The 57,671-nt window shown below is 63.4% G+C and carries 48 protein-coding genes (1 of these 48 running past the window's edge); 21 read left to right on the top strand and 27 right to left on the bottom strand.

Annotation, left to right across the window (positions count from 1 at the left end; all coding sequences use genetic code 11):
• Nucleotides 1–1,163, top strand: the final stretch of a protein-coding gene (locus KTJ77_RS01280; RefSeq protein WP_217336714.1) for a bifunctional proline dehydrogenase/L-glutamate gamma-semialdehyde dehydrogenase. The gene continues 2,293 nt to the left of window position 1, outside the view; 1,163 of the gene's 3,456 nt are visible here — the last part of the coding sequence; its start codon lies beyond the left edge, outside the window; it ends in the stop codon at nt 1,161–1,163.
• An 82-nt stretch (nt 1,164–1,245) separates the two neighbouring features.
• Here KTJ77_RS01280 and KTJ77_RS01285 read toward each other — a convergent pair whose 3' ends face one another.
• Nucleotides 1,246–1,641 (bottom strand): DUF3054 domain-containing protein, encoded by a 396-nt coding sequence (locus KTJ77_RS01285; RefSeq protein WP_217336715.1) that lies wholly within the window; start codon nt 1,639–1,641, stop codon nt 1,246–1,248.
• A 300-nt stretch (nt 1,642–1,941) separates the two neighbouring features.
• Between KTJ77_RS01285 and KTJ77_RS01290 the strand changes: the two genes are divergently transcribed.
• Together KTJ77_RS01290 and gdhA are read left to right on the top strand one after the other, a co-directional pair.
• Entirely contained in the window at nt 1,942–2,874 is a 933-nt protein-coding gene (locus tag KTJ77_RS01290; protein WP_217336716.1) for a helix-turn-helix domain-containing protein, read from the top strand.
• A gap of 255 nt (nt 2,875–3,129) precedes the next feature.
• Nucleotides 3,130–4,476 carry an NADP-specific glutamate dehydrogenase gene (gdhA, locus tag KTJ77_RS01295; RefSeq protein WP_217336717.1) on the top strand — a complete coding sequence of 449 codons (1,347 nt, stop codon included), beginning with the start codon at nt 3,130–3,132 and terminating at the stop codon, nt 4,474–4,476.
• 172 nt (nt 4,477–4,648) lie between these two features.
• Here gdhA and purU read toward each other — a convergent pair whose 3' ends face one another.
• A complete protein-coding gene (gene purU / locus KTJ77_RS01300) occupies nt 4,649–5,503 on the bottom strand; it encodes a formyltetrahydrofolate deformylase (RefSeq protein ID WP_217336718.1) in 855 nt (284 codons plus the stop codon).
• 86 nt (nt 5,504–5,589) lie between these two features.
• Between purU and KTJ77_RS01305 the strand changes: the two genes are divergently transcribed.
• Nucleotides 5,590–6,087 carry a glutaminase gene (locus KTJ77_RS01305; protein WP_217336719.1) on the top strand — a complete coding sequence of 166 codons (498 nt, stop codon included), beginning with the start codon at nt 5,590–5,592 and terminating at the stop codon, nt 6,085–6,087.
• Nucleotides 6,088–6,161: 74 nt separating this feature from the next.
• Here the strand turns inward: KTJ77_RS01305 and KTJ77_RS01310 are convergent, their stop codons facing one another.
• The 3 genes from KTJ77_RS01310 to KTJ77_RS01320 form a co-directional block, all read right to left on the bottom strand.
• On the bottom strand, nt 6,162–7,001 hold the full coding sequence (locus KTJ77_RS01310) for a LysR family substrate-binding domain-containing protein (RefSeq protein ID WP_217336720.1): 840 nt from the start codon (nt 6,999–7,001) through the stop codon (nt 6,162–6,164).
• 471 nt (nt 7,002–7,472) lie between these two features.
• Nucleotides 7,473–7,880 (bottom strand): transferase, encoded by a 408-nt coding sequence (locus KTJ77_RS01315; protein WP_217336721.1) that lies wholly within the window; start codon nt 7,878–7,880, stop codon nt 7,473–7,475.
• 127 nt (nt 7,881–8,007) lie between these two features.
• The gene (locus tag KTJ77_RS01320; protein ID WP_217336722.1) at nt 8,008–8,325 is read right to left on the bottom strand and encodes a DUF2249 domain-containing protein; all 318 of its coding nucleotides are present in this window, start codon (nt 8,323–8,325) and stop codon (nt 8,008–8,010) included.
• Between the two features lie 96 nt (nt 8,326–8,421).
• Here KTJ77_RS01320 and KTJ77_RS01325 point away from each other — a divergent pair, with 96 nt between their 5' ends.
• The 3 genes from KTJ77_RS01325 to KTJ77_RS01335 are packed head-to-tail and all read left to right on the top strand — an operon-like array spanning nt 8,422 to nt 12,919.
• Nucleotides 8,422–9,141 carry a metalloregulator ArsR/SmtB family transcription factor gene (locus tag KTJ77_RS01325; protein WP_254367470.1) on the top strand — a complete coding sequence of 240 codons (720 nt, stop codon included), beginning with the start codon at nt 8,422–8,424 and terminating at the stop codon, nt 9,139–9,141.
• Nucleotides 9,138–10,229, top strand: coding sequence for a hypothetical protein (locus KTJ77_RS01330; RefSeq protein WP_217336724.1), 1,092 nt, complete (start codon nt 9,138–9,140; stop codon nt 10,227–10,229). The genes KTJ77_RS01325 and KTJ77_RS01330 overlap by 4 nt, the downstream gene beginning before the upstream one ends.
• On the top strand, nt 10,226–12,919 hold the full coding sequence (locus KTJ77_RS01335) for a multicopper oxidase domain-containing protein (protein ID WP_367948792.1): 2,694 nt from the start codon (nt 10,226–10,228) through the stop codon (nt 12,917–12,919). The genes KTJ77_RS01330 and KTJ77_RS01335 overlap by 4 nt, the downstream gene beginning before the upstream one ends.
• A 34-nt stretch (nt 12,920–12,953) precedes the next feature.
• Here the strand turns inward: KTJ77_RS01335 and KTJ77_RS01340 are convergent, their stop codons facing one another.
• The 4 genes from KTJ77_RS01340 to KTJ77_RS01355 form a co-directional block, all read right to left on the bottom strand.
• Entirely contained in the window at nt 12,954–13,727 is a 774-nt protein-coding gene (locus KTJ77_RS01340; RefSeq protein WP_217336725.1) for a DNA-formamidopyrimidine glycosylase family protein, read from the bottom strand.
• Complete coding sequence (locus KTJ77_RS01345) at nt 13,720–18,438, bottom strand: crosslink repair DNA glycosylase YcaQ family protein (protein ID WP_217336726.1); 4,719 nt, start codon at nt 18,436–18,438, stop codon at nt 13,720–13,722. Before KTJ77_RS01345 ends, KTJ77_RS01340 begins: the two co-directional genes overlap by 8 nt.
• Before the next feature lie 87 nt (nt 18,439–18,525).
• On the bottom strand, nt 18,526–20,142 hold the full coding sequence (locus KTJ77_RS01350; protein ID WP_217336727.1) for an ABC-F family ATP-binding cassette domain-containing protein: 1,617 nt from the start codon (nt 20,140–20,142) through the stop codon (nt 18,526–18,528).
• A gap of 898 nt (nt 20,143–21,040) precedes the next feature.
• Nucleotides 21,041–21,772: an alpha/beta hydrolase gene (locus KTJ77_RS01355; protein WP_217336728.1), complete on the bottom strand. Its 732-nt coding sequence runs from the start codon at nt 21,770–21,772 to the stop codon at nt 21,041–21,043.
• A gap of 138 nt (nt 21,773–21,910) precedes the next feature.
• Between KTJ77_RS01355 and KTJ77_RS01360 the strand changes: the two genes are divergently transcribed.
• The gene (locus KTJ77_RS01360) at nt 21,911–22,924 is read left to right on the top strand and encodes an NAD-dependent epimerase/dehydratase family protein (protein WP_217336729.1); all 1,014 of its coding nucleotides are present in this window, start codon (nt 21,911–21,913) and stop codon (nt 22,922–22,924) included.
• A 128-nt stretch (nt 22,925–23,052) separates the two neighbouring features.
• A complete protein-coding gene (locus tag KTJ77_RS01365) occupies nt 23,053–23,676 on the top strand; it encodes an NUDIX hydrolase family protein (protein ID WP_217336730.1) in 624 nt (207 codons plus the stop codon).
• A 16-nt stretch (nt 23,677–23,692) separates the two neighbouring features.
• Here the strand turns inward: KTJ77_RS01365 and KTJ77_RS01370 are convergent, their stop codons facing one another.
• From KTJ77_RS01370 to KTJ77_RS01395, 6 genes are all read right to left on the bottom strand, one after another.
• A complete protein-coding gene (locus KTJ77_RS01370; protein ID WP_217336731.1) occupies nt 23,693–24,586 on the bottom strand; it encodes an ATP-binding cassette domain-containing protein in 894 nt (297 codons plus the stop codon).
• Nucleotides 24,579–25,406 (bottom strand): ABC transporter ATP-binding protein, encoded by an 828-nt coding sequence (locus KTJ77_RS01375; RefSeq protein WP_217336732.1) that lies wholly within the window; start codon nt 25,404–25,406, stop codon nt 24,579–24,581. Before KTJ77_RS01375 ends, KTJ77_RS01370 begins: the two co-directional genes overlap by 8 nt.
• Nucleotides 25,403–26,251, bottom strand: coding sequence for an ABC transporter permease (locus KTJ77_RS01380; RefSeq protein WP_217336733.1), 849 nt, complete (start codon nt 26,249–26,251; stop codon nt 25,403–25,405). Before KTJ77_RS01380 ends, KTJ77_RS01375 begins: the two co-directional genes overlap by 4 nt.
• Nucleotides 26,248–27,210 (bottom strand): ABC transporter permease, encoded by a 963-nt coding sequence (locus KTJ77_RS01385; RefSeq protein ID WP_217336734.1) that lies wholly within the window; start codon nt 27,208–27,210, stop codon nt 26,248–26,250. Before KTJ77_RS01385 ends, KTJ77_RS01380 begins: the two co-directional genes overlap by 4 nt.
• Before the next feature lie 69 nt (nt 27,211–27,279).
• Nucleotides 27,280–28,857, bottom strand: coding sequence for an ABC transporter substrate-binding protein (locus KTJ77_RS01390; protein WP_217336735.1), 1,578 nt, complete (start codon nt 28,855–28,857; stop codon nt 27,280–27,282).
• A 213-nt stretch (nt 28,858–29,070) separates the two neighbouring features.
• On the bottom strand, nt 29,071–30,516 hold the full coding sequence (locus tag KTJ77_RS01395) for a DUF6421 family protein (RefSeq protein ID WP_217336736.1): 1,446 nt from the start codon (nt 30,514–30,516) through the stop codon (nt 29,071–29,073).
• A 194-nt stretch (nt 30,517–30,710) separates the two neighbouring features.
• Between KTJ77_RS01395 and KTJ77_RS01400 the strand changes: the two genes are divergently transcribed.
• From KTJ77_RS01400 to KTJ77_RS01420, 5 genes are all read left to right on the top strand, one after another.
• Nucleotides 30,711–31,937 carry a sensor histidine kinase gene (locus KTJ77_RS01400; RefSeq protein WP_217336737.1) on the top strand — a complete coding sequence of 409 codons (1,227 nt, stop codon included), beginning with the start codon at nt 30,711–30,713 and terminating at the stop codon, nt 31,935–31,937.
• The gene (locus KTJ77_RS01405; RefSeq protein ID WP_217336738.1) at nt 31,934–32,581 is read left to right on the top strand and encodes a response regulator transcription factor; all 648 of its coding nucleotides are present in this window, start codon (nt 31,934–31,936) and stop codon (nt 32,579–32,581) included. The genes KTJ77_RS01400 and KTJ77_RS01405 overlap by 4 nt, the downstream gene beginning before the upstream one ends.
• A gap of 307 nt (nt 32,582–32,888) precedes the next feature.
• Nucleotides 32,889–33,650, top strand: coding sequence for an ABC transporter ATP-binding protein (locus tag KTJ77_RS01410; protein ID WP_217336739.1), 762 nt, complete (start codon nt 32,889–32,891; stop codon nt 33,648–33,650).
• Nucleotides 33,647–35,107, top strand: coding sequence for an ABC transporter permease (locus tag KTJ77_RS01415; RefSeq protein ID WP_217336740.1), 1,461 nt, complete (start codon nt 33,647–33,649; stop codon nt 35,105–35,107). The genes KTJ77_RS01410 and KTJ77_RS01415 overlap by 4 nt, the downstream gene beginning before the upstream one ends.
• Before the next feature lie 220 nt (nt 35,108–35,327).
• Nucleotides 35,328–38,576, top strand: coding sequence for an LPXTG cell wall anchor domain-containing protein (locus KTJ77_RS01420; protein WP_217336741.1), 3,249 nt, complete (start codon nt 35,328–35,330; stop codon nt 38,574–38,576).
• A 27-nt stretch (nt 38,577–38,603) separates the two neighbouring features.
• Here the strand turns inward: KTJ77_RS01420 and KTJ77_RS01425 are convergent, their stop codons facing one another.
• The 5 genes from KTJ77_RS01425 to KTJ77_RS01445 all read right to left on the bottom strand — a co-directional run bounded on the left by KTJ77_RS01425 (nt 38,604) and on the right by KTJ77_RS01445 (nt 43,917).
• A complete protein-coding gene (locus KTJ77_RS01425) occupies nt 38,604–39,089 on the bottom strand; it encodes a hypothetical protein (RefSeq protein WP_254367475.1) in 486 nt (161 codons plus the stop codon).
• A 72-nt stretch (nt 39,090–39,161) separates the two neighbouring features.
• Nucleotides 39,162–39,518: an LPXTG cell wall anchor domain-containing protein gene (locus tag KTJ77_RS13650; RefSeq protein ID WP_217336743.1), complete on the bottom strand. Its 357-nt coding sequence runs from the start codon at nt 39,516–39,518 to the stop codon at nt 39,162–39,164.
• A 148-nt stretch (nt 39,519–39,666) separates the two neighbouring features.
• Nucleotides 39,667–40,248 carry a hypothetical protein gene (locus KTJ77_RS01435; RefSeq protein WP_367948890.1) on the bottom strand — a complete coding sequence of 194 codons (582 nt, stop codon included), beginning with the start codon at nt 40,246–40,248 and terminating at the stop codon, nt 39,667–39,669.
• Entirely contained in the window at nt 40,224–41,693 is a 1,470-nt protein-coding gene (locus KTJ77_RS01440; protein WP_217336745.1) for a DUF11 domain-containing protein, read from the bottom strand. Before KTJ77_RS01440 ends, KTJ77_RS01435 begins: the two co-directional genes overlap by 25 nt.
• Nucleotides 41,686–43,917: a hypothetical protein gene (locus KTJ77_RS01445; RefSeq protein WP_217336746.1), complete on the bottom strand. Its 2,232-nt coding sequence runs from the start codon at nt 43,915–43,917 to the stop codon at nt 41,686–41,688. Before KTJ77_RS01445 ends, KTJ77_RS01440 begins: the two co-directional genes overlap by 8 nt.
• Before the next feature lie 337 nt (nt 43,918–44,254).
• Between KTJ77_RS01445 and KTJ77_RS13310 the strand changes: the two genes are divergently transcribed.
• Together KTJ77_RS13310 and KTJ77_RS01455 are read left to right on the top strand one after the other, a co-directional pair.
• Nucleotides 44,255–46,711: a LuxR C-terminal-related transcriptional regulator gene (locus tag KTJ77_RS13310; RefSeq protein WP_254367333.1), complete on the top strand. Its 2,457-nt coding sequence runs from the start codon at nt 44,255–44,257 to the stop codon at nt 46,709–46,711.
• A 620-nt stretch (nt 46,712–47,331) separates the two neighbouring features.
• Nucleotides 47,332–47,973 carry a 2-phosphosulfolactate phosphatase gene (locus KTJ77_RS01455; RefSeq protein WP_217336747.1) on the top strand — a complete coding sequence of 214 codons (642 nt, stop codon included), beginning with the start codon at nt 47,332–47,334 and terminating at the stop codon, nt 47,971–47,973.
• Nucleotides 47,974–48,020: 47 nt separating this feature from the next.
• On the opposite strand, the gene KTJ77_RS01460 is transcribed toward KTJ77_RS01455, so the two are convergent.
• From KTJ77_RS01460 to KTJ77_RS01475, 4 genes are all read right to left on the bottom strand, one after another.
• Nucleotides 48,021–48,572: a SprT-like domain-containing protein gene (locus KTJ77_RS01460; RefSeq protein WP_217336748.1), complete on the bottom strand. Its 552-nt coding sequence runs from the start codon at nt 48,570–48,572 to the stop codon at nt 48,021–48,023.
• A gap of 21 nt (nt 48,573–48,593) precedes the next feature.
• A complete protein-coding gene (locus tag KTJ77_RS01465; RefSeq protein WP_367948795.1) occupies nt 48,594–49,298 on the bottom strand; it encodes a hypothetical protein in 705 nt (234 codons plus the stop codon).
• Nucleotides 49,299–49,387: 89 nt separating this feature from the next.
• Nucleotides 49,388–50,149: a spermidine synthase gene (locus KTJ77_RS01470; protein ID WP_254367478.1), complete on the bottom strand. Its 762-nt coding sequence runs from the start codon at nt 50,147–50,149 to the stop codon at nt 49,388–49,390.
• 101 nt (nt 50,150–50,250) lie between these two features.
• Nucleotides 50,251–50,730: a DUF523 domain-containing protein gene (locus tag KTJ77_RS01475; RefSeq protein ID WP_217336749.1), complete on the bottom strand. Its 480-nt coding sequence runs from the start codon at nt 50,728–50,730 to the stop codon at nt 50,251–50,253.
• 45 nt (nt 50,731–50,775) lie between these two features.
• Between KTJ77_RS01475 and KTJ77_RS01480 the strand changes: the two genes are divergently transcribed.
• Nucleotides 50,776–51,615 (top strand): SDR family oxidoreductase, encoded by an 840-nt coding sequence (locus KTJ77_RS01480; protein ID WP_217336750.1) that lies wholly within the window; start codon nt 50,776–50,778, stop codon nt 51,613–51,615.
• Here KTJ77_RS01480 and KTJ77_RS01485 read toward each other — a convergent pair.
• Nucleotides 51,612–52,790 (bottom strand): AI-2E family transporter, encoded by a 1,179-nt coding sequence (locus KTJ77_RS01485; protein ID WP_217336751.1) that lies wholly within the window; start codon nt 52,788–52,790, stop codon nt 51,612–51,614. The genes KTJ77_RS01480 and KTJ77_RS01485 overlap by 4 nt on opposite strands.
• A 67-nt stretch (nt 52,791–52,857) precedes the next feature.
• The gene (locus tag KTJ77_RS01490; RefSeq protein WP_217336752.1) at nt 52,858–53,256 is read right to left on the bottom strand and encodes an SHOCT domain-containing protein; all 399 of its coding nucleotides are present in this window, start codon (nt 53,254–53,256) and stop codon (nt 52,858–52,860) included.
• Nucleotides 53,257–53,440: 184 nt separating this feature from the next.
• Between KTJ77_RS01490 and KTJ77_RS01495 the strand changes: the two genes are divergently transcribed.
• Nucleotides 53,441–54,397: a hypothetical protein gene (locus KTJ77_RS01495; RefSeq protein WP_217336753.1), complete on the top strand. Its 957-nt coding sequence runs from the start codon at nt 53,441–53,443 to the stop codon at nt 54,395–54,397.
• 188 nt (nt 54,398–54,585) lie between these two features.
• Here the strand turns inward: KTJ77_RS01495 and KTJ77_RS01500 are convergent, their stop codons facing one another.
• Nucleotides 54,586–55,053, bottom strand: coding sequence for a DIP1984 family protein (locus tag KTJ77_RS01500; RefSeq protein ID WP_217336754.1), 468 nt, complete (start codon nt 55,051–55,053; stop codon nt 54,586–54,588).
• 479 nt (nt 55,054–55,532) lie between these two features.
• Between KTJ77_RS01500 and KTJ77_RS01505 the strand changes: the two genes are divergently transcribed.
• The 3 genes from KTJ77_RS01505 (at nt 55,533) to KTJ77_RS01515 (ending at nt 57,668) form a co-directional block, all read left to right on the top strand.
• The gene (locus KTJ77_RS01505; protein WP_217336755.1) at nt 55,533–56,282 is read left to right on the top strand and encodes a winged helix-turn-helix domain-containing protein; all 750 of its coding nucleotides are present in this window, start codon (nt 55,533–55,535) and stop codon (nt 56,280–56,282) included.
• Nucleotides 56,283–56,438: 156 nt separating this feature from the next.
• A complete protein-coding gene (locus KTJ77_RS01510) occupies nt 56,439–57,422 on the top strand; it encodes a DNA-3-methyladenine glycosylase (RefSeq protein ID WP_217336756.1) in 984 nt (327 codons plus the stop codon).
• A 45-nt stretch (nt 57,423–57,467) separates the two neighbouring features.
• A complete protein-coding gene (locus KTJ77_RS01515) occupies nt 57,468–57,668 on the top strand; it encodes a hypothetical protein (RefSeq protein WP_217336757.1) in 201 nt (66 codons plus the stop codon).
• Nucleotides 57,669–57,671 lie beyond the last annotated feature (3 nt).

Raw genomic sequence — 57,671 nt, forward strand, 5'->3', positions numbered from 1 at the left:
TTGGTTCCGTTGCCACCTCAAAACGGTTCCGGAACCAGTTGCTTGACGCCGTCAGTTCTCTCGTCGTCGGTTATCCGGACGATGCGACGGCACAAATGGGGCCGATCATTGAGCCCGCGCGCGGCAAGCTCAAGACCGCACTGACCACGATCGAACCCGGACAGCAGTGGCTGATCGAACCGCGTCAGCTCGATGACAGCGGCAAACTCTGGAGCCCGGGCGTACGCGAAGGCGTACAGCGCGGCAGCGAATATCACCGTGTCGAGTATTTTGGGCCGATTCTTGGCATCATGACAGCCAAGACGCTCGACGAGGCCATCGCGATCGTCAATGACATTGACTATGGCCTCACTTCGGGCCTGCATTCGCTCGACACGACCGAAATCAACCAGTGGCTTACCCACATCGAGGCGGGCAACCTGTACGTCAACCGCGGCACAACCGGTGCGATTGTGCAGCGCCAGCCGTTCGGCGGATGGAAGAAGTCGGCCGTCGGTGCCGGAACCAAAGCGGGCGGCCCGAACTACCTGATCGGCCTCGGGCACTGGACTCCGGCCGAAGCACGCATTGCTCCTGCCGAGCCGATCACCCCGCTTCAAGACGCGTTTAGCGGCACACCTGCCGAGCACGCGATGCTCGCCCGGGCCTGTGCAAGCGACGCTCACGCGTGGCAACACGAGTTTGGGGTGGCCCGTGACCGCTCCGGTCTTACCGCCGAGCGCAACGTGTTCCGCTACCGTCCACGTCTCGTGCACGTGCGCTTAAGCGAGGGCGAGCCGCTCGTCTCGCTTGTGCGCGTGCTCAGCGCCGCGAAGCGCGTGGGTGCCACCGTGACCGTCTCGAGTGCCATTGCTGTGCCGCGTCACATTGCCCAGGCCGCCGGACACATCCTCGGTGAGGCCACCGTTGAAGACGATGTCACCTTTGCCACCCGCATGGGAGCGGCGGCACCCGACCACATGGGCACGCGCATTCGATTGATCGGAGGAACCACGCGGCTGGTGGCTGAGGCGACCAACGGTTCTCCCGATGTCGCCATCTACGCGGGCGCGGTCACCGAGTCCGGACGAATCGAAATGCTGCCATTTGTGCAGGAGCAGGCGGTATCTGTGACGGCCCACCGGTTCGGCACGGCCAATCACCTCACCGACACCATCCTGTAGCGCGCAATCCCATCTGTCAGGGCGTAAGCAGAGAACCGGCCTCACGCGTACGTGGGGCCGGTTCTCGTTTCGAGCGCTCGGGTCAGGGCATCGCGCGAGCGCGACGCTTGGCGATGAGCATCACGATCAGGCGCCAGCCCAAAAGGAAAAGTGCCAGTGTGATGGTCGCGACAATGATGAACGGCACCGCGGCGGTGTCGCCACTGAGCACACGAATGCCGAGGCCGCCAGCCGCGGTGACCAGCCAAATGATGAGGCCGGTGGGGGCCAGGGCGGTGGGCTTCTGAAACACGAACGACGCTGCCCACGCAATGACAAGCGCGGTGACGAAGGGCCACGCCGTCATGACCAGGCCAGGGCCGAACGCCTCGGTCTCGTGCGATGCTCGTCCCAAAGCCGCGAATGCGATCACTAAGACCAGGTCGGCGATAAACGAGAGAACGATCGTGCGAGCGGCGGGGCGAGAAGATGTGGTCACCTCTCCATTGTCTCAAGTGCAGCACTATCGCGGCGCGAATAAAGGTTCCCGTCCACGTGAATGCACAACAGGCTCCATTCACGGAAAAATCCAAAATTCCCCGACGAAATCGCGACGCTGTTCGGTTTCTCTACAAAACGATGCTCTGACGTCGGTGCCTGCCTGTAGGCTCGGTCTTGATTGAACCTTGGGGGGTTCAACGACACACATCGTGCAGTCCCGAAGCTGCGTGGTATCGCTGTTTCGTTACCCTCGGGCGACGTCGACGGCGTCGTCACAGCACCAATGGGAGAGGTGTGCATGAGTATGGGGGACCTTCGTACCGAAGGGCGCTCGGCATTCGATGATCTGTATGCCATGGCAGAGGTCATGTTGTGGGGTGGTAACGCCGCTGGGGGTAGCGACGATATTCAGATCTGGCGCGGTCGTCGCATGACGCTATACCGCTACAGCGGTGGCGGATTCAGTTTTCGCCGTGAGAACGATCACCTATCGGATGAGTTCGCAACGAACCTATCCTTCGGCTTTCTGCATCGAGGCGAACTGACCGCCACATCTGATGGGCAGACACTCGTTCATCGCCCGGGACAAGTGGCGACGTTTCGGATGGATCGGCCGATCGATTCGCGCACTCAGCCGGGAACAGTGCTCACGGTGGCGCATCTGCCATTCCGCTTCCTGGAGTCGCGCGGCGTGGATACCCGCCAGCTCAACGGGCAGGGATGGGAAGCAGGTGTTCTTTGCGACACCGCGATGAGCATGGCTGACAGGATCTTCAATGTTGCCACTGACGACGAAGCATTCGTGCTGGAAGCCGGCATCGTTGAACTCGTCGTCGGAATTTTGGCGGCTCACGATTCCGATCTGCTCGTTGATGACGTCACCGAAAAGACCCGCGCACGGGCCATGCAACTCATCGACGAAAACTACACAGACGTCGAGCTTGACGCTGATCGCATCGCGGCCGCGCTCGGTGCCTCTCGCCGTTATCTGTACGGGCTGTTTGAAGGGCGAGGGCCCTCGATCGCCACGCTTATTCGCGACCGTCGCGCGGCGCACGCTGAGCAGTTGCTGATTAACGAGCCGACGTTTTCGATTCGCCGGATCGCGCACCTTTCCGGCTTCGGTAGCGAGGACCGCCTCCTGCGGACGTTCAAACAGCTGACAGGCGAATCGCCCTCCGCCTACCGTCGCCGCATCGCCACCGGGGGGCGTGTTCCGGTTTCGTCATAAAAGCGTGATCGCTGACTCTCAATGTGGCACAACGAGAGTCGGGAGGTATGCTCAGAGAACTGCGGCTTCACCGGCGATGCCTTGGCATGACGCGTTTCGCGCCTTTCGACCCCGGGCGGCGTGCGCGCAGAAGCCGTTTGCGAGTGAGCGATCCTCTGCTTGCATTGAGGCCGCGGGCCGCTCCGGAACTCCTGGAGCCCCTCCCCAAAATACGCAAGCACGCAAGTGATTGCACAGAGTTGGATTGCAGTTTCTATGACGCCTGTACACGATCGCATTGTCTCGATCTACGACGAAGTCGTGGCGCGAAACCCCGGCGAAGCAGAGTTTCACCAAGCCGTCCGCGAAGTCTTCGAAAGCCTCGCTCCTGTTATTCAGAAGCGCCCGGAGTACACCGAAGCCGCAATTTTGCAGCGGGTGTGCGAACCGGAACGTCAAATCATTTTCCGTGTGCCGTGGACGGACGACAATAACCGCGTTCAGTTGAACCGCGGTTTCCGCGTTGAGTTCAACTCCGCCCTCGGCCCGTACAAGGGCGGACTGCGATTCCACCCCTCGGTGTACCTCGGCATCATTAAATTCCTCGGCTTCGAGCAGATCTTTAAGAACGCACTCACCGGCATGCCCATCGGCGGCGGCAAGGGTGGTTCCGACTTCGACCCGAAGGGCCGTAGCGACCACGAGATTATGCGTTTCTGCCAGTCGTTCATGACGGAGCTGTACCGCCACATCGGCGAGTACACCGATGTTCCTGCAGGTGACATCGGTGTGGGTGGCCGCGAAATTGGCTACATGTTTGGCCAGTACAAGCGCATTACCAACCGCTACGAATCGGGCGTGCTGACCGGCAAGGGCATCGGCTGGGGCGGATCGCTCGTGCGCACCGAGGCGACCGGCTACGGAGCCGTCTACTTTGTTCGCGAAATGCTGAAGGCCTCGAACGACTCCTTCGAAGGCAAGCGCGTCGTCATCTCTGGATCCGGAAACGTCGCGATCTACGCGGTGGAGAAGGTGCACCAGCTGGGCGGCAAGGTTGTCGCAATGAGCGACTCGTCTGGCTATATCGTCGACGAGAACGGCATCGACGTTGCTCTCGTGAAGGAGATCAAGGAGGTGCGTCGCGGACGCATCTCCGAATACGTCGCTGAACGCGAAGCAACGTTCGTCGAAAAGGGTTCGATCTGGGATGTCGCGTGCGACATCGCGTTGCCGTGTGCAACCCAAAATGAGCTTGACGAGAAGGCCGCCATCACGCTCGTGAAGAACGGCTGCATCATCGTCGCCGAGGGCGCCAACATGCCGTGCACCCCGGAAGCCACGCGCGTTTTTGTTGAAGACCCGAACCTGCGTTTTGCGCCAGGCAAGGCCGTCAACGCGGGTGGCGTTGCGACCAGCGCGCTGGAAATGCAGCAAAACGCTTCGCGTGACTCGTGGAGCTTCGAATACACCGACCAGCGTCTTGCCGCCATCATGGAAGACATTCACGACAGCTGCCTGGAGACCGCCGACGAGTACGGCGCACCCGGGAGCTACACCACTGGCGCGAACATTGCCGGCTTCCTTCGGGTCGCCGATGCGATGACCGCGATGGGTGTCGTCTAAGACACAGGCGAATGCGGCACGAGAGGCACACTCTCGTGCCGCATTACTGTTTCCACTTACTTTTCGTACCGCTGCCTATAGCGGCTAAAAAGGGCCCGGGTGTGTGCCGGAACTTCTGGTTCCGACTCTGAACTGCGCGACAGAATCATCCGGTTCCGTCACCCGGCCTGGCCTACAGGATGACGGTGGAGCGGCCGTGCACGATGACGCGGTCTTCTGCGTGCCAGCGCACGGCGCGCGCGAGAACGAGTCGCTCAACGTCTTGACCGCGGCGCTGCAGCTCGACGGCCGATTCTGCGTGCGTGACGCGGGTGACGTCTTGCTCGATGATGGGTCCCTCATCAAGGTCGGCGGTCGCGTAGTGCGCGGTGGCACCAATCAGCTTCACGCCGCGTTCCTTCGCGCGCGCGTACGGGTTGGCGCCGATGAACGCAGGCAGGAACGAGTGGTGAATGTTGATGACGGGGGCGCCGATTTTCGTGATGAAGTCGTCCGTCAGAATCTGCATGTAGCGCGCGAGCACGACGAGGTCGACCTTGCCGACGAGAAGCTCGAGCTGCTTGGCCTCCATCGCGGCCTTGTCGCTGGAGGGGATGTGTACGAACGGCACACCGAAGTTGGCCACCGACTGCTCAAGGGCGGTGTGGTTGGACACGACGCAGGTGATGTCGATGTCGAGATCACCACGCTGCGTACGCCACAGCAGGTCAAGCAGGCAGTGGTCGTACTGGGAGACGAAGATCGCGACCCGTTTGCGTTGGGTCGCGTCGTGCAGCGACCACTCCATGCCGAAATCGGCCGCGAGCTTGGCGATCAGCGCTTCGATTTCTGCGCGACGGGCTGCGAAACCGTCAATGTGGAATACCGTCCGCTGGAAGAACTTGCCACCCTCTGCGTCGGTGGAGTGCTGGTCGAGAGAGATGATATTCGCCCCCACCCGCGCCATCAGCCCCGCAACGGCGGCGACGATCCCTGGCTGGTCGTCACAAGTGATCAGCAGGCGGGCGGTATCGGTCAAGTCAGTCATCGTGCTCCATTCTCCGCTCAATTCTTCCCTCTCTCACCCTCTTCCGACGAATCCGTGCCCGGTGTGTGACCGCGTAGCCTGGAGTGGTGACTGCAGCTCTTGGTTCCGTCGACCCCGTTTCGTTCTTCGCTGAGGTCCGCTCACAGTTGCACGATCTTCCGACCGAGCTGCTCGGTGAGTATCGGGCAGCGAAACGCATGCTCGGAATTCCGCGTGCCGCGCGCATTGTGGCGGTCGGCGAAGCGTGGCACCTCGGCGCTCTGCTTGTGACGGCCGACGCTGTCCTGGCGACGGGCGATGTGGCGCGGTCGTCGGAACCATCGCGCAAGGGATACACCGCGCTGTCGGCGCGTGAGCGGGATGAGTTGCGCTTCGCGGCCTACCGCGGCGGCGTGCCGGAGGGGCGTGCCGTGCACTACAACTGGACGCCGATTGACTTCTCGGCGCTGGCAGGTGGCGGAACCTCGGGACCGTTGGCCGTGCAGGATGGAAAGTTGATGATTCGTTGGTCAGCGGCGGGTGGGTATGCGCCGCTGGACGGTTATGTTCGCGAACGGATCGAGCTCGCGCGCGGGATTGTGTAATGTCCCACGACTGACGGTGTGCGGCGTGCGGTGTTAGGCGTGCGGTGTGCGTAACGCGTTGTGGAGTGCTGCGGCTAGTCGCGCGATGACTGTGCGGTGCGGCCGCGCACAATTCCGACAAAGTTCTGCACATCGTCCGAGTCGTTTGCACGATCCCACGCCAGCCCCACCGTGGTGGGTTTTGCCCCCGTGATGGGCCGGAAGGTGACGTCTTTACGGCGGTGTGCGCGTGCGATGGACATCGGAACAATCACAATGCCGACTCCGGTCGCCACCGTTGCGATGGCGTCTTCGGTTGTCGCTGGCGCGTCAAAACGCGGCTCGATCGTGCCGGCGATGGGTCCCAAATGCACCGCGTCGTCGAGCGGAACAATGATGACTTCACCGGCGAGATCGTCGACGGTGATTTCGGGTACGGACTCGAGCGCGCTGTCAATGCTGACCACAGCGCCGACAACCTCTTCGTACAGGGTGATCACGTGGAGGTCGTCATGGGAGAAGGGCTCGCGCGCGATCGCCATGTCAATGTCGCCCGCAAGCAACGCTGCGCGCGGGTCGGTGGCGTCGATGTCGACGAGCTCGAGGTCAATCTCGGGGTAGCGGTCACGCCAGATGGAGATCCATTTTCCCGGGGTTGCGCCGGCAACCACGCCGAGGCGGAACGGCTCCGTGCGGGGAGCAGGTGGGGCCACATCAAACACGATCGGCGAATTGCGGGCGTTCTTACCCGCACCGCTCTTGCCCGCGCCGTTCTTGGTTCCGCCGCTCTTGGTTCCGCTCTTCGCGGCGTTCTTTCCGGCGTTGCCCTTCGGTGCGGATCCCTTCGACGCGCGGCCCTTGCCTGACGCCCCTCTCGGGTGCGACGATGGCCGCTTTCCGGACTTTCCCGCCGGCCCACGTCGCGCAGAACTCATTCCCCCAGCGTATCCCGCCCAGGTTTCATCGCGCGACGGCGACCTTACACATACCCGCGCCCGCGACGCATTCCCGGCCCGCACGAATAGCGTTCCCGCACGAGCAAATTCTCTGTTCTGCACGATCAAACAGCCTCCCGCGCGAGCATTTTCTCTGTTCTGCACGATCGAGCGGTTCGCAACGGCGCGAACGGCGGCGTGTCGTCGTGGTTGGTCAATTTGGTCGTGCACAACAGGAAAGATGCGTGCGCAACCGGAAGGGTTAGGGAACAACAGAAAGGCTCGGGAACAACGGAAAGGTTCGGGAACAACAGGGAGGGTGCGTGCAGAACGGTGTCGTGGGAGGGCCGTCGCGTTCTATTGAGCCGCGCGCGTTGCGCCGTGCGCTGCGCGCCGAGGGGGCGGAACCATGCCTTGAGACATAAAACCCCGAGCACCTCGCGGGGTGCTCGGGGTTGAGTATGTGGTGGTTTAGGCGGCGAGCCAGAGGCCCTTGCGGTCGGTGGCGATACGCATGCCGGGGTGGACTATTTCGTCGTCACCGATGCGGGCTCCACGAGCAATGCTCGCGCCCTCACCGACCGTCGTGCGAACGCCGATGCGAGCACCCTGCCCGATGACGGCGCCGTGTCCGATATGCGCGTGCGCATCAATGACGGCGCCGGGGCCGACCTGTGCGTCTCGTTCAATCCAGGCTCCGCGTGCGATGTGCGCACCGGCGGCGACGTGTGCGTGCGGCTCGATATAAGCGCCCGCCTCAACGATGGCGTCGGCGTCTACCTTCGCGCCGTGCGCGATGAGTCCGCGTCCGTTGGCGTGCTTGCGGTATCGAAGGGTCTGACCCTTGTCATCCTCGATATCGATGTAGTTTTTTCCCACGTTTTCCTCCAAGAGAAGGGTTCACGAGATGTAACCCGCATGCGGGTGAATTCATTCCGTCTTCAGCAACCTTTCAGGCTGCTGTGGCGAGCGATGATTGCCGCTCGTCACAAAGGGCTGATCGGCCTCAGGATTCGATGTTGCGAATCAGAATGCGCCAGCGTTCCGGACCCTCATTGAGGTACGTGGCGTTGAATTTGTCGGCGTGACGCTCTTTCAATTGGGTGAGCAGCGGAACCGGGTCGTGCGTCGCCGAAATCACCATGGCGAACCCGGGCCGCAGCGATTCCAGTGCACCGAAAATCGCGGCGTGCCGAATGGCATGCGGGATCGTCTGCACATCAAGCTCGGGCAGTTCTTCGTCGTGACCGCCGCACGCGCACCCACCGCTTGGCGCGGTTCCGAGTGCCGCCTCGCGACTGCCGTGGATCTCAATATTCGCCATCGTGATTCCTCCCGCTGTTGTTGGCGTCTCTGATCGGTAGCGTCACCGACTAGAGAGACGCGCACCTATTTTAGTACAATAAGTACCGTGAATAATATGGTGGGTGACTCATCCCCTTCGTTTTCGCAGGATTCTCGGCTCCGCCAGTCGCGCGAGCGCGTGCTGCGCGCGATTGAGGCGCACGGGCCCATCTCGATTCGTGACCTTGCCGCCGCGACCGCGCTGCATGAAAACACCGTGCGCGGCCACCTGGAACGCCTGCACGTTGAGGGGCTCATCCGCCGCTCAACCAAGCCCGTGACCGGCCGGGGGCGCCCCGCGATCGAATGGTCTGCGGTGCGCGTGGAAGACCGCGAGCCGTATGCGGGTCTCGCCGTGATGCTGGCCGATGCGCTGGCTCGGGCGATGACAGCACCGGGCGGAACCTCGCAGCACGTGCGCCAAATAACGCACGACGCGGGGGTGGCCTGGGGTGAGCGGCTCGCCGCCGATGCCGAGGCGATCGCTGCCGGAGCCACGGCGGAGGGCGATGATGACGCCGCCGCTCGTCGTGTTGTGCGCCACGTCATGCAAGCACAGGGATTCGCACCAACCGAGCCGCTCGACACGGAACCGCCCGCCACGCGCGATGCCCTGATTGAGCTCCACGCGTGTCCGCTGCTGGCTGCAGCCGAAGGACACAACCGCGTCGTCTGCGACGCCCACGCCGCGATGGTCGAAGGAATCGTGCGTTCACGGGGTGCTCGCCTCGACGTTGAGCTCCTCCCGTTCACCGCGCCGGGCACGTGCTCGCTGCTGTTGCGGACATCGGCATGAAAGCACGGCCGTGGCGCCTGGCCTGGATGGTGCCTGCAGCCTTCGCCCTCATCGTGGGTCTGAACGCTGGCATCCTGCTGCTTGGTCTTCCCGCGCCGCTGACCATGGCCCGGCTCGCCGACGTGCACGGCATGTTGCTCGCGATCGGCTTCGTGGCCACCCTCGTTTCCCTTGAGCGGGCCACGGCGCTCGGCCGCTGGTACGGTTTCATCGCGCCCGGCCTGCTCGGCCTCGGCGGCGTTCTCCTGCTCGTCGATGCCCTGCCGATCACGGTAGGCAAAGCCGTTATGGTCGCGGGACTGGCCGCGTTCACGCTGGTCTATGTGCCGCTGTGGCGTCGTCAATACGATGCGGCCCTGCTCACCCAATTGCTCGCCGCTGGGCTTGCCACGGCTGGCGCCATTCTGTGGCTTGGGGATGCCTCGATGCCGCAGGTGATCGGATGGCTTATTGCGTTTTTGGTGCTGACGATCGCCGCCGAGCGGGTGGAACTTGCGCGCATCACGATGGGCGCGGGGGCCGGAACCAGGCTGATGATTCACGCATGGGCGGTGACGGCGGCGCTTGTGATTGGGGTCGCGCTGCCCCAGGCTGGTGCCATCGCGCTGGGTGCGGTGCTGGTGTCGTTGACCTGGTGGCTTCTTCAGCACGATGTCGCCAGGCACACCATTAAGGCCACGGGCGTCACCCGGTACATGGCCGCCTGCATTTTGGCGGGTTATGTGTGGCTGGCCGTTGCCGGCGTCACCCTACTGATCACGGGAGACCCGGCCCGCAGCACCGAGACATATGACGCCGTCGTGCACGCCGTGCTGGTGGGATACACATTCTCGATGATCATGGCGCACGCGACGACGATTCTGCCTGCCGTGCTCTCCATTCGCCTTCCCTACCGGGCGGCTTTTTGGGTTCCGGTCGCTCTACTGCACCTCTCCCTGATCGTGCGCATTTGGGGCGGCGATGCGATGGGCTGGCCGGTGGCAAGACAGTGGGGTGGCGTGCTCGGCGCGATCGCGCTGCTACTGTTTTTCGCAACGGCGATCACGAGCGCGATCCTGGCGCGCGCGACTGATCGGAGCGCATCGTGAGTCTGCTCACAACGCGTGGCCCCGGCCCCGGCGACGCACCGGGGCGCGGCTTTCGTGTCATGCGTGACATTCCCACCGTGGTGTGGATCGTGCTGGCGATTGTGGCCGCACTGACACACCGATACATCCCGATGCCGCGGTGGCTCCTGATCCACCTGTTTTTGCTGGGGGCCGCCACCCACGCGATCTTGGTGTGGAGCCAGTACTTCTCGTACGCGCTTCTGCGCACCCGAGCGACCGTGCTCGAGCGTCGCCGGGAAGACATTCGCCTCATACTCGCCAATGGCGGCGCCGCCCTCGTGCTTTTCGGGGTGCCGCTCCAGCTCACCCCCGTGGTTATCGTCGGTGCACTCGCCCTCATCGGCGCGGTGGCGTGGCATGCGGGCATCCTCGTGCGGCGCGTGCGCGCGAGCCTGCCCGGACGATTCGGCGGCACCGTTCGCTATTACATTTTCGGTGCAGCACTGCTCGCGCTCGGCGCCACGGTGGGCGTGCTTGTCGTGCTCGGCGTCGGCGGGGGAGACCCCGGCATCGGCCTCGCGCACGCGATCATCAACGTGTTGGGTTGGGTCGGCTTCGCCGTCGCTGGCACCGTCGTGACGCTGTGGCCGACGGTGCTGCGCACGAAGGCAGCCGAGGGTGCGGCCCGGGGTGCGACGCGGGCACTTCCCCTTCTCCTGATCGGCGTTGTCGTCGCCGCTATCGGCGCGAGTCTCACTTCGGTGACGGTGGCCGGAACCATCATGCTGGCGGCGGGTGGCGCCAGCTACCTGGCAGGGATCATCGTGATCGCCGTGTCCCTCGTTTGGGCCGCCCGTCAAGCGCCACCCACGAGTTTTGCCGCGATGTCGATGGGGGCCGCAATCGTGTGGTGGGCCGGCGCGCTCGCGGCCGTCATCATCGGCATGATCGTCGCGCTGGCTCACGGCGACGTCACCACCGCCGCCCACCGGGTGGTGCACGGTGCGGTGCCGTATTTGGCGGCAGGCTTTGTCGTGCAAGTGTTGCTCGGCGCGTTGAGCTATTTGATTCCGGTGGTGCTCGGTGGTGGACCACGGGCGGTCAAGGCAGGCAACGAACAGTTTGACCGGTACGCAGCCGCCCGCGTTGCGATCGTGAACGCATCGCTTCTTGTTTACGTGTTGCCGGTGTCGAGCCTCACGCTCGTCGTCGTATCGATTCTCTATCTCGTCGCGGCCGCCGCTTTCGTGCCGATCATGTTCGCCGCAATGCGGGCGCAGCGGCGGGCGAAAGCGGAACCAGGAACTGCGCCGCGCGCTCCCCGTGCGGAACCTGATGACTCGGCCACCGCCCGCATTGAGTCAGGCAAGCGCGCGGGGCAGGGGGTCGCGGGGCTCCTCGCGGTCGTGCTTGCCGTCGCGGTCTGCGCCGCGATCTCGCCTGTTCCCATCGCGTCACCGCCCAGTGGTGCGGCGGCGAACGCCCAACCCGATGCCCCGGTGCAGACGGTTCAGGTCTCAGCAGCTGACATGCGATTCAGTCCGGCCAGTGTTGAAGTGCCGGTGGGTACGCGGCTTATCGTCGAACTTACGAACACCGACGACGTGCAGGTTCATGACCTCGTCTTTGCTAATGGCGTCACCAGTTCACGTCTCGCTCCCGGCGAGTCAAAGACCATTGATGTCGGCATCATCACCGCTGACGTTGACGGCTGGTGCTCGATCGTCGGGCACCGCCAAATGGGCATGACCTTCACCGTGATTGCCACCGGCGCTCCCGCTGCTGACGACGCGCCCGCACCTCACCACCCGGCCGATGGTTCCGCCACGCCCACGGTCGATCTGATGCAACCGTTCAGCGACGAATTCACGCCCTACCCCGCCGCGCTGTCACCGTTGCCGCAGGCAGCAGGGCCGGTGACGCACCAGCAGACGCTCGTGGTGCGCGATACCGAGGTTGAGGTGGCGCCGGGTGTGACGCAGACACTGTGGACATTCGCCGATACCGCGCCTGGGCCGACGCTGCACGGCCGGGTGGGTGACACGTTCGAGATCACGCTGAAAAACGATGCGTCACTTGGTCACTCGATTGATTTTCATGCCGGGGCGCTCGCGCCCAACGAGCCCATGCGCACGATCGCGCCTGGTGAAGAGCTCACCTACACGTTTACGGCGACGAAAGCCGGAATCTGGATGTACCACTGCTCCACGATGCCGATGACCGCACATCTGGCCAACGGCATGTATGGCGCGGTCGTCATCGAGCCTGACGACCTGCCCGCTGTGGATCGCAGTTATGTGCTCGTGCAGTCCGAGTACTACCTGGGTATTGGGGAGGCCGGAACCTTCACTGGCGGTTCGGTCGACGTTGACAAGATTGCAGCGGGTACGCCCGACATCGTCACGTTTAACGGGGCTGCGGCACAGTACGACGCCTACCCGTTGCCCGCCCGCGTTGGTGAACGGGTGCGGGTATGGGTGCTGGATGCCGGCATTGAACGCGCGACAAGTTTTCACGTCATCGGCGGGCAGTTCGACTCGGTGTGGTTTGAGGGTGCCTACTTGCTGAACCAGTCGGCGTCGACCGGATCGCAAGCACTCGCGCTCGCCCCGGCGCAGGGCGGGTTTGTCGAGCTGGAGTTTAGCGAGGCGGGCAGCTATCCGTTTGTGTCGCACTACATGGTTGATGCGGAACGCGGCGCCCACGGGCTGTTCGAGGTGACCGACTAGCCGCCTGGTTCCGACCTCGCCCTTTTTTGGGCCGCTATTGCTGGCACCGCGGACACCAGAACACGTTGCGCAGCTTGGTGGGGTCGGCACCGAGCTGGTCGGCGCGTAGCGGCGTGGAACAGCGGCGACAGCGCTCGCGCTCGCGGCCGAAGACCCAGGTGGCGCGGCCGGGGCGGGCGTCTCCCGTGAAGACGCGGCCGCGTCGGGTGAGGTTCGCGCGTATCATCCGCTCGCCTATTGTCATCAGACGAAACGCTTCGTCCATGGTGACGGCGCGGTGTGGGTCGATGCCCGCGACAAACAGCATCTCATTCACATATTCGTTGCCGAAGCCGGCGACGTTGCGCTGGTCTAAAAGCGCGACGTGCGCGGGGCGTTCATCGGCGGCAACGGCGGCTGCGGCTGCAGCGGCGTCCCAATCTGTGGCGAGCGGGTCAGAGCCCAGGTGCCCGACGAGTTCGTGCTCGCGCTCGCGGGGCACGACGGTGACGCCAGACAGGTCGAAGCCAACCGTTTGCACGGCGTCGGAACCCACCACAGCCCGCACCTGAAAAGCGGGCCGACGCCAGGTGGTTCCGCGTTTATAGATGTGCCATGACCCCTCCATGCGCAAGTGACTGTGCAGGGTGTAGTCGCCGATGTGGTGCAGGATGTGCTTGCCGCGCGGAACCACGTCGGTGACGGTGAGGCCGGTGAGATCTACGGTGGCGGAGCCGGGAACGCGCAGGTCGAACTCGGTAATCGTCGCGCCCATCAGCACTTGCGCGAGGTGGTTCGCGGTGCGGTAGACGGTGTCGCCCTCAGGCACCGGGGCCCACCTTGCGGAACGTGAGGCCCTTTGTCGACTCGACAAAGCCGGCGTCGCGCAGGGCGCGGCCGATGGGCGAGGTGTAGACAAACTCGCCGTTGACCTGCTCGATCGTCAGCGTCTCGAGCTTTCGGGCTCGCGACGTTTGGGCGAGGTTTGCGGTGGCGGCGCGGAGCACGTCCTCATCCGTTGTGAACGCGAGGGCTGTGCGGCCGCCGCGTTCCAGATACAGGACGAGCTCGCCGTCGACGAGTGTGACGAGGCCGCCCGCTTTACGCCCGGGACGGTGCTTAACGCCGTCGAGGGCAGGCCAGCTGAGTGCCGCGCCGTACGCGTTGGCCGGGTCGGTTGCGGCCAGGGTGATCGCGGTCAGCGGTGGCGGATCGTTGAGCTGCGAAAACTGGCGTAGGCGATCAATGGTCGTGCTGGTTGCGAACTGGGCGGCACCCAGCTTCTCGATGAAATAACCGCGTCGGCAGTGACCGGCCGTTTCAAACGTGGCGAGGGTGCGGTACACCTGCGCGAAGCCGCCAGGAATCTGCTCGCTCTGCACCGGGCCACGCGTGACAACACCGTAGCGATCCAGCAGCAGAGAGGCGGTCGCGGCCACTCGCTGCGCATTCTCCTCACTCGCCTCCGGCAGCAGCGACCAGCGGCCGCCGAGGGCCGGCGGTCGGGGCGGCGTTGGCAGGCTGGTGCGGGTGGCGGAACCACGGTACAAGCGGGCGCGCGGGGTTTTGCGGGTGACGCGGTGCGCTTGTTTGCCCCCGCCCGTCAGGGTGCGAAGCGGCGCGAACGTGTCGTTCGTGATGCGGCCCGCCCACACCAGCTCCCACAGCGCATCGATCACGGACTGCTCGTTCTCGGCGTCAGAGAGTTGTCGTAGCTGTGCGGCAAAGTAGGCGCCGCCCGCACTCAAAATGTTGATGAGACGTTGACCGAGACTGCCCTCGGCGACCTCACCCAGGGGTGGCGTCAACGTCAACGGCGCGGAATCAGCAAGATGCAGGCTGACCCAGCCATCGCGGCCCGGAAGGGCGCCAACCCCCGCCCACAGCACTTCGCCTGTCGCAGTCAGTTCGTCAAGCATGGCAGGTGTGTAGTCGTGCACGCGTGACGGCAGAATCAGCGACTCCCATGCGCTTGCCGGAATCGGCACACCAGCGAGCTGGTCGATCGCGGCGACGACACCGTCGATGCCTTCCAGGGGCCGTGTGAGGTGCTGCCAATCAGGCAAGAACCGTGCGTACGCCTCGGGGGCGACCGGTTCTACGGCGCCACGGAGGGCGGCGAGGGACCGCAAACGCAGTCGACGAAGCACCTCGGTGTCGCACCACTCGGCTTCGTCGCCGCGGCCCTCGGGGAGAAAGAATCCGCTCTGCATACGCCCGGCCGATTCCAGTCGTTGCAGGGTGTGCCGCACGATGGCGACACCGAGCCCCAGCCAGGTGCCGATGCGCTCGACGGCAAACGGACCGTGCGTGCGTGCGAAGCGGGTGACCAGATCGCCGAGTGGGTCGGCGAGGGGCTCCAAGAAGGCGACGGGAACGCCGACGGGCAGTGCAACGCCCAGAGCATCACGCAGGCGGCCGGCATCTTCAATCGCGGCGAAACGCTGCTCGCCAGCAATTGTCACGACGATCGCCCGGCGGGCATCGACCAGGGCGTTCGCGAGCGCGGCTGCTTCAGCGTCGGTTGCATGCCCGGGGTCGTGCGGGGGTGCGCTGGCGTCGTCGCTGTCGGGGGTCTGCGGGGGAGCGGTGGTGTCTTCGGGCACCTGGGAACCCTGCAGTCGTAATGCGAGTTCCGGAGCGGTCATCGGCCCGAGAACGCGCAGCAAGTCGGCGACACCTTCGATGCCGCGGGCACGGCGGTCGGGGGTAAGACGCTGTTGCTCGGCCTCGAACTGGGTAATGACGTCGGGGTCGAGCAGCTGGCGCATTTCGACTTTGCCGAGCAACTCACCGAGCAACGTGGGGTCAACGCTGAGTGCGGCGGCACGGCGCTCGGCGAGGGGGGAATCGCCCTCATACATGAACTCGCCGACGTAACCGAACAACAGGTCTTTCGCGTATGGCGACGCCTGCGCGGGCTCAACCTCAATCAGACGAATCTGTCGTTCGGCAATCTGACGCGTGATTCGCAGCAGCGCAGGCAGATCGTAAACGTCTTGGAGAACTTCGCGAAGCGTCTCCAAAATGATGGGGAATGTCGGGTGATTGCGCGCCACCTCAAGTAACTGCGCCGACCGCTGCCGCTGTTGCCACAGTGGTGTGCGCTTGTGCGGATTGACGCGCGGCATGAGCAGAGCCCGCGCCGCACACTCACGGAACCGAGACGCAAAAAGTGCCGATCCGCCAACCTCTTCTGTTACGAGCTGCTCCAGCTCGTCGGCGTCAAACACGAACAGGTCGGCGCCAGGCGGCTCACTCACCGCATCGGGAACGCGCACGATAATGCCGTCGTCACCGGCTACGGCGGCGCCGTCGACGCCCAAGCGTTCGCGTATGCGGGATCCGATGGCGAGCGCCCACGGCGCGTGCACGGAACGGCCATAGGGTGAGTGCAAAATGAGGCGCCAGTCGCCGACATCATCTTTGCCGCGCTCAACGGTGAGGGTCTTGTCGGTGGGCAGAGTGCCGGTGGCTTCGCGCTGTTCGGTGAGGTGCGCAAGCAGATTGTCGCGGGCTTTCTCGTCGAGGCCCGCCTCCGCGAGTCGTGCCTCCGCCTTTTCACGCGGCGCCGCGATCAGCGCGCGACTCATGGCGCCGAGCGCTTCGCCGAGTTCGGCTGGTCGGCCAAGGCCATCACCGTGCCAGAACGGCAGGCGGCCCGGCTGGCCGAAGGCGGGCACAACGTTGACACGGTCGTGCGTGATCTCCACGATGCGCCATGAGGTTGTGCCGAGCGTAAACACGTCATTGACGCGTGATTCGTAAACCATCTCCTCATCGAGCTCGCCCACGCGGGCGCCGCGCGATTCGCCCGCCACAAAGACACCGAACAGGCCGCGGTCAGGAATCGTGCCGCCGCTTGTCACCGCGAGCCGTTGCGCTCCCGGGCGCCCGGTGATGGTTCCGAGGTCGCGATCCCACACCACGCGTGGCCGGAGCTCGGCAAACTCTTCGCTCGGATACTTGCCCGCGAGGAGGTCGAGCGTCGCCTCAAACGCGGAGCGTGGCAGGTTGCGAAACGGTGCCGATCGCTTGACCGTGTCGAACCAATCCTCGACGTGGAGCGACTCGAGTGCGGAGGCGGCGACCGTCTGCTGAGCGAGAATATCGAGCGGGTTCTGCGGAATCGCGATCGCCTCGATTTGGCCGTTCAGCATGCGCTCGGTGACGATCGCGGTGTGCAAAACATCGGCGCGATGCTTGGGAAAGAGTGCGGCGCGACTGATCTCACCCACCTGGTGGCCGGCGCGGCCCACACGCTGCAAACCGCTCGCGGCCGAGGGTGGTGCCTCAACCTGAATCACCAAATCGACGGCGCCCATGTCGATGCCGAGCTCGAGGCTTGACGTCGCGACCACGCAGCGCAGCAGGCCGCTCTTTAGTTCTTCTTCGACGAGCGAACGCTGTTCTTTGGAGACGGAACCATGGTGCGCCTTGGCGAGCACGGGTGCGACACCCGCGCTGAGGCCGGATTGCGCAATCATGTCGGGCATTTTCGGCTTCGTCGCCGACGAAGCCGCACGCCCGGCACTCTTGGTTCCGGTGTCTGCCGCGGGCTCTCCGAGATCGAGCGGTTGCCCGTCGATGCCGAGGCCCAAGCGCTCGGCGTAAATCTCATTGAGCCGGCCCGTGAGTCTTTCGGCCAGGCGGCGCGAGTTGGCAAACACGATCGTTGAGGTGTTTGCCACGATGCGGTCAACGATCGCCTCTTCGACATGCGGCCAGACCGACCCGGTGACTTCGGTGAGTACCGGGCCATCCGCGTCAAACCAATCGGCGCCGTCCGTCTCGGGAACGGGCGGATTCGTCATGTCATCGATCGGCACCACGACGCTGAGGTCGAAGGTTTTTGACGCCTTCGGAGCCACAATTTCGACAGGCGCCGACCCGCCGAGAAAGCGCGCGACCTCATCGATGGGGCGGACGGTGGCGGAAAGCCCGATGCGTTGCGCGGGTTTCTCCAAGAGGTTGTCAAGACGCTCGAGGCTCACGGCGAGGTGCGCGCCACGCTTGGTCGCGGCGACCGCGTGCACCTCATCGATGATGACGGTGTGCACGCCCTTGAGCGTGTCAGCGGCCCGGCTCGTGAGCATCAAGTACAGCGACTCGGGCGTCGTGATGAGAATGTCTGGTGGGTTGCGCACCATCTTGGTGCGCTCGTTGGAGGGGGTGTCGCCGGAACGCACGCCAACAGTGACGGCTGGCGGCTCGGTTCCGAGTCTCCGCGCCGCGTGCGAAATACCGATCAGCGGCGAGCGGAGGTTGCGCTCGACGTCAACGCCGAGTGCCTTGAGGGGCGAGATATAGAGCACGCTCGTGCGCTGTGGGCCCGGCGGGCGCGGCTCATGAAACACCCGGTCGATTGACCAGAGAAACGCCGACAGCGTCTTGCCGGAACCGGTGGGGGCCACCACGAGGGCGTTTTTGCCGCGTGAAATTGCCTCCCACGCGCCGGTCTGCGCCGTCGTGGGCTTCGTGAAGGCGCCCTGAAACCACTCGCGCGTCGCCGCACCGAATCGATTCAGAACATCACTCACCCCACCATTCTTATCCCTGCCTCCGACATTCGGGCCCGCTGGGTGGTTCCGGGAGCGAATTGGAACCACCCAGGCTGGTTGTAGCGGTCACGTTACCGAGGTGAGCGTGTCGGAGAGCTCGAGGGTAAGAGTGATTCCGAGGCGATCGAGGAACGCCTGATCATGGCTGACCACGAGGATCGCGCCGCGGTAGGCAGACAGGGCGCCGACGAGCTGGTCGACGGTGTCAATGTCGAGGTTGTTCGTCGGTTCGTCCAGAATCAGCAGTTGCGGTGCGGGCTCGGCGAGCAGGAGCGCGGCGAGCGCGACCCGAAAACGTTCCCCGCCGGAGAGCGTTGCCACCGGCCTGATCATCGCGTCGCCGCGAATGAGGAACCGCGCCAGGCGATTGCGAAGTTCGCGATCCGCGAGGTGGGGCGCGGCGGCGCGCACATTCTCCTCAGCCGAGCGTTCGTCGTCGAGACCATCATCGCTCTGCCTTAAGAAGCGCACCCTGTCAGTGTGGAGCTCTCCCGTGATGGCGGCGGTGAGCCCTTCCGCAGCCAACGCAGCTGATGGTTCCGACTGTTCTGGCTCGATGAGGCGATGCAGCAGCGTGGACTTTCCGGCGCCATTTCGTCCGGTGAGGGCGACGCGTTCCGGCCCGCGGATGATCCATTCCCGCTCCGCATCCCGAAGCGTTGCGATGCGACGGGCGGCCGAGACATCCGGATCTGGCAGGTCGATGCGGATCGAATCGTCATCGCGCAGACGACGCTCCGCGGTGTCGTGGGCGGCGCGTGCGGTGTTCTCCTTTTCGTGGGCATCGACGCGTAGTTTTCCTGCCGACACTTGCGCTTGCATGCGGCGGTTGTGGGCCACGATTGGCGGGAGGCGCTTGTTTCGCTCGGCTTTCGCGGCGGTGCGCTCGCGGCCGGCGAGCTTCGTTTCTGCCTCAATCCGCACGCGCTTTTCACGCTTCACGACGGCTTTCGCGGCGCGTTCCGCCGCCTGCGCTGCGTCCTGCTCCTGATCGAGCCACGCACGAAACGCGGAGTACGGCCCGCCGAAAACGGTGAGCTCGTTGTTGTACAGCTCCGCCGTTTCATCCATGAGTTCGAGCAGCGCGATGTCGTGACTGGTCACAATGAGGGTGCCGGGCCACGCCGAAATGAGCCGGTACAGCCGTTCGCGGGCGTGGTGGTCGAGGTTATTGGTGGGCTCATCGAGGAGCACGATATCGGCGCCAGCGAGCCGCAACCCGGAGATCGCCGCGAGCATGGTCTCGCCACCGGAGAGCGTGCCCACCGTGCGCTCCAACGCTTCCGGCGGCAGACCGATGTCAGCGAGCGCAGCGTGCGCGCGAGACTCGACGTCCCAATCATCACCGACGGTGTCGAAGTGCGCGGGATCAACGTCGCCGGCTTCGATCGCACGCACCGCGCGCAGTGCGCCGCCGATGCCGAGCAGTTCAGCGACCGGAAGATCAGCCGCGGCGGTAATCCGTTGCGGCAGCATCGCAATCGAGCCGTTAGCGCGTACGTGCCCGGTCGTTGGCGTGAGTTCTCCGGCCATCAGACGTAGCAACGTTGACTTGCCCGAACCATTACGCCCGACCAATCCGGTGCGGGCAGCGCTGAAGCTGCCGGAAACCGACGAGAGCGCAACCTGGCCGTCCGGCCAGGCAAAAGAGAGGTTGTCAATGACGACAGCGGGATTAAACATGGGGGCCTCCGTTTCAGCGGCGTGGCAACGACGCCGCGATTTCTGATGCGCAGGCACACCAAGCGCAAAGGCTGGCGACCGGCGCGGAATACGCTGCGCCGTCGCCAAGAGGCTCACCCAATCGGGGAGGCCAGTGTGACTCAGCTGCGGGGCGTGCGATGCACGCCGTCAAGCAGTGATGCCACAGAAGTGGTCGACGAATCAGCGCTTATGCGCGGGCGTCGATTCCAGTCACTTCATTCCAATGTTCTGCGAACAGGGCGGAGTTATCGTAACGCGCGACACGCCCGAAAAGCGAATTCCGGGCGTGTCGACGCTCGCGCGTTTGGTGGCTTCGCGCGACGACCGTAGCCGGATCGCAGGTTGAGTCCGCGGAGAGCGGCCGAGGAGTCCGCGGAGCGAGACCAAACGGGGGTCGGGCTAGCGCGACTCGTCGCGCAACGTCCCGAATCGCGGACGCTTCGGGCGGCACCGGAAGCTCGGCTGCATGACCCCGTTTTTCCAGTTATGCATGACCGGTTTCAGTTATGCATGAGTGGAACGCGTTCCAGGCCGGAAAACAGGTCGTTTCGCGGTGTTTCCGGGCGTTCGCTCATGCGTAACTGGCAAGGCTCATGCATAACTGGATTGCGGGCGCGAAACGGGGTGCCGAGATACCGGAGTTTCGCGTTTTGGCGCGACGGCCGTAACACGACCGCAGGTTGAGGCCGCGGAGAGATGCCAAGGAGTAACCGGACCGCAGGTTGAGCCTGCGGAGCGAGACCAAACGAGGGTCGGCCAAGGGCGGGAGCGGGACTCGGCCAAGGGCGGGAGCGGAGGGTCCGCTAATGGTGGGAGCGGGACGCTGCCGATGGCAATACGCCGTTATCAGTTAAGCGCCGCTGAGAACGGGCGAGGATTAGCGCGAGTCGTCTTGGGGTTGAGGGGACGACGAGCGCGCTGCCGAGTCAGCCGCTGGTCCCGGAACCTCGGTGGCGGGGTCAGCAAGATCGTCGAGGCGCTTGCGGAGAAAGACCGCGATGTCGAGCAATTCTTCCTGGGAGACGGCGTGGCCGAGCCCCGTGTAGACGCGGCCCGAGAGCTCAACAAGGGTGGGCAACGACGCGGTGGTGTGCTCGATGAGGTGCGGTGGAATGACCTGATCGTGGGTGCCGCGACCCCAGAAAACGGGCGGGCGGAGCACCGCGAGCTCGGCATCGGTGGGAAGTTCGCCCGCCGCTAGATATCCTGAAAGATTGATGGCGAAGTCGATGGACTGCGGGCGAAGCCGCAATGTGTGGAGCGCGATGGCGCCGCCCTGGGAGAAACCGAGGACGCCAACGTTGGCGAAGTTCTGGGTATCGAGCCAGGTCAGGAGCGCCTCAGCACCCGATGTGACGTGCTCGCCTGAACGGCCATCGAGCCCCTCGATTGGGTACCACGAGTATCCCGGTGCCGGCCAGGGCGGGGTGAGAGGAGCGCGCACAGCAACGTAGACGAACTCGTCGGGAAGGTGCGGAACCAGTCCGAATAGGTCACGCTCATCAGACCCGTAGCCGTGCAACAGCAGCACGACGGGGCGGCCGGCACGGGCAGACTCCGGGGCCGAGAACAGCACAGAATCGGGGTCGATAGCGGGAATATTCGACATGGCCACCATCCTGCCATGCCCCTCCGACACCGCCACAGTCGGGACTTCTCCCGGCCCACACGCCGCCCGACCCACCCGCCCGGGCCATTCATCGGTCGCACGGTAGCCGGTGAGCGCGCGGCATGACAGGCTGAGCGCATGAAGATTCTGGTTCTGGGCGGCACCGGTTGGGTGAGCTCGCACGTGGCGCGTATCGCACTCGAGACCGGGCACGCGGTGACGTGCCTCACCCGGTCGGGCGGTGTTCCGAACGGTGCCCGATCGGTGCGCGCCGATCGCGACACCGAGAACGCCTACGACGCCGTCGCCGGCGAACAGTGGGATGCCGTCATCGACGTCGCCGGCGAGCCCGGCCACGTGCGGCGCGCAACGGCGGCGCTGAAAGAGAGCGCGAAGCGGTACATTTTCGTATCGACGATCAGCGTGTACGCGAGCCATGCCAAGGCTGGCCTCGACGAAACGGCCGAGCGACTGCCCGCGCTGGAAGCCGACACCATGCAATCGATGGCCGAGTACGGCGAGGCCAAAGTTGCCGCAGAAGACGCCGTGCTCGCCGCGTTCGGTGCCGATCGCTCGGTCATCGCGCGCCCCGGTCTCATCGGTGGCCCGGGCGATGCGACCGGCCGCACGACCTACTGGCCCTGGCGGTTCGCGCACCCCGTCGATCGCACGCACATCGTGGTTCCGGATGCCCTCGACCTCACCTGCGCGGTCATCGATGCGCGCGATCTCGCTGCCTGGCTCGTGCATTGCGCAAGCGCGGAAGTGAGCGGAACCTTCAACCTGCTGGGTGAGCAACTCACGTTTGGTGAGCACCTCGCCGTGGCCCGCGAGGTCGCTGTTGCTGAAGGTGGTGCGGGCGTTGATGAGCCGCGCATCCTGCCCATGCCAGCGGAGTTTCTGCAAGAGCAGGGGGTGAATCCGTGGGCGGGGGAGAAGTCGCTGCCGTTGTGGATTCCGGGCTCGGAGAATGTGGCGATGAGCGCACGCAGTGTTGCGGCCGCGCGTGCTGCCGGGCTGAAACTGCGCCCGCTCGCCGACACGCTCCGCGACGGCATGTGGTGGCGTGGCAACAACGGCGGCGATGCGGGGCTTGCCGCTGCGGACGAGCGCGAGATCATTGCGGCCTGGCGCGCGCGAGCTGGCAACTGACGTCGCAAAACGACGACGTCGCAAAACGACGGTCGTGCGACCCGACGGGTGCAGCCGACCGCTGATCTGTTCGTTCGCCGTTGGCCGAAACCCTCCGCAATATCCGATGCGTCGGGTATACAAGAACCATGGCAGTGCGCACTCCGGATCCGGATCCCAACGAGTCGAACGACGAGACTCCGCGCGACCCGCTTGCAGGGTTCGGGCTGGGAAATGAGTTCCACGCGCCCGGAGCAAACCCCGGTTGGCTCAGCGAAGTCGAACTCGCCGAAGCGCGCAGGCACCTGCCGATTCTCTACGTTGAAGCCATTCCGGTTCGTCAAGACGGCACCGGAGCGGTGACCGAGGTTGGCATCCTGCTGCGGGCAACGCCGATGGGAGAGATGACGCGCACAATCGTGTCTGGCCGCGTGCGCTTCGGAGAGACCGTGCGCGACGCGCTGTTTCGCCATGTAGAGAATGATCTGGGGCCGATGGCCTTCCCGCTGCTGCCGCCGCAGCCGGCACCGTTCACGGTCGCCGAATACTTCCCCATTCCTGGCGTCAGCGCGTACCACGACGACCGGCAGCACGCTGTTTCTCTCGCCTTCGTGGTTCCGGTCACCGGAACCTGCGAGCCGCGACAAGATGCGCTGGAAGTGACGTGGATGACTCCGGAAGAAGCATCCTCCGAGTCGCTGAGCGCCGAAATGGAGGGCGGTCGCGGCACACTCGTGCGCCTCGCCCTCGCCAGCGTCGGCGCCCTCCGCTAACGCCCTCCGCTAAAAGCTACGCCTCGCGCACCCAGTGGCCGGGGGTGACCTCGACGAGCTGAGCGTCGGCAGGAATGTCGAGCGGCGACCGTACCGACGCACCAAAGTGCGCCAGTCTCTCCCGCGCAACGGCAGGTTCCGGAACCAAAACGGCGTCTAAAAGACGCTGCGTGTATGCGTGCTTCGGTTCGGCAAAAAGCGCCGCGGTCGGGCCCACTTCAACGAGCTGACCGCGATACATCACGGCGGTGCGGGTTGCGATTTCGCGCACAACGGAGAGGTCGTGCGAAATGAAGAGGTACGTGAGGCCGAGGTCGCGCTGCAACTCCTGCAACAGTTCGGTCACTTGCGCCTGGATGGACATGTCCAGCGCCGATACCGGCTCATCACACACGATGAAGCGGGGGCGCACGACGATCGCGCGGGCGATCGCGATGCGCTGGCGCTGACCGCCGGAGAACGAACGCGGCAGGCGCTCCGCCTGCGCAGCCGAAATGCCGACGCGGTCCAACGCTGCCAGCGCACGTGCCCGCATATCGGCCCGGTCGGTGAGAACTTCGAGTGGTTCCATCACCTGCTGCAGGGCCGTGCGTCGCGGGTTCAATGACGAGTACGGATCCTGAAAAATGATCTGCATGTCACGCTGATGCCCCTGCAACTCCCGCGCACCGAGGCCGGTCAACGTGGTTCCGTCAAACGTCACGGTGCCGCTTGTCGGAGTCTCCAAGCCCAGAATGCATCGACCGAGCGTGGACTTTCCGCTGCCAGACTCACCGACGACGCCGAGGGTCTCGCCAGTAGCGATCTCCAGCGACACATCACGCACGGCCGAGACGACTGACTTGCGTCCGCGCTGGCGCACGACAAAATCCTTCGACAGCGATGCCGTGGAAATCAGCGGGTTAGACATCACGCGCCTCCGTTTCAGCGGCGTCGGTACTGTCAGCCAGATCGAGCGCGGCGACATGCGGAATCGCCGCCAGCAACGTCTTGGTGTAGTCGTTCTCCGGGTTCGCGAAGACCTGCTCAACGTGGCCTGTCTCGACGACCCGACCATCCTTCATCACGACGACGCGATCGCACAGCGCCGCCACGACACCCAGATCGTGCGTCACGATTACAATCGTCAGATCGCGAGAGGCGCGCAACGACGACAGCAGCGACAGAATCTGCGCTTGAATCGTGGCATCCAGTGCGGTCGTCGGCTCATCAGCGACCAGCACCTCTGGTTCCGACAGCAGCGCCATCGCAATCATGACACGCTGACGCATGCCGCCAGATAGTTCGTGTGGGTACTGGTTCAGCACGCGCTTCGGGTGCGGAATACCCACCTGATCGAGGGCGGCTGCGGCACGCGTGCGGGCGGCGGAACCAGAAACCTTCTGAAAACGCTTCACGACTTCGGTGAGGTGCCCACCGATCTTGCGCAGCGGGTTGAAAGACGTCAGCGGATCTTGAAAGACCATCGACAGCGGCAGCCGCTCACGCGCAAACGTCGGCAGTACATCGCGCCCGTCAAACTCCAGCGCGTCCATGGTGGCGACTCCGCGCGGCGGCAAGATTTTCATCAGCGCGCGCAGCAGCATGGTCTTGCCTGACCCGGATTCACCGACGATGCCGAGCACTTCGCCACGGTCAACGGCGAGGGAAACATCGTGCAGAATGTGCGCGACGGAACCATCGGGCTGACCGATAGAGACGTTCAGGTGTGAGATGGAAAGCAGGCTCATCGCGATTCCTCCCGCATGATCGCGGACCGCAGACCGTTACCGATGACGTTGATGCAGAACACGGTGATGGCGATCATCAAACCGGGAACAATCGCCAGGTGCGGTGCCGTGGCGAGCTGCCCCTTCGACGTCGACAGCAGCGAGCCCCACGAGGCGAGCGGTGCTGGAACACCCAGGCCCAGGAAACCGAGGGCTGATTCCGTCATGATCGCACCCGAGACCGTCGCCGTCGAGACGACAATGATGGTTCCGATCGCCCCGGGCAGAATGTGACGGAAGATCACCAGAGCGGGTTTTTGGCCAATGTATTTGGCGTAGCCGACGAAGGTGCGCTCCTTGATCGAGAGCGCTTCGGCGCGCACGAGGCGGGCCGTTGACATCCAGCTCAGGGCGCCGATGATGAGAATGATCGTCCAGAGTCCTGGCGGGAAGAAGGCGCGGGCGACGATGACCAGGACCATCCACGGCACGGCCGTCATCAAATCGACGAAGCGCATGAGGGTTTCATCGACGAAGCGGCCGAAGTACGCCGCGCACACGCCCACCAGTACGCCGACCGTCATCGACACCAGGGTTGCGACAAAACCGACGAACAGGGTGATGCGGCCGCCATCGAGCACGCGGGTGAAGTAGTCTTTGCCCTGCTCGTCGGTGCCGAGCCAGTGCTCACCGCTTGGCGGGAGCCAGCGGGCGTCGAGGTTGGATTTCTCGCCGTAGTGCGGCAAGAGGGGCGCGGCAAAGCATGCGATCGTCACGAGGACGAGCACGATGAGCGCCGTCATCGCCGCCGGGTTGTGCGTAAACCGGCGCAGTGCGGTGTCTTTCACGGTGGTCTGAGACATCATGCCGCCTTCTTTGCTAGACGGATACGCGGGTCGGCCGCGACGTAGAGCAGGTCGGCGAGGAGGTTTCCGAGCATGACCAGCACGGCGGAGAGCAGGAGCACGGCGAGAATCACCGGGTAGTCAAGGGCCGCCGTCGCATTCAAAATGTAGAGGCCGACGCCTGGCCACGCGAAGATGCTTTCGGTGACAATCGCGCCGGTGACGAGCAGCGGCAGCGCGAGACCGAGTTGCGTGATGATCGGCAACAGAATGTTGCGGCTCACGTGACGGCGCAGGATGAAGCCATTCGAGGCGCCGTATGCCTTCTGTACCTGCACGTAGTCTTCGTCGAGCTGCGTGATAGTCGATGAGCGCACATAGCGCGTGAGGTCGGGGAAAAACGCGACGACGAGCACGAAGTACGGCATCGCGAGGTGCAGGAGCAGGTCGCCGACATCGCCCTCCTTGCCGATCGAGTGCATGCCAAACACGGGGAACAACCGGAACACGTATCCGAACACAAACATCACGAGCAGGGCGAACCAGAACGACGGTGTTGCGATACCGATGGAGGAAATGCTGTCGATGATGCGGTCAAGCAGGCTGCCCTTGCGGCTACCAGCGGCGAGCCCCAGCACAATCGCGAGCACGAGAGCGGTGAGATAGGCGGGAGCGACCAAAATGATGGTGTTCGGAATACGGCGAGCCAATTCATCGCCGATCGGCAAGCCGGTGGCGAGGGAGTTGCCGAAGTTGCCCTGCAAAACGTTGCCGAGCCAGGCGCCGTATTGCACCCACACAGGTTCGTTCAGGCCCAGCCGTTCACGAATGGCGGCGACGGTCTCCTCCGACATCGCGGGTGTCGTGTATGAATCAACGACGTCATACGGTGCCAAGTGGATCAGCAAGAACACCACCATGCTGAGAACGAGTAGCAGCGGAATAACCTGCGCTAATCGTCGGGCAATGAAACCGAGCACTCTTCCTCCTCTGCTCACCCTAAAACACAAAGACGGGGGCCGGCGCATGCCGACCCCCGCATGTTCGCGTTACTTAACGGCGAGCTTGCCGAAGTTCTCCAGCGAGTAAATCGGCACGAGGCGTGCCTCTTCGATACCCGTGAAGGAATTGCTCATCGCAATAATCTTCTTGTTGTCAGCGATCGGGAAGAAGACCGCGTCGTCTTGGATCTTCGCCTGAATCTGGTCGTAGATGTCGCCACGCTTGGCTTCATCAAGCTCGGCGACGCCTGCGGTGAACAGGGCGTCAACCTCGGGGTTCGAGTATCCGAAGTAGTTCGCCGATGCGCCCGTGCGGAACAGCGCCGAGTAAGCGTCTGGCTCAAGACCCATGATGTAGCCACCGAGGAAGAGATCGAACTTGTTGTCTGCCCCCTTCTCCAGCTCGGCGTACAGGGCCGATGCGTCAACACCGGAGAGCGTGACGGTGACGCCAACCTCAGCAAGCTGCTCCTGAATCTGGGTCGCCTCAGCCACCTGCGCCGGGTCGGTACCGATGTAGCCAAGCGTCAGCTTCAGATCGCTCGCGTTTGCTTCAGCCAGCAGCTGCTTCGACTTCTCGACGTCTTGGTTGTACTTCTCAACATCTTCCGTTGCCCACGGGTTGCTCGGCGGCAGAATCGTGTAGGCGAGCTCGTAGTACTCGTCGCTCAAGAACGCCGCATCTGACAGCGCGGCGCGGTCCAGCGCGAAGAACAGTGCCTGACGAACCTTGGCGTCGGCCAGGGCTGGCTTCTCTGCCTCGACGCCGAGATACGCGACGCGACCCTCGGAGTATGGGTAGGTGCTGACGTTCGTTCCGTCGAACTCCGCGACCTGCGCGGACGTCACGAACGATGCCGATACCTGGTCGGTCTGCAACGCGGTCTTGACCGTGTCAGCATCCGTCAGAATCTGCAGAATCAGGTTCGAAATGTGCGGGGCGTCGCCGTAGTAGTTCTCGTTGGCAGAGAACTTCAGGTATTCGCCCGGCTTGTACTCGTCGAGCTTGTAGGGGCCGGAACCAATGGCTGCGGGATCGAGTTGGGTCACCGAGAAGTCGGTCACGTCACCGTAGATGTGCTTCGGGATGATGTACGTCTCGGTTGCAATGTTGCTGATTGCCGCCGCGCTGATCGAGGGCAGCGTGAAGACCACCGTCTTGTCATCTGTGGCAGACGCGGTGATCGGCTGGTCGCCCACGTACAGCAGGTCGGCGTTGCCGTTATCGCGAACAGCCTTGTTCGTGTAGGTGAACACGACGTCTTCAGCTGTGATGGGCTCACCGTCAGACCACTTCAGGTCGTCTTTCAGCGTGACCGTTACCGAGAGGCCATCGTCGGCCGGCTCAATGGTGTCGGCCAGTTCGTTGACAACGGTACCGTCAGCCTCGACGCGGGCAAGGGGGGAGTACACAATGTTTGCGAACGTCAGCCCCCAGCGGTCGTTGAGGTTGATGGGGTTCATCGACATCGGGTCGCCGCCGATGGCGTACGTGAAGGTGGCGTTGCTCGATGCGGATCCGCCGTCCGACGTGCCAGGCGTTTCGGGGGACGCAGCGGTGCAACCCGAGAGGAGAAGACCGGCGGCGGCAACAGCCGCGAGGGACGTGACAATTTTGCGAGGCATATGCGCTCCTAAAAATTGGGTAGGGAAACCCAAGCTGTGTGGGGTGATCTCACGATACGTGTGCTTTCGGATGTATCGAGACTTTCGATGACGGTTCGTGACACACGTGGTCACTGAAACTCCTCCGCACGCCGATCTATTCCGAATCGCTCAACGAAAGTGGGCCGGGAGGAAACATTCCCTCCCGGCCCACGCTGATGGTTCCGTCAGCGACTAGTCGGTGCCGCGGATTCCAGCGGTCGACGCAATGACGTCGGCCATCTTCTTGTCGAGGGCCTCGAAGAACATCGACAGCGGAAATTCGTCGTCAAGCACGGCGTCAGTGAAGCCCTTCGGGGGCCCTGCGAGAATCTCCTCGCTCAGCCCACGGTTCCACTTCGATGCCGGGTGCGGCGTGACGGTCTTGCTCACCAGCTCGTATGCTGCCAACCAGTGCACCGTCTTCGGGCGGTCGATCGAGCGCCAGTACAGGTCGTCAATCGCATCGCCCAGTTCAACGACGGCATCAGGCAGGCGGTCCCACTCGATCGCGAGCGACACGTCGGTCCAGTGCAAGACCCCGCGCTGGTGCAGCCACGCGAACAACAGCTGACCGCCGAGGCCGTCGTAGTTGCGCACGCGGGAACCGGTCAGTGCGAAGCGGAAGACGCGGTCAAACAGCACCGCGTACTGCACGAGCTTCGCCTTCTCGAGCATTTCGGTTTCGGTTGCCGACAGCTCATCGCCCGCGTCGACACGTGCCGCAAGGCGACGCTCGATCGCGACCGACTCGCGGAACGCCGTGAGGTCACAGCGCATCTCTTCCAGCGAGTACAGGAAGAACGGCATGCGCTGTTTGATCATGAACGGGTCAAACGGCAAGTCGCCGCGCATGTGCGTGCGGTCGTGGATGATGTCCCACATGACGAACGTCTTTTCGGCGAGCTCCTGGTCTTCCAGCATGCGGGCCGCGTCTTCCGGCAGCTCGAGCTTCGTGATCTCGGCCGCTTCGCGCACGACTCGGCGGTAGCGGGCCGCCTCACGGTCTTGGAAGATCGCACCCCACGTGAACGTGGGAATCTCCCGCATCGCGACGGTCTCCGGAAACAGTACGGCCGAGTTCGTGTCGTAACCCGACGTGAAGTCGATCAGACGCAGCGAAACGAACAGCTTGTTGCCGTAGTCGCCCGCCTCCAGCTCGGCGATGAATTCCGGCCAAATGACCTCAACGATGAGCGCCTCAACGTGGCGGTCAGGTGAGCCATTCTGCGTGTACATCGGAAACACCACAAGGTGGCGCAAGCCATCAACGCGGTGCTCTTGCGGCTGGAAGGCGACGAGCGAGTCGAGGAAATCGGGAACGACGAAACCTTCAGACACCCAGCGGTCAAAGTCAACGACGAGCGCCGACAAGTACTCAGCGTCATGCGGAAACAGCGGAGCAAGCGCCGTCACCGATGCGGTGATGGTCGCGACGTGCTCGCGTGCGGCTTCGTGATTCGCCGCGTCAGGGACGGAACCATCCTTCACCTGCAGAGACTGCAGTGCCGTGGCTGCGGCCTTCAACGCCAACCACTCAGGCGACGTCTCCACACCGGCTGCGCGGCCATCCTCGACAACCTCGGGCTCACCGATGATGGCCTTGGGTGCAACCTCGTTGCGTGTCTGGCTAATGGACATGGGAACCTCCGATCTCGAGGCTCAGGCCGCCGCGTCATTGCGGAGCACCACGCTTTCGCACTTCTGGTGCTCAGGCGCAGCGGCAGGGTGAATGGTTATCGTCACCAGTCTAGGGGCGAATGCTGTGCTCTGACCGGGCAGATACATCTCCAGGCTGATGTGCCTGACCGCGTGAGCGCGTAGCGTTGGGAGCGATGTTGAGAACTCTGACCCGCAAGCAACTCATCTTCGATGTTGTTGCCGCTCTCGTCGTGTGGCTGATCTTCTCGCCCGTGTCGCTCTACCCGCTGGTGTGGGAAGCAGGAAGCGGGGCGACGGAGATTGACTGGTCTGCCGTCACCGTCAGCATTCTGATGGCCGCGGCACTAGGCCTACGCCGGCTCTCGCCCGCGCTCGCTCTCACGATCGCGTGGGTGGGAGCGATCGTGCAAATGCTGTTTGGCCTGCCGCCGATGGCGATCAACTTCGCCATTTTCGGGGTGCTGTACGCCACAGCGGCATATGGGTCACCCCGCGTGCGCCGGCTGGGGCTGGTCTCGGTTTTTGTCGGTGCCACCACCATCGCCGGTTACCTCGTCGTCGGCGCCTATGTGTACGGCCTTGAGGGCTCGCAAACCCTGAACGACGTGCTCGCGCCCCTCACGCTCATGGTGGCGCTGACGTGGGCAGCTTCGGCTTTCGGACTCGGCCTCAGCTACACGCTCGGTGTGCTGAAACGCACGCGTTTAGCCGCGATCGAAACGGAACGGCAGGCGAGCGTTGCCGAGGCGCTCGCGGCATCAGAGCAGCAGCGCACCCGCATCGCCCGCGATATGCATGATGTCGTGGCGCACTCGCTCGCCGTTGTTATCGCTCAGGCTGACGGCGCACGCTATGCGGCCGCGGCCCACCCCGAGGTTGCCGCGGAAGCGTTAGCCACGATCGGCCAGACCGCGCGCTCTGCGCTCGCCGACGTTCGCCTGCTGCTGACTCAGTTGCGCCACTCGCAAGCCGAAGGGCCACAGCCGACCCTCGCCGACCTGGAAGAACTGTACGCGCAGGTGCGCGGCGCCGGGGTTGAGCTGCGAATCAACGTTGACCCCACGCCGCGAGTTGAACCGCCCGCGTCGGTACAGCTCGCGATCTACCGCATCATGCAGGAGGCGCTCACCAACGCACTCCGCCACGGCGATGGTTCCGTTGTCGACGTCTCGCTCGCCTTCGATCCGCGCGAGATCACCCTGCGTGTGCGCAACGCGGCGGCAACAGATGACGCCACGAATCCGGGCGGCCATGGGCTCATCGGCATGCGCGAACGTGCCGCACTCGTCGGCGGAACCTTCGAAGCTGAGCACCGTGGTTCCGACTTCTCCGTGACCGTGACGATTCCGGTGACCGAGGTAGTGTCGGTGACGGAACCATCGACGCAGGAGAGTGTGTGAGCGACAGTATTCGGGTGGTGCTGGTTGATGACCAGGCGCTCTTTCGCGCGGGCATTCGCATGCTGATTCAGTCGCAGCCCGACCTCGAAGTTGTGGGCGAGGCCGGCGACGGTGATGAGGCGCTCGCGGTGGTCGCGGAGACGGCACCCGACGTTGTGCTGATGGACATTCGCATGCCGGTGAAAGACGGTCTCGCGGCCACCGCCGAAATTCTCGCGAAGCCCAACCCGCCGCGCATCGTGATGCTGACCACGTTTGACCTCGATGAGGCGGCCGCGCGAGCGATTCGGCAGGGAGCCAGCGGGTTCTTGCTGAAAGACGCCGACCCGGAGTTTCTGTTGGCGGCTATTCGCACCGTGCATTCGGGTTCGAGCGTGATTGCTGCCGCTGCGACACGAGAGCTGTTTGCCCAGTTTTCGGCTCCGGCTCCGCGGGCGCTGCCTGCCGACTACGAAACACTCACCGATCGCGAGCGCGACATCTTCGCGCTGGCCGCACGCGGGCTGTCGAACGCGGAAATCGCGGCACGCGAATACCTTTCCGAAGCCACAGTGAAGACGCACATCTCCCGCATTCTCAGCAAGCTTCAGCTTCGCGACCGCGTGCAGCTTGTGGTTTTCGCCTTCGAGCACGGCCTCGCCTAGGGTTCCCGGCCCGCGGTTCCGCCCCCGCCCGGTGAGTGAGCGTAGCGAGACGAAGCGCGCCCGCCGTGCGGACCTCCCGACTCACCAAATGTCGAACAGGTTGCTGTAACACGCCGAATGGCACCGCTCTCACGCCCGTTCCACCCCACCGAGTTCGACATTTCGTCACTAAAGCGCACGCGCCTCAGACGGTCAGTACGCACCCCACATCATCCCTGGGTTGCACGTGAAACATCATCCTTGCGATGTATGCGGATGAGCCCTGAGGCCGACGCGGAGACCGCCAGGTTATTTCTACCGTTGAGGTATGGAAATTACTTCGAGCGATCTGGGCCTTGCCGCCCGCGTACAACACCTCACCAAGACCTACGGATCGGGCGAGGGCGAAGTGCGCGCCCTCGATAACGTGAGCGTCGGCGTGCGCCGCGGCCAATTCACCGCGATCATGGGGCCGTCGGGGTCGGGCAAGTCGACGCTCATGCACATCATGGCCGGCCTTGACGCCCCAACATCGGGTGCGGTCTTTATTGGTGACACCGACATCACCCAGATGACCGACCGCGACCTGACCATCTTGCGTCGTCGCCGCATCGGATTCATTTTTCAGTCTTTTAACCTGGTTCCGACGCTCGACGTTAAGGCCAACATTCTGTTGCCTTTTGACCTCGATGGGCGCAAGCCCTCGGCGCTGGAACGCGCCCGCATCGATGGCCTGGTCGAATCCCTCGGTCTTGGCAACCGTCTGACGCACCGCCCGCACCAGCTCTCCGGCGGGCAGCAGCAGCGCGTTGCAATTGCGCGCGCACTGGCCACGGCACCCGACCTGGTGTTCGCCGATGAGCCGACCGGCAACCTCGACTCCCGCACCGGCCGCGAAGTGCTTTCTCTGCTCGCTGCCGCGAGCGCTGAGCACGGCCAGTCCATCGCGATGGTGACGCACGACCCGGTGGCAGCGTCGCACGCCGACCGTGTGCTGTTTCTCGGTGATGGGCGCCTCGTCGCCGACAAGCCGCGTCAGACGCCGGAAGAAATCTCGGCCTACATGCTTTCAGTCGAGGTGTCGGCATGACCGCGCTCGCAACGGCTCCCGTCGAGGCAGAAGAAAAGGCCGACCGGACGCCGCCCCTCGCGTGGCTCGCTGACCGCGGCATGGGGGCGTCAATTCTGATCGCCGGTCTCTCCAGCGCGTTCGGTGTCGCGTTGCTCACCGTCACGAACTATCTCAGCGCCGTGGTGGGTGCCTCCATCGTTGGCGAGTTCGACAGCGTGCAGACGACGCTGTCAATTCTGAGCTGGCTGTTCATCGGCATCGCGATGTATGTGACGGCCATTGTGACCGCGAACACGTTCTCGACGATCATCGCCGGCCGCACCCGTCAAATCGCCCTCATGCGCTTGATTGGGGCCTCTGCACAGTCGGAACGCGCGCAAATCGCACGCCAGGGCCTCGTCATCGGGGCGATCGGTGCGGTGATCGGTTGGCTCCTCGTGATGGGCGCCGCCGTTATCGCGCTGCCCTACGCGAACGACGCGATCGATGCGCCGCCCACGCTGGAGTTCACCCCGATGAGCCTCGCGACGGTACTGCCGCCGCTGGTGGTCATCGTCACCACGGTGCTGGCGGCGTGGGTGGGCTCGCGACGCGTGCTCGAAGTGACGCCATTGCAGGCACTCGGCGGATCGGTCGACCGGACGCCAGACGATATTCGCACCGTTCCGAAAAAGCGGGGTGCCATTGCGCTTCTCCTGATCGGGGCGGCCCTGCTGGGCATCGGTGTTGTGGTGGGACTGGTGTCGCCGTTCGGCGTCATCATCGCCTTCTTCGGCGGACTCTTGTCGTTCACCGGGCTCGCGGTCGGCGCCGTTGTGATCATGCCTCCGGTGTTGCGTATGGTGGGGCGGCTTTTCGGCCGCTCAACGCCCGCACACCTCGCGGCGGAAAACGCGATGCGCTACCCGGAACGCTCGAGCCGCATGGCGATTGGCGTGGTCATGGGCGTGACCCTCGTTGTCATGTTCTCCGTCGCCGCAGCCTCCGTGAAAACCGTGCTCTTCGGCGTCGGAGACAACGAGATTCAAGACGTCGCCGAGATTTCCGCCGTGCTCGATAACATCGCCACCGTCATGATGATTCTTGTCGGAGTCTCCGCCGTGATCGCCGCCGTCGGTCTGGTCAATCTGCTGACCATCAGCATCGTGCAGCGCACACGGGAGCTTGGCCTCTTGCGGGCGCTCGGCCTCACCAAGACGCAGATTCGCGCGATGGTGATGTTGGAGGCCGCGCACATCGCGATCGCGTCGCTCGCCACCGGACTCGCGCTCGGCACCATCTACGGGTGGGCGGCCGCCCAGTCGACACTGGGATCAGAACGCTTCGACGGTGCCGCGATCGTCTGGCCCACCGTCCCCTGGCCGCTCATGGTCGGCGTCATCGCCGCAACCGTGTTGCTCACGCTCATCGCCTCCGTGGTTCCGACGCGCCTCGCAACGCGGGTCGCTCCGGTGCAGGCCCTCGCGGTGGATTAAGCATCGACAAAATCTCGACAGTTCACCCCGCGTGAAACCCCTAAAGGGTTAGACGCGGGGTGAACTGCCTGACATCGCTGTTAGACGCCTCTGCGTTTCGACTCTCTCTCATTTGGGACAGCTTGCTGCCCGCTCCGCGAACCCGCGGGAGCGATCTAAGAGGAGAAACGTTATGACGTCACAACGAATAGAACGAACACGCCACCGAATACTTGTGTGGTTGGCTTCTGCATTGGCTGCGCTGCTGGCGGTTGCTGGTGTGGCCATGCCTGCCCACGCATCCACCGGCACCATCATGATCTACCCGGGCGCATCGGCGCCGACGTACGGCGACGTGCCGATCTTTGCCGGCGAAGGCACGTACTCGCTCGGCGTCGGATACGGTCGCATGGCAGACGGCCAGGTTGTCACGATCACCGTTCCTGACGGCATCACGATTCCTGACGACGCCCTTGTGGTTCCGCCAGGAAACGAAGCCGTGGAGTCATTGACGAAGGACGTCGATGGCAACCTCGTCATAACCTTCATCGATCCTTTCCCCGCCAATGTGCATCAGGGCGTGCTTGATCTGACATTCGTGGTCGACGACGTTGTCGAGTCTTCCGTGGTCGAGCTCGTGTGGGGAATCGACGGCGAAGACTACCGACAGAAGGTCTACATCGTTGAGCCTGGCGATGACCCCGCCGCAGTGCAGGACGGGTTCGACAAGCGGGTTGACACCGAAAGTCTGCCTTTCAAGGTCGTTGATGGCCGGATTGTCATCGCCGATGAGGTTTTGACGAAGGAGCTCACCTATACGGTCACCGTCACGAGCGCTTCGGCGCGCACTGTCGTGCTGAACGATGTGCTCGACGCTGAACTGGCATACGTGGAGAATTCCCTGAGCGGAACCAAGCTGGTACGAGACGCTGATGGCTTGGTTGTTGAGACTGGTGACGTCACCGACCTCCCGGCAATCTCTGGCACCACGTTCACTCACACGTTCAACGCCGAAGCGAACTCAAAGTATGACTTCACGTATCGTGCCCGCATCGCTAACGCGGATGCGCTTGACGCTATTCGCGAGCGGCTACAGCAGGAGTATGACCGTGTTTTCGCTAACCCCGACGGTGGCTCCTACGCCGTCGCATTGGGCAACAACGCTGCGATTGGTGAAGAAACGCGCCGTGCGGTGACGGCGTTCGTTGGTCACGCCAAGGGCGATGAACGCCCCGAAATCGGATCTGCGTTCGGCAAGTCGGTAGACGTCACGCACGTCGAAGACCCGTCGGTTGCTGACAAAAACACGGCACAGACCGGCGAACTGCTGGCGCCCATCGCAGTTACCTACACGCTCAGCGCAGACCTCACTCAGTGGCGCGACTTCACCGAGACTCGACATGCGCTGACGCGCAACGTCGTCATCCGCGATGAACTTCCGTCGTACTCGCGCTGGCTCGACACTGATGCCGACTTTGTTACCGTCACCGATGTCGACGGCAACAAGCTTCCGTTCGAACGCGTCGAGGGCGTGACCGGTGACGTCGAGGCCGAAATGATGGCTGACGCCTACGTTGGTACGTACTTTGTCGACGGTCAGAATCTGTATCTCAACATTGGTCGTGACGTCGAACAAACGTATAAGGTCGCTGCCAAGGCCCACATCGTTGACCTGGTGGGTGCGCAATCGGGTGACACCCCGCTCACGCAAAAGTTCACGGCCAAGAACTACGCGTACTTCGTTTTCAACGACGCCAACGGCAAAGCCTGGACACGTCGCGATGCGCAAACAACTGTCGTTGCACCGAAGGACACCTCCGGTGGCATCGTTGACGCAGATACGTTCGTCAAGCGCGGGCCATCTCAGGAACTGGTTGCCGATGTCGGCACGTCCCTCATGGTTCCGTACACATTTACCATCGCCGCGGGCACAGGAGATGTGACTAACTCGGTGATCACCGACTACATTAACCACGACGTGTTTGACATCACCGAAGAAAACCTCGCCGCCATCGCGGCATCGCTCGTCGTGCGATACGACTGGTTTGAGCCGAACACGCTGGGGTCGTGGCCGGTCACCGCACTCGACCCGAGCCACTGGGCGCTCACCTTGAATGCCGAGGGAAACCTCGAGATTCGCCTGACCGATGCCTTCGCTAACGCGTTGACTGACCTTGAGCTTGCCAACGACTTGCGTCTCGAAGTGACGCTCACGCTTCCGACCCTTCCCTTCTCGCAGAAGGGCACTGTCGACCTCGTGAACGAAGCATCGCTCGAGGGAGCGTCGTCAGACATCATCTACCACTCTTCGACCGAGACGTCGCTGACGTCATACGGCAATGAGATGGAGGTGACAAAGCAGGTTTATGACGCGAAGAATGACCGGTTCACCGATAACCTGCGCGCCACGATCGGTGAAAACGGCGACATCGAAACCGACACCTTTGTCTACCGTGTCGACCTCATTCCGCACGGGTCGTTCTCGCGCATGGTCTTGGACGTTGTTGACGCTCTTCCTGCGGGCGTGGAATTCAGCGGTTGGGTTGACCCTGCAGATCTGAACGCCGTCGACACCAGTGACGAGTACACGTTGACCGGTGCAGACCTCACGGCACGCTATGACGATGCGACCGGAACTGTGACCGTGCAGCAGGGCCGCCTCGAGGTGGGGCAAACGGCATCGCTGTATTTCGCTGTTCAGCTGGTGGAGCCGGAGTTGAATGTTCCGATCGTCAACACGATCGGTGGCACGTCCGCTGTCATCACACCGACCGACGGCTACCCGTTGAGCATCATGAAGAAGGACTCAACAGACCCGCTCGCCGTGCTGAACTCAGAGGCGGCACGTTTTGATGTGCTCGCTGCAGACCAGAGCACCGTTGTTGCGACTGATCTCCGGGTGCGTGACGGACAGCTCGTCACCGCTGATGGCAAGACGGCCGTGGTACGTGAACACGGAACCTACTGGGTGCGTGAGCAGATTGCTCCCGAAGGGTACGTGCTGAGCGAGGAGCTCACCCGTGTCGTTGTCGACGAGAACGTCGGCGCACCCATCGTTGTGGTGCTGAACGACCCGGAGGTGCCGGAGGTGCCGGAGGTGCCTGAGGTTCCTGAGGTTCCTGAGGTTCCTGAGGTTCCGGAAGTGCCGGAGGTTCCTGAGGTTCCTGAGGTTCCCGAGGTGCCTGAGGTTCCCGAGGTGCCTGAGGTTCCCGAGGTGCCTGAGGTGCCTGAGGTTCCCGAGGTTCCGGAGGCTCCGGAAGTGCCTGAGGTTCCCGAGGTTCCGGAAGTCCCTGAGGTGCCGGAAGTGCCCGAGGTGCCGGAAGTCCCTGAGGTTCCCGAGGTTCCCGGAACTCCGGAGAAGGCCGCGCCCGAGCTGCCGATAACCGGATCAGCCGCTCCGGTTGCCCTGGTTGCTGGTGGTCTCGCGCTGCTGCTTGCTGGCGGAGCGTTCGCCGTGTTGAGGCGTCGACCGGAGGGTACTGCTGACTGACCTCCGGTAGCGAAATGCTGCGGATCCTTACTCGTTAGGGGGAGGATCGAAAGCCCATGATGGCGCCAGTTGCGTGATGCGCAACTGGCGCCATTGCCATACTGCCCACAGTGCCGGCCAGAGCAATGGTGCAGTGGCACCGCCAATGGTGAGCCGATCACGCCACAGCGTGCGATCGGGATGGCACGGAACTGCAGAAACAGCCATCTGGTGATCCCAGACATCGAGCGACGAGAGCATGCCGGTGAGGGGAATTCCGCTGTCTCTCATGATGCGCACGCGGCGACCCGCGTGGGTCTGTTCACGATCGCTGATCGAGATGAACTGTTTACCCAGCGGGAGCCCTGCAACCGAGAGCGCCACTGCCGCATTGTCTCCGTGTTCCCATGCTGGCGGCACCGAACTCCACGGTGTCATCGCAAGGATGGGGCCGTACAGTTCGCTGGCGACCTGAGGCGAGTGGATGGCACGCCACGCGGCGTCGACATCGCAGTGGATCTCAAATTTCAGCATCACACGCATGGCTCCATCATGATCCGGAACCACGAACGGGTCTAGTGCTCACTTTCGTTATGCGGTGTTCGCCTAGTGACGCTTGGCGATCATGCTGTGCTTACGGCGTCGGGTGCCGATGAGCACAAGGGCAAGGCCCAGACCTGCCACGACCAATCCGGTCGTTAGCGTCCAGCCGGCGACGGACGCTCCCGTAGCTGGCAGCTCGTCATCCGAGTCCGCCGACGGGCTGACCTGCGGCGTAGAACCCGGGTCTGTAGGCTCCGGTGCCGTTGTCGGCTCGGGATCGGTCGTCGGCGTCGGCTTGGGATCGGTTGTCGGTACCGGCGTCGGCTCGGGATCGGTTGTTGGTTCCGGGTCCGGCGTCGGAGTGGGTTCCGGGTCCGGCGTCGGTGTGGGCTCCGGGTGAGGCCCTGCGGGTGTCGACACGGAAGACGGTTCCGAGATCACGGTCTCCCCGGAGGGGTCGTAGCAGTGACAGTTGCCGTATTCTCGACAGCTCCCTGTGCCGCTTCTTCGGCAGTGACGGTGTAATCGTCAGCGGAAACGTCGATCGACTCACCGGGCGCTAGCGTCGCTACCGAAGACAGCCCCGACACCTTGGCATCTGCAACGTCACATTGGTCAGTGTGACGTTGCCGACGTTGGTGAGGGTGAACGTGTAGCGAATGCGTTCGTCGGTGTTGGCAAGTCCGTCACCAGAATCGTCATACAGCACCGCCGACTTTACGAGCGTCAGTGCAGCGCCGCTCGCGAGCGACAAGCTGTGCTGGGCCTCGATATCGTCGAGCGTTCCTCGCGTCGGAACCGCAGACAGTGTCGAGACGTTGACGACCTCACCAGCATCGACATCTGCTTGCGTCAGAACGTACTCGGCCGATGCGGTTGTGCTCTTGCCGGGAGCGAGCTCGCCCTCAGCGCCGGGCCACTCGGCGAAGAGCACCGAGCCCACGCCGACGAGGTGCTCGGCAATCGCGATGCCGGTGAGGGTGACGTTGCCCGTGTTCTCGATCGTGAAGGAGTAGGTCACGATGTCGCCAGCCTCGGGATCGCCCGAGCCCGCTACCGAACCCTCCTTCTTGAACGTCGCGTCAGGTGACGCGACGAGGGTAATCTCCGCCGAGTCAGATGCGCTCAGCTCGGCGTCGTTGACGTCGATAGCGCTCGCTGTTGCCGTGTTGCCGTGTTGCTCACGAGACCGCGATCGAGGTCAGCCTGCGTCAGAACGTAGGTTGCGACCGCCGTCACGCTTTCGCCAGCCGCGAGTACGCCGACGCCGCGAGGCCAGTCGTAGTCGATCGTGCTGAGACCCGCAAGGTCATCGTCGATCGACACCGCGTGTACCGTCACGTTGCTGTCGCTACTGATCTCAAATGTGTACGTGATGGTGTCACCCGCGCGCACGTCGTCGGTCGTATCAAGCGATGCCGACTTCGTGAAGCTCAGCGCCGATACGGCAGGTAGCGGCATCGTGGCCGTCGCGCTTGCTGCGACCTGTTCACCACCACCCGACTGCACGACCACGTTCGCCGCGTTGGCCACCGAGCCAGTATCGATGTCCTCCTCGGTCAGAACGTAGGTTGCCATCGTCGTGACGCTCTCGCCAGCCGCGAGCGTGCCCTCTACCGTCGGCCAACCAGCCGGGAAGTCGAGTGCCGACAACCCTGCCATCGCATCCGTGATGTCAACGCCCGTGATGGTTCCGCCGCCGACGTTGGAAGCCACAATTGTGTACTCCACGACATCGCCAGCGCGCGGGTCTTGGGCAGAAGCGGGGGCCTGCAGCGACGCCGTTTTCGTGAGCGCGATGCGGTCGATGTGGTTTGTGTCTGTTGCTTGTCCGCTCAGCGTCACCCCGGTGAACGCCGGGTCAGAAGCCGAAGCGACAACAGAGTTCTGCAGGCTCGTGGCACCAGCGGCGTCAAGGACGCGCACGGTTACCGAAACCTGGGCAGATGCAGCGGCCGCAAGTTCAGCGACATTCCACGTGACTTCCGTACCGTCGAACGATCCGCCGTCGGAGGCCGACACGAACTCCATGTTTGCCGGGAGCGCGTCAACGATCGATACATCGGCGAGCGGTTCGGCAATGAGCTGGTTGCTGGCGTTGATCGTGTAGGTCAACAGCTGTCCGGGGGCGGCCGCAGGCACGGCATCGTCCTTAACAACCGTGAGGCCGCTCAGCGGGGCGGCCGCAGCGTTCACGACCGTTGCTTCATTGTTTGTGTTGTCATCATCGTGCAACGGTGAAGACACGGTTCCCGAAACGGTTACGGGCGATGCCGTGACAACGATCGGAAGGTTCAGCGCAACGCTGTCGGATGCTGCGAGGGCTTCACCGTACGTGCACTCGAGGGACGCAGGACCATCGATCGGTGCCGTGTCATTCGCCGAACAAACCCAGTTGTCGAACTCGAGCGACGTTACCTGCATGTTGGCAGGAACATCGATCGAGACGACCGGTACCGCGGTATTTCCGCTGACGTTAGTGACGGTGAACGGCACGGTCGACGGACGATCAAGCTGGAGGTTGTCAGGTGCTTCCACCGTGACAGCCAGATCAGCCGCTTCGACGATTGCGCACACCGGGCTCGGCTCACTCACGGGCACACCCGTGGCAGCCGTTGCGATCGAGTTGCACGCACGTTCTCCCGCTACCGCGGCGCCCAAGACATTGGCCGTATAGGTAAACGTCGCCTCCGCACCCGGCGCCAGCAACCGCAGCCCGCACCGAAACCGCACCAGCAGGTTCCGTCGACCAGTTCGCAGCACAATCTGCGGGGCCGCCCGGATACACCTCACTGCGGCAGGGGTTCGTCGACTCGGAGTAGGTCAGCGTCAGGTTAGAAGAAACATGGGGAACCGTCTGAACGGTCTCTGCGAACTGCGAACCGCGCGGTGTTGCAGCGCTACCACTGCTGATTCCGGTGTCACCAACGTGCGGCAGCACGTCGTATGCCACGACGTTCGACAGCGACGTGGTTCCGTTGTTGCGGAGCGTGACGCGATACTTCACATCGGTCGCCACCGGAGAAATCGGCACGGCCTGCGACGAGTCGGAAAGCCAATCGCAACCATCCGCGGCGTCAGCGTTCACCCGGCAGATTTCCTTCACGGAGCTGAGTGCAGCGGCCGCACCGACCGTAATGGGCTTGGTCGTCGTCACAGCAAAGTACTCAGTCGTGACGGAGTCACCGTCGAGATCAGCAACGTCGGTGTACCGCTGGCCGTTGCTTGCTCCACCCCAGGTCGATGTGTAGCCGGGGAACGAGTGTGACGCGTCGCCGATAGCGCCGGACGCAATAGCCTGCGAACCGGGGGTGGCGGCAGCGGTCGGCATCGCCTGGAGACGAAGCGCCGGCCACGTTGCGTTGTCACCCCACGTGGTGCCAGCCGGCCACGTCACGGCAAGCGCTTCGCGCGCTTCGCCATCAATCGTGACGGTCTTCTTCTCAAACAGTGCACCACTCGGCGCGCCAGTGGCTAGCGACCATGAGTTGTTCACCAGCGCCCAGTTTGCCGGCGCGATGAAAATGTACTGGGGCTCAGGGGCCGCGCCGTCCTTCATCGCCGAGGTCACACCATGGAGGGTGAAGTTCACAGGCACGCCCGGAACAGGGCTGCCGGGTGTCGTGAGCGACGTTGACATCACGCTGGTGAAGTTGGCGGGGCGCGGCGTGATGACAAGATCCACGGCGTTGCTACCCGAGTTAAAGTCCGGCAGGTTGTTGCCCGGGTAGGTCATGATGGCAGAAGCTGTGTTAGTGAGAGGCCAACCGGTGTCGGGTGCGATACCAACCGTCGTGTACTTCACCCGCACGTTGTACTCGTTCACGAGCGGTGTTGACGACTGTTCTTTGTTGGGGCCCGCGATTTCGGGTGAGGTCACCGTGATCGCCGTGATCCGACGGCCGGCGGGCGCGGTGTACGTGCCTACTGCGGTTCCGGTCGTGTTGTCGTCGAGCGTGTACGCGATCTTCCCGCCGCCGTCAGCAACGACCTCGTGCGCGCGAATGTGGTCGGCACCGAGGCCGTTGTCGGTGATGACGGCAACACCAGGCACGTTCGCCTTGTTGCCAACACGAATCGTGAATGTGTTGCTAAATCCGTTGTCCCAAATGATGTTGGGAGAAACCTGCGTGGTCGAGGATTTCCCTACTTTCGTCGCGAGAGCGAACGGTTCACAGGATGTGATGTCGTGCGTGGTGGTCGCGGAGTCCGACTTGACCTGACCGTCCAAATACGTGACGGACGTATCGAACGACGCTGTTGCGGTTGCGCTACAGGAGTCAGTGAACATTGCCTTCGGGAACTGCACCGTGACGTTGCGAGCGGCGCCGAAGCCGTTTACCGATCCCCAACCCGTGGCTGCGCTCACGCCGGTGTCGCGCCAGGTGACTGTGCCGGTTCCGGAATCAAATACACCGCCATGAGAGGCGCTGACAAATGTCGCGCCCGTCGGCATGTGGAAGACATTGGTGTACGACTCTGCGCACAACTTTGACGGTTCTGCGTGGTTCGCCGTGCTGCGGTACCACATGCAATCCGACGCCATGCGAAGTGTATATGAGTAGTCAGTGTCAGCACGCGCGAGACCTTGCGAGGCAAATGCTACGAGCGGTGCCTTCGTGTCGATCCGCCACGTCAGGACGTCGGAGGCCGAGTGCGAGGCGCCTGCGTTGGCGGCATCTGCGGTTACGGTCGTGGTGATTTCTTCACCGTCGAGGAAGAACGACTGTGCCGCGGGCGCGTTGGCCCCGCGTTCTTGCCAGTTGTATAGCACCGTAAACGTTCCCGATGCTCCCGCAGGCAACGTGCCCAGGTGCACGACGTCGCCAGAAATCTCGTTGGGTTTCTTTATGCACGAATCTGGAAATCGCGCAGAGATTGAACTTAGACAACCGCAAATATTCTAAAGTAACTCATAAATGTTCGATGTTTCACCCACTGTTTCACCCTGTCGATCACCCCGCTTCGCGTCGTGCAGAGAGGCCTGGCGGATAGGCTAAGTCGCCGCGTGAATACAACGATCGACGTAAGGAGACCGCAACGTGTCGGTGCCGGAAGACAGTGGCTCGGGTGGACTCCGATCAACGTTGCCGACGGCGCGACGGGGCGTTCCCGTTAGCGGATCAGTGATCGATCGTGACGATTTCTCTCGCTGGATGCATCGCCACGAACACGTGCCGGTTCGGGTGGTGAGTGGCGTATTCGGAGCGGGCAAGACGTCTGCGCTTATCTCGTGGGCTCAGAACCGCGATGATGCTGCCGGGTACCTGGTGTGGGTCGCGTTGGACACAGATGTTCGGGCGCGAGACTCGTTTTGGCTTCTGTTCTTGCATCATCTTGAAGCCCTGAGCGTGCCCGTCGATGCTGACCTGACAATTGCTCTCCTCGATCAGGAAACTCACGGCCCGCGGTTGCCCGCGCTTCTCGCTCGACAGCTTGAGCGCAGCGGTGTGCTCACTCTTGTTGTTGATGCCGGAGCGGAGTACATCGATGATGGTGTCGCGCGAGATATCGTGCGACTGGTCGACCTGTGTCCAGAGCTTCGAGTCGTGATCGCAACCCGTCAGGGCGCTACTGATCGAGAATCTGTCGCTCGGCTGGGCGACAGATTGGCCCTTGTCGACCCCGTGCTGTTGGCATTTTCTCCCGCCGAGGCGCGCCAGCTTGCGGGGGCAGAGGGCATCACTTTGGATGCTCAACGCGCAAAGCAAATCATTGACGCCACCGGCGGGTGGGCGGCAGCGGTGCACGCCGCAATTCGTTCGGCCTCACGTGACGACGACTGGGTTGCTGGTCTTGCCGAGCGCCTGTTGGACGAAGTTCGAACGCACCCCGGTTACGGGGCCCTGCGCGTTCTTGGGCTCGCCGACTCGATCGCACCGCATGACGTCATGGAGCTGGGGCTCGGTGACGTGGCGGACGACATCGTGAATGAGCTGGTCTTGCGTGGAGTCGCGACTCGCGATGAGCGGAAAGTGGCCTTGCAGCCGATCATTCGGTTCGCATTGCAGACCGAGTTTGAAGCTCAAGCACCGCAAGAGTTCAAAGAGGCGCACCGCCAATGGGCTCGCCACCGGCTTCGTCACGATGTAGCGCGAGCGGCATACGCGCATGCCGTCGCTTCGGAAGATTGGCCGCTCGCTGCCCGAGCGTACCGCCGCTATCTCCTCGCGATCACGGAGAGGGAACGCCGGCCGGCTACACGACCGATTCCTTCCGCGGCTCTGCGAGCACAACCGATTCTGCGTTTCGCGGTTGCCCTCGACGATCTATCAAACGGGCGTCGTGCTCGAGCGTTGCAAGGATTTGCCGCAATGCTTGCTGTCGCGCAGGGGCGCCAGCTCGCGCACCGTACCGCGACGATTGATGACATCTGGATCCGTACGCTCGTCATGGTCAGCTTGCGACTTCTCGGGCAGCACGAAATGGCTCGTTCTGCGTTGCGCGGGTTGACCCGTATGGCGCACAGCATCGATGACCGCGATGAAGAAATTGTCGAGGGCCGCTCGAAGCTTCTCACGCAGGGTGCCACGACGCTCATCCTGTCCGGGCACCTGACGGAGGCCTCCGATCACCTAGAAGAAGCGGGACTCACTCCGCTTATCGGACGGCCGCCGCTGGAACGCGCCCGCGTTCTGAGCATGATCGCGATGGTGGATGCGCTTCGGGGAGACATCAGGACGGCCTCTGCCGCACTGGCCGAATGTGATGCGCTCAGCCTGCCCACGGGCCTCGGCGACTCATATACCGGGCTCCCGGCGATGGTCGCGGGCGCTCTGGTGGCTTTGGAACGCGGCGATTGGGCAACGGCAGACGCGTTTTTGCGCAGGACCGACACGCACGCCCCGACAACAGAGTTCTGGGCTGTTCTCCTGCAAGCCGGAACCATGCTGGAGTGGCACCGCCAGGGCGCCCCGGCAGCCCTCGGCTATTTGGAACAAGGCATGGAACAGCATGTGCACCGAGGCACACAAAGCCCGTTCGCCACGCACACGCTGCACGTCTTACGAATTACTCTGCTCATCGCTGTCGGGCGATTCGTCGAGGCGAAGGAGGCTCTCGCCGGCGTGCCGCAACGGCGTTCGCGTCGCTGGACGCTGATGAAGGCCTACAGTGAGTTGTTTTCCGGTGACCCGAATCGTGCGAACGCGCTCGCCGTCAGCAGTCTCCGTCAGGCGGACACCCCTCGCGAGCGAATCGCGCTCCTTGTGATTGCAGCCGCAGCGTCGCACCGCGTTGGTGACACGACGATGAGTGCGCGCTATGCGGCCTCAGCGAGCGCGGAGGCTCGAAAGTTCCAACTGTGGCAGGTGCTGACGCTTATCCCGAAGCCGGAAGCGGCGATCCTCTTTGCGGGGGAGAGCGATGTGCTCGATGCCATTCGACACTCTCGCACCTTTCCGCTCGCAGCGGCGTCTTTGGGGGTGTTGTCGGCGCGCGAGCTTGTGGTTCTCCGCCAGCTCATTGACGACGCGACGATTGAACAGATCGCGAAGGATCTGTCCGTCTCGAGAAACACGGTGAAGAGCCAGCTGCGTGCGGTTTATCGCAAACTGGGCGTCAACAATCGAGCAGAGGCAGTCAGTGAGGCGCGCCGTCTCCACCTGCTGTAGGCCACAACGATCGTCTCCTGGGTGGACGACAGGGTGAATATCCCAACACCTACACACGGCCCGTTGCAGAGTCGGTAGAAATGACGTGGCGGCACATGTTGCGCCTGACCCCGATCTCCAACGGGCTGGCGCGTATCGGAGCGTTGTGCTTGATCCCACCCGGCTGCGCCTGTGACCCGTGTTCTCCGCTGCACACACGGGCGCAGCCACTCAGCCCCTGGTTCCGCTTCAACCACCGTTCTGCACGTTGAGGTGTGACTGGTGTGACTGGTGTGACTGGTGTGACTGGAGTTGCTGGAGTTGCTGATGGGGCACTTTTTGCGTGCGTACCGATGTGAGTCGTGCATAACGGTCGTTGTTGGGAGCGGAACCAGGGGTGTGGGAAGGGCGGATGGCCGTTACGTCGGATTTGGCGGCCGAAAGGGTCGAAATGGGCCGAGTAAATCCTGCAGATGGGTTTTGTTCCTGCATAACGGTTATCGAGTGGGCGGAGCCACGCTACGACGCGAGAGGGTGCGGAACCACGGCGTGAGTGGGGCGGTGCGGAACCAGGGGTGCGGGCCAGGGACGGGCGGAACCACGCGGAGCGTTCCGGATCGGCACATCGCTACGCTGGATTCATGTCATTCGACGATCAGAGCACGTACCAGGTTCGGGCCGAGTGGGGTGTTGCGGGGCTTCGCCGCCTCGCTCCCGCCGACATCGTGATCGTCGTTGACGCCCTCCGCTTCACGACCACGGTGACCGATCGTGTCGCCGCTGGTGACGTGGTTCCGCTCGACGACGACGCCTTCGCGGTGTCGATCAACGGCGCGGTCGTCGCGGCGGCGGCAGCTGACACCGGAGCGATCGTGCTCGCCGGCTCACTTCGCAACGCCAAGGCCGTTGCCGATGCGGTGCTCGCGATTCAACACGAGCGCGCTGCGCGCACGTCGATCGCCGTAATCGCGTGTGGTGAGCGGGTTTCGCGCGACAGCGCTGAGGTGCGGTTTGCCGTCGAAGACCAGCTCGCCGCCGGTGCCATCATCTCGGCCTTGAGCGACCTTGGCATCGACCACACGTCACCCGACGCCGCCGTCATGGGTGAGGGGGCGCGTGCCCTCAGCAGGGCCTGCGTTCACCTGTTCTTGGCGAGCGCCTCGGGCCGCGAACTCGTCGAGATGGGCCGCCGCGATGAGGTGGTCAGCGCGGCTACACGCGATGCGATCGACGCCGTCGCTATCTTGCGCGACGGCGTTTTCGAAGCCCTCGTCACCAACTAGCCGGTGCTTCGCCGCGGACTCAGCCCCGTGGCGCCGCGACACCGAGGCTAGAACAGGGATTCGCCGTGGTACGTGGGTTGCACGTCGCGCGTGGGCGCCGGGGGAGTCGTCTCACGAGGCTTCATCGCTTCGGCGCGCATTTCGTTGGTGACTTCGCGGCGCATCCACCCGATGCGGAAGGCCTCGTTGTAGACGGGGGAGCACTTCAAGCACGACGTTGCGCGTGACGGCTTGCGGTGGCGGTAAACGGTGTGACCCGAGGGGCACATGCCTACCCAGGCAGCGAGTTCGCGCGCCGTCTCACCGGTGTGGCGAACGCCGCCGACGTAGCCCAGCTCGCGGGCGATGCTGAGCCAGCGGCGGTTGTGGCCCTCGCGGGGCCCGGCCAACGCATGCGCAACCTCGTGCAAGAGCGTTTGGTAATTTTCTTCGTCATCAAAGCGTGCGGCAAGGTAACGCGACACGGTTATGCGCTTGCGGGTGAAATCGCACAACCCAGCGCGCACCTTCGCGTGATCAAACGCAAACGTCCACGATGAATCTAGATGTTGGGTAATGAGGGCCTCGGCCCATACCCTCACGCGATCGAGATCTGACACACTTTGAGCCTACGCCGGACTTCAGACACGGGCCCGGTGGGCTGTGGAAACTGAGATCGTGTAGTGCGGCTGTTGCTCGTTTTGGTCGCCGAAATCCAACGTGTCTTCGCCGAAATCCAGCGTGTCCGGGTCATTGCGCAGCGTCGCCTCGGCCTCCGCGCTCGCCTGCTCAGCGGCGATGGAAACCGAAACTTCGTCGGCGTGCGCCGTCGACTCCCGTGCCAGTCGACGCTCAACGGCATCGATCGCCAAGAACGTCGTTTCCAGCTCGGCGTCGTTTGCGCCAGACTGCTGGCGGAAGAAAAGTGAACGCTTGAATGCGGCACGGGCGTCGTCGAGCGCGCCCGCATCGAAGTGAACCTTGCCAAGGTGCTGCATGGCAAACGCGGCAATGTGCGGCCATCCCTGACCCTCAGCCTCGTTCGCACATGTCGTCAGTTCGGCGACGGCCGCAGGAAATCCGCCTCGCCAGTGCACAACCGATGCGTGCAAAACGCGAGCGCGCAACAGGTCCTTGCGTGTGCCTGCCATGCGCGCCAACCGCACCGATTGTTCCGACACCTTCAGGGCATCGTCGAGCTCGTTCAACATCTTCAGCAGAAATACCCGTTCCAGCAGGGCAGCCAGCGAACGCTGATCAGCAATCTGCTCCAGGCGGTCACGGCACTCGCTCAGGTCGACGCGCTCGCGAAGGGTGTCTCGGTCATACCCAAGAATGAGGCTCATGAAATCTCCCTGCGACGGCGATGCTTCCAGTGTGCCCCGGGAAATCAGCAGGATCGGCCGGGCACGCCGCCCGTGCGAGGATCCATTGGTTAACGCTCGAAGAGCGATTTCGACGGTGCAGGAGATGCGACGGCATCGGCGTCAGTGACGATAGCGGAACCACGGCAGAAGCCGCGCGCATCGGCTCCCGCAAGAAGCTGGGCGGGGTGAGGGCCGGCGGCCAAGAGTCGCGGCAACCACTCGGTCGGCAGTTCACTCGCCGATGCCGCCATCACCAGGTTGCCGAAACGGCGACCCTTGAGAACTTGCGCTTCGGCGAGCACAGCCACATGCGGCAGCACCGACTGAATTGTCGCGAGCTGCCCGCGCGCGAACGCGAGCCCAGGCGCATCGGCGACGTTTACCAGCAGTACCCCGTCGGCGCGCAGAAGTCCCGCCGCCGCGCGATAGAACTCGACAGACGTGAGGTGCGCAGGCGTGCGCGCTCCCGAATAGACGTCGCTGACGAGCAGATCGACATCTCCGGTCATGGAAGCGGGCAATCGCCTGAGGCCCGCACGGGCATCACCAATGCGCACACGAATCTGCGCGTCACGATTCAGCGGAAGATTTTCACGCACCAAGTCCCACAGGGGCTGCTCAAGCTCAATAACCTGCTGACGCGAACCCGGCCGCGTCGCCGCCACATACCGCGGAATGGTGAGTGCGCCGCCGCCGAGGTGCACGGCCGTGATCGGAGCCCCCTTGTCGCGGAACACATCGATCACCGCACCCATGCGCGCAACGTATTCAAAGTGAAGGTGGGTGGGATCGGCCAGGTCGACGTGCGACTGCGGCGTTTCGCCAACCATCAGCTCGAACCCCGAGACGTATGGTGACACGATGACCTGCGCCGTGGTTCCGTCGCTCAAGGCGGCAGACGGAACCGTGGCCTCCTGACGCTGACGGCCCACTATGCGCTCGCTTGCGGGGCGGAGACGCCGCGACGCACCGTGATGGTGAGGCCGCGGCGAGAGAGAGCGGCGGCCGTTACGCCATTGCCATCGATGAGCGCGCCGCTGAATGACCCGTCGTAGATCCGGCCGCAACCGCATGAGGGGCTGCGGTCCTGCAAAATCGCGTGCGTTGCGCCAAGCGCAACAGCCGCATCCGCGACGCGTTCGGCGCCGGCAACGAACTCCGCGGTAACGTCGCCGCCGGTGTTTGTCACGACACGCGCTGTGCCATCGAGCACAGCGGAACCATCACCGCCGACGATTTCTGCGGCAGGTCGAGGGGTGGGTAACTCGCCAAGCACTTCGGCGCACAGCGGGATCATCTCGCCACGCTGAACCGCGGCGACAATCTCCGCATCCGGTTTCGCGCGCCCGTCATAACGGCACGCGGCACCCGCCAAACAGGCCGACACAATCGTGCGGGTTGATTCAGTCATCGCTTTGCCTCCACGATCCAGCCTACGCCGGGGCAGAATAGCCTCATGACGCGTGAACTCGAGGCTGGATCGGTCGTACTCCTTACTGGTGCTGGGATGGGCATGGGGGAGCTCTACGCGCACCGTGCTGCCCAAACGGGAGCGGCAGGCATCGCGTTGTGGGACATCAACCGTGAGCAGGTCGAACGTGTTGCCGCTGATCTCACGAAGCGCGGCGTGACGGCGCGGGCATACGTCGTCAACATCGCCGACCGGGAGGCCGTGGCGCAGGTTGCCGAGCAGACCCTCGCTGACTTTGGGCACGTTGATGTGCTGATCAATAACGCGGGAGTTGTGCGCGGTAAGCGGTTCTGGGAGCACGACAGTGAACGTGACATTGAGTTCACGATGCAGGTCAATGCCCTCGCCCCGATGTGGATTACCCGGGCTTTTCTGCCCAGCATGATGACGCGTGGCCACCGTGCGCGGATCCTCAACATTGCGTCAGCTGCGGGCACCCTCGCGAACCCAGGCATGAGCGTCTACGCCTCCAGTAAATGGTCCATGATCGGTTGGAGTGAATCGCTGCGCCTCGAACTGGAAGCCGATGACCACCCGCAGATTACGGTGACCACGTTTTGCCCGAGCTACATCTCGACTGGCATGTTCGCCGGTGCGCGCGGCCCGCTCCTGACGCCCATCATGACGCCGGAAAAGGCAGTCACCGCCGCATGGAACGGCATGATGGCAGGCACCCCCATGGTCACTCGACCGTGGACAGTCAAGCTTGCCATGGCGCTTCGTGGTGTGCTCCCGACGCGCGCATGGGATGTGATCGCCAGGCGCGTGTTTCATGTCTACTCGTCAATGGACAAGTTCACCGGACGCCCGGGTAGCGCCAGCTAAATCTTCTGGTTCTGCTTCGGGATCCACACCTGCTGGATCACGATCAGAATGGCGGCCGCGATCGGGATGGCAATGAACGCGCCGAGAAGGCCAAGCAGCGAGCCGCCAGCGACAGCGCCGATCACGACGAGGGGCGCCGGCACGGCCACGGCCTTGTTCATTACGCGCGGAGTCAGCACGTATGCCTCGATCTGCATATAGACGAAATAGACGAGCGCAAAGATGAGTGCGGCCATTGGATTCGCGAGCAACGCAATGACGCTCGCGATACCCCAAAACAGCACGGTTCCGATCATCGGGATGATGGTGATGCAGAACGCAATGACGCCCATGAGTACTGCGAACGGTAGCTGAAGAATGAGAAAGAGCACGGCTGTGAAGGCCGCATTCATGGCGGCCAGAATGACCATGCCACCCACATAAGATCCGGTGGAACTCATCACTTGCTCGGCCAGGTCGTTGACCCGCTCACGCGAGCGCGCCGCCACGAGCTGCACCATCGAGTTCTTCATTTGTGGCAGGGTCGCGACGAAGTAAATCGACAGGACAAGAACGATGATGAGGCCGGACGTCAGGTTGATCAGCGAAGCGCCCGTCTGTAACGCGCCACCGCCAATGGCCGCGATGTTTGCGGGATCGGTGATGAAAGCCTGAATCTGCGCCACGAAGGTGCCAAGCCCATCGTCAAAGAATTCGTTAAGCGTCGCGTAGAGATCGCTTGCCCGAAAGTCTTTAATCATCGTCGGGATGTAGCCGATGAACACCATGAGCTGGGTAGCGAAGGTGGGGATGACAACGCCGAGCACACCGGCACCGACCGCAAGGAGGCCGACCATGGTGGCCACGACGCTCCAGGTGCGCGACCAACCGAGCTTTTGCAGGCGTCGCACGATGGGTTGGAGCCCGAGAGCGATAAAGATCGCGAAGACGATGTAGATGATGACGCTGGTCAGATCGCGAATGGCGAAGCCGAGCACCAGCGCGCCGAGGGCACCGAGGGTCAGCAGAAAGCCGGTACGAAACGGGTTCGACAGACCCCACTGGCGGCTCTGCCCGGCGGGCAGTGCATCGGACAGTGCGACCTCTTCTGTCTGCTGCTTCGTCAACGCTGGTTGCGTGAGGGTCGTTGCCGCTGGTTCCGGCACAGCCGGTTCTGGCGCCTTCGAATCTGACATGAGGAGCCTTTCGCAGTGGTGGCCGATAGTGATGAAACTACCGGCCACGCATAAGACGGGGGAAACGTTAGACCGAGGAGAGAGCGTTCTTTTTCAGTGCGGCGTACTCCTCAGCCGTGATGTCACCGGCCTCCAACAGGGCTTTCGCGCGCGCAATCTGGTCGACGGGAGCGTTGCCAGCGACCTCGCGAATGTATGAGTCTGCGGCGTTCTGCGCAGCCTTTTGTTGCTCTTGTGAACGCTTCGCCATACCGGGGCCGCGCGCGATCAGGTAGACGAGGGTGGAGAGGAACGGCACGAAGACAAGAAAGACGAACCAGATCGCCTTCTGCCAGCCCTTGATCGTGTGATCGCGGAAGAGATCCACGATCACCGAAATCACGGCCATGAGAGCCGTGATGAAGACGAAAGCCGTGAGGCAAATCAGTACAAGATTCCAGAACCAAGACCAGATGTCGCCGAGCATGGGGATCCTCCAAATTGAGATGGTGTGACGCGGGTTTTGTTCTCAAGGTATGACAAGCACGCCCCCCACGCATAGACTCAACCCAAATCGTGACTCGGTCGCGCACGCTGCAAGGAGTGAAATGTCGAACTCTGTGCCCACGGTCGAAAGGTCGCCAGCGCAGCGCCCCGCGAGGACAAGCCGCGTGCGGACAGTATTTTCGGCCGTCTGCCTCACGCTCGCGGTACTCATCGCACCGGTGATTGTGACATCGACGGCTGCCGGTATCGCCCTCACTAATACCGACCGATTTGTCGACACTTTTGCGCCAGTGGCCACCGACCCGGAGTTGCAGGCCGTCGTGTCGCAAACGCTCGGCGACGCCGCCGTTGAAGCGGTCGCGCAACATGATCCGGCAGGCGCGCTCGAGCGCTATTTGAAAGATTCGGGGGCATCCCAAGCCGTACAGTTGAGCGCTCGCCTGCTCGGCGCCTACGCAGTTCAGGGGCTGGAGACCGCGGCCCGCGAAAACATTGACACGTTCGTCTCCTCAGAAAACTTCGCCACGCTGTGGGCTGCATCGCTCAGTACCGTGCATCGAACGCTGGTCGGTGCGGTTGCCGACGAGGCCGATGATGCCCTGTTGCGGTTGGATGCTGACGGAACCATGTGGCTGAACTCGACGGTGGTTGCGCAGGCGGCTGTCGACTTTGTGGAGCCCCGATCGTCAACGATCGCCGGCTTTATCCCCACCGAGAACATTGCCGACGTCAAGCTCGCCCAGGATCCAGCGTTCGCGCAGGTGCGCACGATCGCACGATCCGTGCCGTTGCTCATTACGGTTCCGCTGGCCGTTGGCGTCATTCTCCTTGCGGCTGGTGTCGTACTCGCGCAGCGCAGATGGCGTGCGCTGGCGTGGACGGCCGGTGCCGCGAGCCTGGTGATCGCGCTCTTTGGGGTGGTGGTTGGCAGCATCAGCATGGCCGCCGATACGCCGCAGCGAGCGGTGATCGGCGCCTTTGTCGTGCAGGTGCAGGAGCTTATCTCGGGGCCAGCCATCGTTGTCGCGCTGATCCTCGCCGTGGCGACCCTGGCCGGAAGCGCTGGCGCCCTGATTGTGCGCAAAGCGACGCCGAGGGACGCCGCGCCTGTCGAGATCTGAGAGAGTCCCCGAACCCACCCTCGCTACTCACTCGGCGCCCGGTAATGCGGGGTGCGAATTACGCGGTGACATGTCTCGGTGCTGGGCGTACCCGGTACAGAGGGTAGGAGTGCCCGTTCTCCGTTGACAGTGGCCGATGTGCCCGTCGGCCGCGGGTTGGCGCCCGCCGCGAGTAGCTACCTGCTGTCTCAGCTATCGACGAGCTCGCTCGTCCAGTTCGCCTCCTGAATCACGGTGTCGAGTTCGCGCAATTGCTGTGCGACATCATCAATTTCGCGGCGCAGCGCAGGCACGTCGATCGCAATGACCTGGCGCAGTTCAGACCGCATCTGCCTGTGATAGTCAGCTCCGGTGATCGCGGATTGTGCGGCACCACTCAACACGCTGTGGCGAAGCTTGAGCATGTCGCGCGCCGCCAGCGCCGACGTCATCGAGCGGCCGTCCTTGAGCGTGAGTGAGGCATTCGTGAGGTTGATCGCGGCAATCAACGACTGCAAGCGATCGATGGTTTCGCCCGCTTCAGTGAGGAGGGCGGTGGCGTCTTCAGAGGGTTCTTCGCCCTCTTGGAAACGCACGTTTGCATGAATTCTTTCGCGCAATTGTGCAACGCGCTTTTGCAGATCTCCGCGGAGGGAAAGTGCTTCGGCTAACCGCATGTCATTCCTTTCGATGCCGCTGTCTGCATAGTGAAACACGGAACCTGTTGTGAGGGAAGTTCGGGTGCGGCGGTTGGGCAGGCGTCGTGCCGTTCTGCTCATATGAGCGGTGTAACCGGTCTTGCTGTGCACGCAAGCGCGAGGACTCAGTTTGACATTGGGCGACCAATATCGTCATAATCTGCACATGACTAACAACGCATTTCCTGTGTCCGCCGTGGAGGCGAACGGGACGACTGGCATGATGATGGCCGGTCGCGTTGCTACGTATTGCCGAATGTGTCGCTAAACCAGTAGCCCTTCGCTTGGTTCATCCTCCGCTATTCGCCTGAGTTGCATGAACCCCCGCGCTCGCTCGCTACCCCTCACCTGGGATTCGTCTGAGTTGACCGCGTACACCGGCCCGTTGGCCACTCGCAAAAAACATCATCTGAGATCGACGTTCTCGTCGTCGACTCCACCCCTCAAGGATTTTCCTCATGTCGAACGCAACCCTTCTCGCTCCCGTTCAGACCGCACGCTCAGCTCACACGATTGCCCGCCCGGTTAGCCCGGCCGCCCGTGTAGCGGCACCCGCTCAGCCCGCACAGCCTCCCGTCGCCGCACGCCCCGAGCCCGCCGTGCCCGCTGGTTCCGAAGCCCGCGGCTTCGCCCTGTACGTCGGTATCGACGAGCAGAAGGCAGCCCAGGCCGGTGTCTCACTCGGCATTCTCGTCGACGCGTTGCGCCGCACGCTTGCTGACCTGGCTCCCGCCGCACAGACGTACGCGACGGTTGCCCTCGCGCCGGTTGCCGCAGGTGGCCGTGACGTCGACGTTGTTCGCCTCGCTCTGCACGAGCCGAGCGCTGTTGCCCGCACCCGTCCCGAGCCGGTTGACGAGGACCTCGCAAGCCGTGTGATCGTCGATATCTCACGTAAGCGTGTCTTGATCGACGGTGAGTCGGCGAATTTCACCTACAAAGAGTTCGAACTGCTGCAGTACCTGGTGCTCCGCGAGGGGCGCACGATCGACCGCGCTGAGCTTGTCTCGTCGCTGTGGTCGGCTGGCTCAGAAGATGAGGCTCCTGGCGAGCGCACGATCGACGTGCACGTTCGCCGCTTGCGCGCCAAGCTCGGGCGCTACGAAGACATCGTGCGCACGGTTCGTGGCATCGGATACCGCTTCGACCGCCACGCTGACGTCGTCATCCGCTACGGCACCGGAACACCATCGCCTGACCGCTTCTAAGCGTCGCGTGTGCATTCGCTTCGTCGCGTCGCGTTTGCATCGCGTTTAGACGTCGCCTCGACAGTGCTTTGAGCCGTCGCGTCGACCTCGCTTCGATATGTCGCGTTGACAGCGACCGAGGCGGCCAATGTCAGCAGCCAGGGTTAATGTTGCCGCATGACCAGTTCGTCGTCGATGATGCGTGCGCGTCCCGAGCGACGACATCGACGACCCGCCCCACTGGTTCCGCTACCGACCGCACCGCGCATCGATAGCGTCTATTGTCCACCGTTTCCGCTCGACTTTCGCCCCGTTGTGGGTATTCACCGTCGCGGATTCACCGATCCGACGATGCGGTGGGAGCACGATGTGTTGTGGCGTGCCGTGCGAACACCGGACGGCATCGGAACCATTGCCATGCGGCAAGAACATGGCACGATTCGGGCATCAGCCTGGGGGTCAGGTGCCACCTGGCTGATCGACCAACTCCCGGCGCTGTGCGGCGCGGATGATGACGACGCCGGATTCGATGCGTCACGTCACCCCCTCATTGCCGACGCCGCCCGCCGCAACCCCGGCCTCCGCCTGGGGCGCTCAGACGTGCTGACCGACGTACTGATCAGCGCAATCTTGGAGCAGAAGGTGACCGCGCTACAGGCATTTCATGCGTGGCGCGATCTGATTTATTGGCACGGCGAGCGTGCCCCGGGGCCACGCCGGCTGTGGGTCGCACCCGCCCTCGACACGTGGCGCACGATCCCCTCGTGGGATTGGCATCGAGCCGGTGTTGAACCGCCGCAATCCCGCGCAGCGGTGACGGCCGCTGCGAGCGGCATCGCCGATCGTCTGCATGCCGCAGTGGATGGGCAGGAGCGTGAACGACTCCTGACGAGCGTGCGCGGCATCGGGGTATGGACGGCCGCCGAGGTGCGCATCCGTACATTCGGAGATGCCGATGCCGTGAGCTTCGGCGACTTCCATCTTGCCCACGAAGTGGGGTACGCCCTGACAGGGCAGCGCGTCGATGACGACGGTATGCGCGAACTCCTCGAACCGTGGGCAGGTCATCGGCAGCGCGTGATTCGGCTGATCTTCGCCAGCGGCGTCGTTGAGCCGCGTCGAGCACCACGGCTTCACCCAGAAGACCATCGCGAAAGATAGCGCTGCGGGCGCCGTGACCTCCTCCCGGCGGCGTACGCTGATGCCATGTCTGCACGTACGGTCAGTGTCCTCATCTTCGTTGCCGTCGTGTGCGGCGGCATCCTGTTTGGCGCCATTCTGCAAAACATCCTCCTCGGCCTTGTGCTTGGGCTCCTGCTAGCGACGGGCTACGCGCTGGCTCGCGCATCGTGGAAGCGCCGTGACACCGGCATTTACGACGAAGAAGATAACGGCGCCGAAATCTAGCCG

Source organism: Microbacterium sp. NC79 (genome assembly GCF_019061125.1).
GTDB lineage: Bacteria > Actinomycetota > Actinomycetes > Actinomycetales > Microbacteriaceae > Microbacterium.

Bases quoted from the DNA above. Each gene is read 5' to 3' on its own strand.
- KTJ77_RS01290 (WP_217336716.1), top strand. From the start codon at position 1,942: ATGAGTATGGGGGACCTTCGTACCGAAGGGCGCTCGGCATTCGATGAT.
- gdhA (WP_217336717.1), top strand. From the start codon at position 3,130: ATGACGCCTGTACACGATCGCATTGTCTCGATCTACGACGAAGTCGTG.
- purU (WP_217336718.1), bottom strand. From the start codon at position 5,503: ATGACTGACTTGACCGATACCGCCCGCCTGCTGATCACTTGTGACGAC.
- KTJ77_RS01310 (WP_217336720.1), bottom strand. From the start codon at position 7,001: ATGAGTTCTGCGCGACGTGGGCCGGCGGGAAAGTCCGGAAAGCGGCCA.
- KTJ77_RS01320 (WP_217336722.1), bottom strand. From the start codon at position 8,325: ATGGCGAATATTGAGATCCACGGCAGTCGCGAGGCGGCACTCGGAACC.
- KTJ77_RS01325 (WP_254367470.1), top strand. From the start codon at position 8,422: ATGGTGGGTGACTCATCCCCTTCGTTTTCGCAGGATTCTCGGCTCCGC.
- KTJ77_RS01330 (WP_217336724.1), top strand. From the start codon at position 9,138: ATGAAAGCACGGCCGTGGCGCCTGGCCTGGATGGTGCCTGCAGCCTTC.
- KTJ77_RS01350 (WP_217336727.1), bottom strand. From the start codon at position 20,142: ATGTTTAATCCCGCTGTCGTCATTGACAACCTCTCTTTTGCCTGGCCG.
- KTJ77_RS01355 (WP_217336728.1), bottom strand. From the start codon at position 21,772: ATGTCGAATATTCCCGCTATCGACCCCGATTCTGTGCTGTTCTCGGCC.
- KTJ77_RS01360 (WP_217336729.1), top strand. From the start codon at position 21,911: ATGAAGATTCTGGTTCTGGGCGGCACCGGTTGGGTGAGCTCGCACGTG.
- KTJ77_RS01365 (WP_217336730.1), top strand. From the start codon at position 23,053: ATGGCAGTGCGCACTCCGGATCCGGATCCCAACGAGTCGAACGACGAG.
- KTJ77_RS01370 (WP_217336731.1), bottom strand. From the start codon at position 24,586: ATGTCTAACCCGCTGATTTCCACGGCATCGCTGTCGAAGGATTTTGTC.
- KTJ77_RS01375 (WP_217336732.1), bottom strand. From the start codon at position 25,406: ATGAGCCTGCTTTCCATCTCACACCTGAACGTCTCTATCGGTCAGCCC.
- KTJ77_RS01380 (WP_217336733.1), bottom strand. From the start codon at position 26,251: ATGATGTCTCAGACCACCGTGAAAGACACCGCACTGCGCCGGTTTACG.
- KTJ77_RS01390 (WP_217336735.1), bottom strand. From the start codon at position 28,857: ATGCCTCGCAAAATTGTCACGTCCCTCGCGGCTGTTGCCGCCGCCGGT.
- KTJ77_RS01395 (WP_217336736.1), bottom strand. From the start codon at position 30,516: ATGTCCATTAGCCAGACACGCAACGAGGTTGCACCCAAGGCCATCATC.
- KTJ77_RS01400 (WP_217336737.1), top strand. From the start codon at position 30,711: ATGTTGAGAACTCTGACCCGCAAGCAACTCATCTTCGATGTTGTTGCC.
- KTJ77_RS01410 (WP_217336739.1), top strand. From the start codon at position 32,889: ATGGAAATTACTTCGAGCGATCTGGGCCTTGCCGCCCGCGTACAACAC.
- KTJ77_RS01415 (WP_217336740.1), top strand. From the start codon at position 33,647: ATGACCGCGCTCGCAACGGCTCCCGTCGAGGCAGAAGAAAAGGCCGAC.
- KTJ77_RS01425 (WP_254367475.1), bottom strand. From the start codon at position 39,089: ATGCTGAAATTTGAGATCCACTGCGATGTCGACGCCGCGTGGCGTGCC.
- KTJ77_RS13310 (WP_254367333.1), top strand. From the start codon at position 44,255: ATGCATCGCCACGAACACGTGCCGGTTCGGGTGGTGAGTGGCGTATTC.
- KTJ77_RS01455 (WP_217336747.1), top strand. From the start codon at position 47,332: ATGTCATTCGACGATCAGAGCACGTACCAGGTTCGGGCCGAGTGGGGT.
- KTJ77_RS01465 (WP_367948795.1), bottom strand. From the start codon at position 49,298: ATGAGCCTCATTCTTGGGTATGACCGAGACACCCTTCGCGAGCGCGTC.
- KTJ77_RS01470 (WP_254367478.1), bottom strand. From the start codon at position 50,149: ATGGTTGGCGAAACGCCGCAGTCGCACGTCGACCTGGCCGATCCCACC.
- KTJ77_RS01475 (WP_217336749.1), bottom strand. From the start codon at position 50,730: ATGACTGAATCAACCCGCACGATTGTGTCGGCCTGTTTGGCGGGTGCC.
- KTJ77_RS01480 (WP_217336750.1), top strand. From the start codon at position 50,776: ATGACGCGTGAACTCGAGGCTGGATCGGTCGTACTCCTTACTGGTGCT.
- KTJ77_RS01485 (WP_217336751.1), bottom strand. From the start codon at position 52,790: ATGTCAGATTCGAAGGCGCCAGAACCGGCTGTGCCGGAACCAGCGGCA.
- KTJ77_RS01490 (WP_217336752.1), bottom strand. From the start codon at position 53,256: ATGCTCGGCGACATCTGGTCTTGGTTCTGGAATCTTGTACTGATTTGC.
- KTJ77_RS01500 (WP_217336754.1), bottom strand. From the start codon at position 55,053: ATGCGGTTAGCCGAAGCACTTTCCCTCCGCGGAGATCTGCAAAAGCGC.
- KTJ77_RS01505 (WP_217336755.1), top strand. From the start codon at position 55,533: ATGTCGAACGCAACCCTTCTCGCTCCCGTTCAGACCGCACGCTCAGCT.
- KTJ77_RS01510 (WP_217336756.1), top strand. From the start codon at position 56,439: ATGACCAGTTCGTCGTCGATGATGCGTGCGCGTCCCGAGCGACGACAT.
- KTJ77_RS01515 (WP_217336757.1), top strand. From the start codon at position 57,468: ATGTCTGCACGTACGGTCAGTGTCCTCATCTTCGTTGCCGTCGTGTGC.